This is a genomic window from Streptomyces sp. NPDC051173, assembly GCF_040689515.1.
In the GTDB taxonomy this organism is placed as follows: Bacteria; Actinomycetota; Actinomycetes; order Streptomycetales; family Streptomycetaceae; genus Streptomyces.
Genome location: NZ_JBFBBD010000056.1, coordinates 1 through 46,921, shown reverse-complemented (window position 1 = coordinate 46,921; position 46,921 = coordinate 1). Strand labels below are relative to the sequence as shown.

At 69.7% G+C, this 46,921-nt stretch carries 49 protein-coding genes and 1 pseudogene; 26 read left to right on the top strand and 24 right to left on the bottom strand.

Going from position 1 to position 46,921, the window contains the following annotated elements; all coding sequences use genetic code 11:
- Positions 1–286: 286 nt before the first annotated feature.
- Positions 287–781, top strand: coding sequence for a peptidylprolyl isomerase (locus AB0435_RS25060; protein WP_366007670.1), 495 nt, complete (start codon positions 287–289; stop codon positions 779–781).
- A gap of 82 nt (positions 782–863) precedes the next feature.
- Here AB0435_RS25060 and AB0435_RS25055 read toward each other — a convergent pair whose 3' ends face one another.
- On the bottom strand, positions 864–2,336 hold the full coding sequence (locus AB0435_RS25055) for an amino acid permease (protein ID WP_366007329.1): 1,473 nt from the start codon (positions 2,334–2,336) through the stop codon (positions 864–866).
- A 558-nt stretch (positions 2,337–2,894) separates the two neighbouring features.
- Between AB0435_RS25055 and AB0435_RS25050 the strand changes: the two genes are divergently transcribed.
- Both AB0435_RS25050 and AB0435_RS25045 read left to right on the top strand, forming a co-directional pair.
- Complete coding sequence (locus tag AB0435_RS25050; RefSeq protein ID WP_366007330.1) at positions 2,895–3,428, top strand: GNAT family N-acetyltransferase; 534 nt, start codon at positions 2,895–2,897, stop codon at positions 3,426–3,428.
- Between the two features lie 152 nt (positions 3,429–3,580).
- A complete protein-coding gene (locus AB0435_RS25045; protein WP_366428004.1) occupies positions 3,581–5,464 on the top strand; it encodes a transglycosylase domain-containing protein in 1,884 nt (627 codons plus the stop codon).
- Here the strand turns inward: AB0435_RS25045 and AB0435_RS25040 are convergent.
- Positions 5,434–6,300: an alpha/beta hydrolase gene (locus AB0435_RS25040; protein WP_366428003.1), complete on the bottom strand. Its 867-nt coding sequence runs from the start codon at positions 6,298–6,300 to the stop codon at positions 5,434–5,436. The genes AB0435_RS25045 and AB0435_RS25040 overlap by 31 nt on opposite strands.
- A gap of 91 nt (positions 6,301–6,391) precedes the next feature.
- Here AB0435_RS25040 and AB0435_RS25035 point away from each other — a divergent pair, with 91 nt between their 5' ends.
- Together AB0435_RS25035 and AB0435_RS25030 are read left to right on the top strand one after the other, a co-directional pair.
- Complete coding sequence (locus tag AB0435_RS25035; protein WP_366428002.1) at positions 6,392–7,291, top strand: MerR family transcriptional regulator; 900 nt, start codon at positions 6,392–6,394, stop codon at positions 7,289–7,291.
- A 74-nt stretch (positions 7,292–7,365) separates the two neighbouring features.
- Positions 7,366–7,668 (top strand): hypothetical protein, encoded by a 303-nt coding sequence (locus AB0435_RS25030; protein ID WP_366428001.1) that lies wholly within the window; start codon positions 7,366–7,368, stop codon positions 7,666–7,668.
- Between the two features lie 28 nt (positions 7,669–7,696).
- Here AB0435_RS25030 and AB0435_RS25025 read toward each other — a convergent pair whose 3' ends face one another.
- The 10 genes from AB0435_RS25025 to AB0435_RS24980 form a co-directional block, all read right to left on the bottom strand.
- A complete protein-coding gene (locus tag AB0435_RS25025) occupies positions 7,697–7,882 on the bottom strand; it encodes a DUF397 domain-containing protein (RefSeq protein WP_366428000.1) in 186 nt (61 codons plus the stop codon).
- Complete coding sequence (locus AB0435_RS25020) at positions 7,879–8,691, bottom strand: helix-turn-helix transcriptional regulator (protein ID WP_366427999.1); 813 nt, start codon at positions 8,689–8,691, stop codon at positions 7,879–7,881. Before AB0435_RS25020 ends, AB0435_RS25025 begins: the two co-directional genes overlap by 4 nt.
- Positions 8,692–9,617: 926 nt before the next feature.
- Positions 9,618–10,100, bottom strand: coding sequence for a hypothetical protein (locus tag AB0435_RS25015; protein WP_366427998.1), 483 nt, complete (start codon positions 10,098–10,100; stop codon positions 9,618–9,620).
- 6 nt (positions 10,101–10,106) lie between these two features.
- Entirely contained in the window at positions 10,107–10,472 is a 366-nt protein-coding gene (locus AB0435_RS25010; protein ID WP_366007339.1) for a hypothetical protein, read from the bottom strand.
- A 514-nt stretch (positions 10,473–10,986) separates the two neighbouring features.
- Positions 10,987–11,169 carry a DUF397 domain-containing protein gene (locus AB0435_RS25005; RefSeq protein ID WP_366427997.1) on the bottom strand — a complete coding sequence of 61 codons (183 nt, stop codon included), beginning with the start codon at positions 11,167–11,169 and terminating at the stop codon, positions 10,987–10,989.
- Complete coding sequence (locus AB0435_RS25000; RefSeq protein ID WP_366427996.1) at positions 11,166–11,975, bottom strand: helix-turn-helix transcriptional regulator; 810 nt, start codon at positions 11,973–11,975, stop codon at positions 11,166–11,168. Before AB0435_RS25000 ends, AB0435_RS25005 begins: the two co-directional genes overlap by 4 nt.
- A gap of 139 nt (positions 11,976–12,114) precedes the next feature.
- Positions 12,115–12,591 (bottom strand): MarR family transcriptional regulator, encoded by a 477-nt coding sequence (locus AB0435_RS24995; protein WP_366007357.1) that lies wholly within the window; start codon positions 12,589–12,591, stop codon positions 12,115–12,117.
- Between the two features lie 99 nt (positions 12,592–12,690).
- Complete coding sequence (locus AB0435_RS24990) at positions 12,691–13,455, bottom strand: AIM24 family protein (RefSeq protein ID WP_366427995.1); 765 nt, start codon at positions 13,453–13,455, stop codon at positions 12,691–12,693.
- A complete protein-coding gene (locus tag AB0435_RS24985; RefSeq protein WP_366427994.1) occupies positions 13,452–14,102 on the bottom strand; it encodes an AIM24 family protein in 651 nt (216 codons plus the stop codon). Before AB0435_RS24985 ends, AB0435_RS24990 begins: the two co-directional genes overlap by 4 nt.
- Positions 14,102–14,740: an AIM24 family protein gene (locus tag AB0435_RS24980; protein ID WP_366007344.1), complete on the bottom strand. Its 639-nt coding sequence runs from the start codon at positions 14,738–14,740 to the stop codon at positions 14,102–14,104. Before AB0435_RS24980 ends, AB0435_RS24985 begins: the two co-directional genes overlap by 1 nt.
- 165 nt (positions 14,741–14,905) lie before the next feature.
- Between AB0435_RS24980 and AB0435_RS24975 the strand changes: the two genes are divergently transcribed.
- Together AB0435_RS24975 and AB0435_RS24970 are read left to right on the top strand one after the other, a co-directional pair.
- On the top strand, positions 14,906–15,250 hold the full coding sequence (locus tag AB0435_RS24975) for a DUF3817 domain-containing protein (protein ID WP_366007345.1): 345 nt from the start codon (positions 14,906–14,908) through the stop codon (positions 15,248–15,250).
- On the top strand, positions 15,247–15,543 hold the full coding sequence (locus tag AB0435_RS24970) for an MTH1187 family thiamine-binding protein (RefSeq protein ID WP_366427993.1): 297 nt from the start codon (positions 15,247–15,249) through the stop codon (positions 15,541–15,543). Before AB0435_RS24975 ends, AB0435_RS24970 begins: the two co-directional genes overlap by 4 nt.
- Before the next feature lie 58 nt (positions 15,544–15,601).
- Here the strand turns inward: AB0435_RS24970 and AB0435_RS24965 are convergent, their stop codons facing one another.
- The 7 genes from AB0435_RS24965 to AB0435_RS24935 form a co-directional block, all read right to left on the bottom strand.
- Positions 15,602–16,288, bottom strand: a complete 687-nt coding sequence (locus tag AB0435_RS24965) for an HDIG domain-containing metalloprotein (RefSeq protein WP_366007348.1) — start codon at positions 16,286–16,288, stop codon at positions 15,602–15,604.
- A gap of 39 nt (positions 16,289–16,327) precedes the next feature.
- Entirely contained in the window at positions 16,328–16,450 is a 123-nt protein-coding gene (locus AB0435_RS24960; RefSeq protein ID WP_366427992.1) for a hypothetical protein, read from the bottom strand.
- Complete coding sequence (locus tag AB0435_RS24955) at positions 16,447–16,911, bottom strand: PIN domain-containing protein (RefSeq protein ID WP_366007350.1); 465 nt, start codon at positions 16,909–16,911, stop codon at positions 16,447–16,449. Before AB0435_RS24955 ends, AB0435_RS24960 begins: the two co-directional genes overlap by 4 nt.
- The gene (locus tag AB0435_RS24950) at positions 16,908–17,186 is read right to left on the bottom strand and encodes a hypothetical protein (RefSeq protein ID WP_366007351.1); all 279 of its coding nucleotides are present in this window, start codon (positions 17,184–17,186) and stop codon (positions 16,908–16,910) included. The genes AB0435_RS24955 and AB0435_RS24950 overlap by 4 nt, the downstream gene beginning before the upstream one ends.
- 140 nt (positions 17,187–17,326) lie before the next feature.
- Positions 17,327–18,061 (bottom strand): hypothetical protein, encoded by a 735-nt coding sequence (locus AB0435_RS24945; protein WP_366007352.1) that lies wholly within the window; start codon positions 18,059–18,061, stop codon positions 17,327–17,329.
- 32 nt (positions 18,062–18,093) lie between these two features.
- Positions 18,094–18,612, bottom strand: coding sequence for a hypothetical protein (locus AB0435_RS24940; RefSeq protein WP_366427991.1), 519 nt, complete (start codon positions 18,610–18,612; stop codon positions 18,094–18,096).
- A 201-nt stretch (positions 18,613–18,813) separates the two neighbouring features.
- Positions 18,814–20,259: an amino acid permease gene (locus AB0435_RS24935; RefSeq protein ID WP_366427990.1), complete on the bottom strand. Its 1,446-nt coding sequence runs from the start codon at positions 20,257–20,259 to the stop codon at positions 18,814–18,816.
- Between the two features lie 149 nt (positions 20,260–20,408).
- Here AB0435_RS24935 and AB0435_RS24930 point away from each other — a divergent pair, with 149 nt between their 5' ends.
- The 5 genes from AB0435_RS24930 to AB0435_RS24910 all read left to right on the top strand — a co-directional run bounded on the left by AB0435_RS24930 (position 20,409) and on the right by AB0435_RS24910 (position 24,859).
- The gene (locus AB0435_RS24930; protein ID WP_366427989.1) at positions 20,409–21,635 is read left to right on the top strand and encodes an MFS transporter; all 1,227 of its coding nucleotides are present in this window, start codon (positions 20,409–20,411) and stop codon (positions 21,633–21,635) included.
- Positions 21,636–21,654: 19 nt separating this feature from the next.
- Positions 21,655–21,999: a hypothetical protein gene (locus AB0435_RS24925; RefSeq protein WP_366003801.1), complete on the top strand. Its 345-nt coding sequence runs from the start codon at positions 21,655–21,657 to the stop codon at positions 21,997–21,999.
- Between the two features lie 104 nt (positions 22,000–22,103).
- The gene (locus AB0435_RS24920) at positions 22,104–22,649 is read left to right on the top strand and encodes a MarR family transcriptional regulator (protein ID WP_366003800.1); all 546 of its coding nucleotides are present in this window, start codon (positions 22,104–22,106) and stop codon (positions 22,647–22,649) included.
- A 64-nt stretch (positions 22,650–22,713) separates the two neighbouring features.
- Complete coding sequence (locus tag AB0435_RS24915; RefSeq protein WP_366003799.1) at positions 22,714–23,040, top strand: DUF3817 domain-containing protein; 327 nt, start codon at positions 22,714–22,716, stop codon at positions 23,038–23,040.
- Positions 23,041–23,158: 118 nt separating this feature from the next.
- On the top strand, positions 23,159–24,859 hold the full coding sequence (locus AB0435_RS24910) for a methylmalonyl-CoA mutase family protein (protein ID WP_366427988.1): 1,701 nt from the start codon (positions 23,159–23,161) through the stop codon (positions 24,857–24,859).
- Between the two features lie 274 nt (positions 24,860–25,133).
- Here the strand turns inward: AB0435_RS24910 and AB0435_RS24905 are convergent, their stop codons facing one another.
- On the bottom strand, positions 25,134–25,754 hold the full coding sequence (locus AB0435_RS24905) for a TetR/AcrR family transcriptional regulator (protein WP_366003797.1): 621 nt from the start codon (positions 25,752–25,754) through the stop codon (positions 25,134–25,136).
- A 222-nt stretch (positions 25,755–25,976) separates the two neighbouring features.
- Here AB0435_RS24905 and AB0435_RS24900 point away from each other — a divergent pair, with 222 nt between their 5' ends.
- From AB0435_RS24900 to AB0435_RS24885, 4 genes are all read left to right on the top strand, one after another.
- On the top strand, positions 25,977–26,951 hold the full coding sequence (locus tag AB0435_RS24900; protein ID WP_366003796.1) for a tetratricopeptide repeat protein: 975 nt from the start codon (positions 25,977–25,979) through the stop codon (positions 26,949–26,951).
- A 573-nt stretch (positions 26,952–27,524) separates the two neighbouring features.
- On the top strand, positions 27,525–28,166 hold the full coding sequence (locus AB0435_RS24895; RefSeq protein WP_366003795.1) for a DUF6230 family protein: 642 nt from the start codon (positions 27,525–27,527) through the stop codon (positions 28,164–28,166).
- A 127-nt stretch (positions 28,167–28,293) separates the two neighbouring features.
- On the top strand, positions 28,294–28,800 hold the full coding sequence (locus AB0435_RS24890; protein ID WP_366003794.1) for a DUF6114 domain-containing protein: 507 nt from the start codon (positions 28,294–28,296) through the stop codon (positions 28,798–28,800).
- Between the two features lie 22 nt (positions 28,801–28,822).
- Positions 28,823–30,058, top strand: coding sequence for a hypothetical protein (locus AB0435_RS24885; protein WP_366427987.1), 1,236 nt, complete (start codon positions 28,823–28,825; stop codon positions 30,056–30,058).
- A gap of 74 nt (positions 30,059–30,132) precedes the next feature.
- Here AB0435_RS24885 and pyk read toward each other — a convergent pair whose 3' ends face one another.
- From pyk to pta, 3 genes are all read right to left on the bottom strand, one after another.
- A complete protein-coding gene (pyk, locus tag AB0435_RS24880) occupies positions 30,133–31,560 on the bottom strand; it encodes a pyruvate kinase (protein ID WP_366003792.1) in 1,428 nt (475 codons plus the stop codon).
- A 72-nt stretch (positions 31,561–31,632) separates the two neighbouring features.
- Positions 31,633–32,844 carry an acetate kinase gene (locus AB0435_RS24875; RefSeq protein ID WP_366427986.1) on the bottom strand — a complete coding sequence of 404 codons (1,212 nt, stop codon included), beginning with the start codon at positions 32,842–32,844 and terminating at the stop codon, positions 31,633–31,635.
- A gap of 89 nt (positions 32,845–32,933) precedes the next feature.
- A complete protein-coding gene (gene pta / locus AB0435_RS24870; protein ID WP_366003790.1) occupies positions 32,934–35,015 on the bottom strand; it encodes a phosphate acetyltransferase in 2,082 nt (693 codons plus the stop codon).
- Between the two features lie 211 nt (positions 35,016–35,226).
- On the opposite strand from pta, the gene AB0435_RS24865 reads away from it, so the two are divergent.
- The 7 genes and pseudogenes from AB0435_RS24865 to AB0435_RS24835 all read left to right on the top strand — a co-directional run bounded on the left by AB0435_RS24865 (position 35,227) and on the right by AB0435_RS24835 (position 43,446).
- Entirely contained in the window at positions 35,227–36,252 is a 1,026-nt protein-coding gene (locus tag AB0435_RS24865) for an ATP-dependent 6-phosphofructokinase (protein ID WP_366003789.1), read from the top strand.
- Between the two features lie 205 nt (positions 36,253–36,457).
- A pseudogene (locus AB0435_RS24860) lies at positions 36,458–36,601 on the top strand (XRE family transcriptional regulator); the annotation flags it as partial.
- 20 nt (positions 36,602–36,621) lie between these two features.
- The gene (locus AB0435_RS24855) at positions 36,622–37,002 is read left to right on the top strand and encodes a hypothetical protein (RefSeq protein WP_366427985.1); all 381 of its coding nucleotides are present in this window, start codon (positions 36,622–36,624) and stop codon (positions 37,000–37,002) included.
- Positions 37,003–37,079: 77 nt separating this feature from the next.
- Positions 37,080–37,916, top strand: a complete 837-nt coding sequence (locus tag AB0435_RS24850; RefSeq protein WP_366427984.1) for a carbohydrate ABC transporter permease — start codon at positions 37,080–37,082, stop codon at positions 37,914–37,916.
- A 279-nt stretch (positions 37,917–38,195) separates the two neighbouring features.
- Positions 38,196–39,194: an AraC family transcriptional regulator gene (locus AB0435_RS24845; RefSeq protein ID WP_366003785.1), complete on the top strand. Its 999-nt coding sequence runs from the start codon at positions 38,196–38,198 to the stop codon at positions 39,192–39,194.
- An 878-nt stretch (positions 39,195–40,072) separates the two neighbouring features.
- The gene (locus AB0435_RS24840) at positions 40,073–40,861 is read left to right on the top strand and encodes an ABC transporter ATP-binding protein (protein ID WP_366003784.1); all 789 of its coding nucleotides are present in this window, start codon (positions 40,073–40,075) and stop codon (positions 40,859–40,861) included.
- 56 nt (positions 40,862–40,917) lie between these two features.
- Positions 40,918–43,446, top strand: coding sequence for an FtsX-like permease family protein (locus AB0435_RS24835; RefSeq protein WP_366427983.1), 2,529 nt, complete (start codon positions 40,918–40,920; stop codon positions 43,444–43,446).
- A 144-nt stretch (positions 43,447–43,590) separates the two neighbouring features.
- Here AB0435_RS24835 and AB0435_RS24830 read toward each other — a convergent pair whose 3' ends face one another.
- Entirely contained in the window at positions 43,591–43,854 is a 264-nt protein-coding gene (locus AB0435_RS24830; RefSeq protein ID WP_366427982.1) for a DUF6255 family natural product biosynthesis protein, read from the bottom strand.
- A 337-nt stretch (positions 43,855–44,191) separates the two neighbouring features.
- On the opposite strand from AB0435_RS24830, the gene AB0435_RS24825 reads away from it, so the two are divergent.
- Genes AB0435_RS24825 through AB0435_RS24815 form a run of 3 tightly spaced genes read left to right on the top strand, consistent with a single transcriptional unit; the run spans position 44,192 to position 46,536 of the window.
- A complete protein-coding gene (locus tag AB0435_RS24825) occupies positions 44,192–45,586 on the top strand; it encodes a Tat pathway signal protein (protein ID WP_366003808.1) in 1,395 nt (464 codons plus the stop codon).
- Positions 45,583–46,062, top strand: a complete 480-nt coding sequence (locus AB0435_RS24820; protein WP_366003781.1) for an SAM-dependent methyltransferase — start codon at positions 45,583–45,585, stop codon at positions 46,060–46,062. The genes AB0435_RS24825 and AB0435_RS24820 overlap by 4 nt, the downstream gene beginning before the upstream one ends.
- Positions 46,063–46,065: 3 nt before the next feature.
- Complete coding sequence (locus AB0435_RS24815; protein ID WP_366427981.1) at positions 46,066–46,536, top strand: NUDIX domain-containing protein; 471 nt, start codon at positions 46,066–46,068, stop codon at positions 46,534–46,536.
- Positions 46,537–46,921: the final 385 nt, after the last annotated feature.

The following is a 46,921-nucleotide window of genomic DNA, read 5'->3' as shown; positions in this document are numbered from 1 at the left end:
CCCGCCCCTTCCCGAACTGGGGGCGAGCCCCCAGGCCCCCGAAGCACGCTTCGCGCGCTGTCCTCAAACGCCGGACGGGCTGGATGGTGCGGACCGTAGCCAGCGAATTCAGCCCGTCCGGCGTTTGAGGACACGCGGCGCAGCCGCGTTGGGGTCCGGGGTCTCCCCGGTTTCGGGAAGGGGCGGGGCTGGGGAACAAGCCCGCCGCAGGCGCGAACAACCGCCACCCGGACACACCCCCGCGCCACCACCCCGCCCCCCACACCGCCTATGACAGGATGGCGCCATGTCTTCCAACGTCTTCTTCGATATCACCATTGACGGCGAGGCCGCGGGCCGTATCGTCTTCAAGCTGCACGACGACGTCGTTCCCAACACGGCGAAGAACTTCCGTGAGCTCGCCACCGGCCAGCACGGCTTCGGTTACGAGGGTTCGAGCTTCCACCGGGTCATCCCGGACTTCATGCTGCAGGGCGGCGACTTCACCGCCGGCAACGGCACGGGCGGCAAGAGCATCTACGGCGAGAAGTTCGCCGACGAGAACTTCCAGCTCAAGCACACCCGCCCGGGTCTGCTCTCCATGGCGAACGCGGGCAAGAACACCAACGGCTCGCAGTTCTTCATCACCACCGTCGTCACCCCGTGGCTGGACGGCAAGCACGTCGTCTTCGGCGAGGTCGTCGAGGGCATGGACCTGGTCAAGAAGATCGAGTCCCTGGGCACCCAGTCGGGCTCGACCCGCGCGAAGGTCACCATCGCGAAGTCCGGGGTCGTGGCGTAACGACGCCCGCACCTCGAGAAACGCCGAAGGGCCGGCCGGTACGGATCATCCGTACCGGCCGGCCCTTCGGCGTTGGAAGCGCCTACCCCTGCTGGAGCTCCTTCTCGCGCTGGACGCGGGCGACGCGGCCGCGGACGAGGTACCAGCCGCCGACCAGCGCCGCCGCGATCACCGGCAGGCACAGGACCGTCGTACGGCTCGGGCCCGGGTCGGACGCCATGATGCCGAGGACACCGGCGAGGAAGACCAGCGTGACGATCTGGGTGTACGGCGCCCACGGCAGGCGGTAGCCGGGGCGGGTGACCCGGCCGTCCTTGGAGCGGTGCCAGAACAGCAGGGAGCAGAGCATGATCATGCCCCAGGTGCCGATGATGCCGATCGCCGCGAAGTTCAGGACGATCTCGAACGCGTCCTTCGGGACGACGAAGTTGAGGCCGACGCCCAGCACGCAGAAGAAGGCGGTGAGCAGGATGCCGCCGTAGGGCACCTGGCCCTTGTTCATGCGGCCGGTGAACTTCGGCGCGGAGCCGGACATCGCCATCGAGCGCAGGATGCGGCCGGTGGAGTAGAGGCCGGAGTTGAGGCTGGAGAGGGCCGCGGTGAGCACGACGAGGTTCATCACGCCGGCCGCGTACGGCACACCGATCTTGGACAGGACGGTGACGAAGGGGCTCTCGTCGCCGGTGAAGGCGTTGTACGGGAGCAGCAGCGCCAGCAGGATGACCGAGCCGACGTAGAAGATGCCGACGCGCCACATGATCGAGTTGATCGCCTTCGGCATGATCTTCTCGGGGTTCTTGGTCTCGCCCGCCGCGACACCGCACAGCTCGACCGAGGCGTAGGCGAAGACGACGCCCTGGATGACCATCAGCATCGGCATGACGCCGGTGGGGAAGACGCCGCCGTGGTCGAGGATGTTGCCCAGGCCCGGGGTGTGGCCGCCGACGTCGTGCTGGGAGGCGAGCAGGAAGACGCCGATGACCAGGAAGGTGATCAGTGCGGCGACCTTGATGATCGCGAACCAGAACTCCATCTCGCCGAAGTACTTCACCGAGATCAGGTTCACGGTGAGGACGACCGCGAGGGCTATGAGGGCGATCACCCACTGCGGCAGGCTGCTGAACGCCCCCCAGTAGTGGGTGTACGTGGCGACCGCGGTGATGTCGGCGATGCCGGTGGTGGCCCAGTTGAGGAAGTAGAGCCAGCCGGCCGTGTACGCGCCCTTCTCGCCCATGAACTCGCGGGCGTAGGAGACGAACGCGCCGGAGGACGGGCGGTAGAGGACGAGCTCACCGAGGGCCCGGACGACGAAGAAGGCGAAGACGCCGCACACCGCGTAGGCGATGAAGAGGGAGGGGCCGGCGCTGTGCAGGCGGCCGCCCGCGCCGAGGAAGAGGCCGGTGCCGATCGCTCCACCGATGGCGATCATGTTGACGTGCCGGGACTTCAGGTCCTTGCTGTAGCCCGCGTCACCGGCGTCGACGTGCTGGGACGCCGGTGCCGTGACAGCTGTGTCGGGCTGGGTGTCGCCCGCGGTGAGCGTGCGGTCACTCATAGAGGTATCGCCTTCTTGGGGGGAGCGGGGCCGGGCCTTGTCTCTGGTTTCCGCGGTGCGGCCACTGTGGGGGAGCGGGGGGCCGGGGTGCCGCCTTTGAGAAGGCGGGATTCCGGTCCTGGCCGGGTGTCGGTCGAGCAGGGCCTTGCGCTGAATGGTGTGAGGCGGGCGCTCCGGACGTCAAGAGTTTGTGAAGATTTGTTTTTTGGTCGTACCCGAGGTAAGGGCTTGTGCGAGTCAGGGGCGGTCGGCTAGTGGGCCGCTTACACGTTTTATGGCCTCGCGGAGGGATTTCCCGGGCCTTCCGGGGCGTGGTTCCCCTTGCCGCACAAGGGAGTTCACCGGTCCGCCCGATCGCGGCACGGCGCCCGGGATTCGTCAAAGGTGAGGATCACCGGCGGGAATGTGGAGAAGAACACGCACCCGTGCCCGGAATGTGTTCCACGCCGCTCGGGGGTGGAAATGGAAAAGCGCTTCCATCCTTCTTTATGTGTATGGGGCAATACATCAGCCGCGGGCGGTGCGCGGCCCGTGGCGGTGACCGGCGAAGATAGGGGCATGACCGAGATCCGCACCCCCCGCCTCATCCTGCGTCGCTGGCACGACGACGACCTCGCGCCCATGGCGGACATCAACGCGGACCCGCGGGTCATGCAGTGGGTCGACGACGGCTCCGTGCGCGGCCTGGACGAGACGGCCGAGGACATCGAGCGCTGGGAGGAGGAGTGGGACGACGAGGGCTTCGGGCTCTTCGCCGTCGAGCTCCTCGGCTCCGGTGAGCTGATCGGCTTCACGGGTCTGTCCGTGCCGGAGTTCCTGCCGGAGGCGGCGCACGAGGTGGCGATCAGCTGGCGGATCGGCTCGCAGTTCTGGGGTCAGGGATATGGATCCGAGGCCGCGCAGGCGACGCTGGAGTTCGCGCTCCAGGACCGCAATCTGGACCGTGTCATCTGCATCAGCCGCCTTGGCGACGAAGCCTCCGCGAATGTCATCCGCAAGCTCGGCATGGCGCCGGAGCGCGAGACGACGCACCCGGAGTACGGCCACGCGCTGAGCATCCACGCCATCGACCTCACGGAATACCAGGGGTAACCGCGGAGCCCGGCCGGACGATTCACGGCAAGCTCCGCCAAACCCCCGCCCGAATGGGGCTGTCACACAACGCTCATATGCCATCGGCCAACCGCGCCCCCCGGCGCGGTCGTCTCTGACGGAGACACCGATAAGCAGGAGCGTTTCGAACCTTGCGCACGAAACAACGGCACGCACGCGAAAAGCGGTTCATCGACTACCCCCGGCGCGGCAGAAGCGGCGTGCGCCGGTGGCTGCCGTCCTGGCGGCAGTTGCTGAGCACGTTCGTGCTGGGTGTCGGCGCGCTGGCCGGGCTGTTCGCCTGGGTGTACGCGAGCGTGGACATCCCCGACGAGAACGCGGCCGCCGTCCAGGAGGCCAACACCTATTACTGGGCGGACGGCACCCAGATGGTCAGCATGGGCAAGGTCAACCGCAATATCGTGCGGCTCTCCGACGTGCCCGAGTCCGCGCAGCACGCGGTGATAGCGGCGGAGAACGAGAGTTTCTACAGCGACCGCGGAGTGTCCCCGAAGGGCATCTTCCGGGCCCTCGTCAGCACGGTGCAGGGGCAGGAGACGCAGGGTGGTTCCACGATCACCCAGCAGTACGTGAAGAACACGTATCTCTCGCAGGAGCAGACCGTCACCCGGAAGGCCAAGGAGTTCATCATCTCGCTCAAGGTCGACCGGACCAAGAGCAAGCAGGAAGTGCTCCAGGGCTATCTGAACACCAGCTGGTTCGGCCGGGGCGCGTACGGGATAGAGGCCGCCGCCCAGGCGTATTACGGCATTCCCGCCAAGAAGCTCGACCCGAGCCAGGGCGCGCTGCTGGCCTCGCTGTTGAAGGGGGCCGAGCTGTACGACCCCTCGACCAGCTCCAACAACCACGAGCGCGCCGAGGGGCGCTGGAAGTGGATCCTCGACCGGCAGGTCAAGACCGGCCGGATGTCCCAGGAGGAGCGGGAGAAATACCGGACCTTCCCCGAGCCCCACAAGCAGTCCATGGCCACCAGCCTCGGCGGCCAGACCGGCTATCTCGTCGACGTCGCCAACAAATACATCAAGTCGCACTCGATGCTGACCGATCAGGACCTGGCCCACGGCGGCTACAAGATCCACACGACCTTCGACAAGAGCCGTGTCCAGCAACTGACCAAATCCGTGCAGGGCGTGCTGGACAAGAACATCGACCCCAAAAAGCGTCCGGCCGACGAGGACGTCCAGGTGGGCGCCGCCTCCGTACGCCCCTCCGACGGCGCGATCCTCGCGCTCTACGGCGGCCCCGACGCGACCAAGCACTTCACCAACAACGCCGATACGTCGGGCGTGCCGGTCGGCTCCGCGTTCAAGCCGTTCGTCCTCGCCGCCGCCCTCCAGCACGGCGCGGAGACGAAGAAGGGCGACCGGCAGGACGTACTGCCCGACAGCTTCTACGGCGACGACGGGCAATTGCAGAACCCGTCGGAGAAAGCACAGCCCGACGATTCCCACCCGAGCCTCCGCCAGGCCCTCGCGAAGGGCGGTAACGCCACTTACGCGCGGCTCGGCAAAGAGGTGGGAATCGACGAGGTGAAGGACACCGCGATCCGCTCCGGGCTGCTCAAGGACAGCATGGCGCCGCCGGACGACTCCTTTCCTCTCGGCACGTCCACGCCCAGCACGATCCGTATGGCCGGCGCGTACGGCACATTCGCCGACGAGGGCCTGCAGAACGACCCCTATTCGGTGACCAAGCTCCTCAAGGACGGCCAGCCGGTCGGCGGTTTCGAGAGCCGGGCCAAGGCGCGGCGCGCGCTGCCGAAGGCGGTGGCGAAGGACGTCTCCGACGCCTTGGGCGGCGCGGGCCGCACCGGCGACCAGGACCGGCTGAGGTCGGCCTGGTACGTGGGATACACGAAGGAGATCTCCACGGCGGTGACCATGTTCCGGATGAAGCCCGAGGACGGGAAGCTGCTGCCCATGTCGGACGTGGGCGGCGACACGTCGCAGCGGGGCAACGGCTTCCCGGAGCGGATCTGGGCCGACTACACGGGCGCGACGCGGTCCGCGTCCTGACGGCCGGTGCCGACGTCCTGACGGTTGGCGCCCGCGTCCTGACGGCCGGCGCCCACCCGGTGGCCCTCGCCGGCCGCCGCGCGGCGCAGCACCTCGGCCAGCTCGTCCGGGCACGAGAGCATCGGCCAGTGCCCGGTGGCGAGTTCGAAGAAGCCCCACCTGGGCTCCGCGAGCTCCTGGAAGCGCGGGTCACCCGACGCCACCAGGGCCTCCACCATCGCGATGCCCGGCCCGCCCGCCGTGCAGAAGACGCCCGTCATCGGCATCCCGGCGGTGCCGCCCGCCAGCCGCAGCGGCTGGGTGAACGTGCCCAGCGGCTGCGGCGCGGCGAGGCGGTTCAGCCGCACGCGCGCCTCCTCGGACACCCCCGTGAGGTTCGCCGGGTTCCGCGCCTCGTCCAGCGCCGGCGGCATCATCCGCCAGCCGTCCTGGGCCTCCGCCGCCCGGCGTAGCATCGCCTCGCGGATCACCTCGTCCTGCATCTGCTCCCGCACCTGGCCGAGCATCGAGTGCCCGTCCTGCGGGAGAGGCGCGTCCACATAGACGACCCGCGAGACGCGCTCCGGGCGCCGGTCGGCGGCCGCCAGCACCGGATAGCTGCCGTAGCAGTGGGCGACCAGCACCACTTCCGGCGCGTCCACGTGGTCGATCAGTTGCGTCAGATCCTCGGTGTGGGTCTCCAAGTCGGTCTGCGGCCCGGCGAGATGGCGGCGGTCGCCCATGCCCGTGAGCGTCGCCTCGTACGCCTCGGAACCCGCCGCCCGCAGCCGGCCGGCCACCTCCCGCCACAGCCAGCCGCCCATATGAGTGCCCGGTACCAGCACGAACGCCGTCATGTCTGTCTCCTCGTGATCGGGCACGGCCACCCCCGTGGGCCGTGCGCGTTGACCAGTACGGTAGGAACTCCCCCTGAGGGAGGTTCAAGCCTTGTCGACCGACGAGATGTGGAGCATCGGAGAGCTCGCCGAGCACGCGGGAGTCACCGTCAAGACGGTGCGCTTCTACTCCGACCGCGGTCTGCTGCCCGAGACCGATCGCAGCGGCGGCGGCCACCGCCGGTACGGCCCCGAGGCGCTCGACCGGCTCCGCCTGATCCGCTCACTGCGCACGCTGGACCTCCCGGTGCCGGAAGTGGGCCGGGTCCTGGAGAAGGAGGACGCGCTGGAGGACGCCGTCGCCCGGCAACTGCGCGAACTCGGCTCGCAGATGGCCGCTCTGCGCTGGCGCGAGGCCGCCCTCCAACTGCTCCAGGACTGCACCCCCGGGGAACGCGCCGACCGGCTGCGCCTCATAGGCGCCGTGGGCACCCCGCCCAGCACGGCCGCGCTCGCCCGCTTCTGGCGCGGCTGGCTGCCCCCGCGGCTCCCCGCCCGGCTGGTGACCGTGATCGTCGACCAGGCCGTCCCGCAACCGCCCGCCGCACCGACCCCGGCGCAGGTACTGGCCTTCGCCCGCCTGCACGCGTTCGCCTCCGGCCCTTGCCCGAACACCGGCCGCCCGGTGGCGCGCCGCCCCGACCCGGACTACCGCCCCGACGTCCTCTTCGACGGCCTGATCGAGGCGTACGCGCTGGCCGCACCGGACGTACGGGGCGCGCGCCCGCCGCGCGGGGGCGAGGCCCTCGACTGCTTTGTCTCCGCCCATGCGCGGGCGCGCGGCGTACGGGACACAGCCGTCTTCCGCCGCGAACTCGGCGTCCAGCTCGCGTCGGAGCTCCGCATCGACGACTACTGGCGACTCACGGCGGTGGTGACGGGCTCACCGGACCCGACACCGGGGGCGACGGACGCGTGGCTGTGCGCGGCGCTGAGTTCGAGGGCTGGGTAAGTCAACCCCTTGACCAGCAATAACCTCCCCAAGTTACGATCAAGGGGTTCGATTCGGGGGAAGGCGCTGACACCATGACAGGTCACGACGGCACGACGGCCGTTCCCGGACCCAAGTCCGTCGAGGCGAACCTCTGGGGCTCGACGCTGGTGTTCTCCTTCTTGTGCCTGCTGTCACGGGTGGGCCGGGCCTCGCAACTCTTCGACCGCGTCGACGGCATCACCGTGATCCTCTACGTGCTCGGCTGGGTCGGTCCCGTCCTCGCCCTCGCGCTGTGCGCGGCGCGACGGCGCAAGCCCTGGAACGGAGCGGTCGTGCCGGTGGCCGTCCACGCCGCTTCGGGGTTGTTGTACGGGGTGGGCATCGGGTGGGAGTGACCCGCGCTCGCACGGGCACTTCCCCCGCCTAGGCGTCGGACGTGTAGCTTATGAAGTCCGCCCAGGCGTGGGCGGGGACGGCGAGTTGGGGGCCGTTTCTGCGCTTCGAGTCGCGTATGTGGATGGTGTCGGGCTGGGCGGCGATTTCGACGCATTCGGCGCCTTCGTCGTCGCTGTAGCTCGACTTGCACCATGCCGACGGTGGGGTCGTCATTCCTGCATCAACTTCCTGAGGTATTCCGCCGAATCTTCGGCGCTGAGGGCTTGGGACCGGAACATGCCGTAGCGCTGCATGTAGCCGCTGACCTCGTTCCGGTCCGTGAGTAGTGTGCTGGTCCCCTGGCACTCCAGGTAGACGTGATTTTCGTGCTCAGGGCTCTCCACCAAGACCATCGAGCCGTTCAGTGAGCCGTGTTGGCATCGATCGGCCGGGAGGACGTGGATGTATACGTTGGGCAACGCGCCGACATCCAGCAGGCGTTGCAGTTGCCTGGCCATGGCATCACGCCCACCGACCCTGGTGCGCAATGCAGCCTCGTAGATCACGAAGATGAAGAGCGTGGTCGGCCTTTGCGTCAGCATCTCTTGTCGCCGCATCCGAGTCGCCAGACGCTCTTCGAGGGTCGCCTGGTCCACGGGTGGGCATTGGCCACTCATGAGGATCCGCGCGTATTCCTCGGTCTGGAGCAGACCCGGGATCAGGACGGTCTGGTAGTTGTGGATGGCGACTGCGATGGACTCCGCCTCCAGGAAGGCGTGCGCACGGGCGGGAGCCCGGTCCGGCTGCAAGTATGCGTACGCGGCCTTCAGCTTCCCTTGTGCCCCGCACAGATCGTCTGCGATCTCAAGCACGCGAAGCGTGGGCCGTCGTCGGCCCTGTTCCATCGATTTGATCGTCTCGGCGCCGTAGCCCGCCTCCGCCGCCAGCTCCTCGCGGCTGACGCCCGCTTCCACGCGCCACAGCTTCATCTGGTTTCCGCAGTACCGCCATGCCGTCGGCGGATTGGCGAGTTCACCCGTCATCGGTACCTGCCCGTCCCTAGTCCTCTGGGTACCAAGGGACGTTAGGGCGCGCAAGCGTCGAACACGTCGGGTTCGAATCAATTTCTCCCGCACGAGTGAAGGAGGCGGGGCGCCGGGCAACGGCGCCCCGCCTTCGGGAGGTTCAGACGCGGCTGCGAGTGGAGCGCAGATGCTGGGCCACCGGTGCCAGGGAACCGTACAGCGCCTTGAGGTCCGTCTCGCCTGCCGGCGACTCGTCGCCGAAGGCGCTGGGAAGGCTTATTGGAGGCACACAGCGTGACGAGGGATGTTGCGCCGACGTTCTCTGGTGTCCTTCCAACGCCTTGGCGGCGTTGAGCCTCGCGCGTTCCATCACGTCGACAGGGGTGTCGGCAGTAAGAACAGGCTCAAGGGTTGTCGACACGTGCCGCAGTGATCGTCACCGGCAGGTTCCGCTCCTACGGGGCCGCCCGGCGGTTCCTGTCCGCGTTCAGCGCCGTCAGGTGTCGGATCACTCAGCGGTAGCGGGCGGCTTGGCGCCGCCGGGAGGGCTCCGTCACGTCGGGTATCGCCCCGGCCCCCGAGCCCGGAGTTCCGTCCCAGGTCCGGATCTTGGCCGCGACCCGCGCCAGACGTGCGTCGCCCGGACGCACGGTACGGAGACGTTCAGGCCGGTGCCCGCCACGTGACGGGTCACGATGTCACCGCCGTCGTCGGCGGCCCTCTGCATCTCCCATCCGCTGGCGGACGGTCGGCTGGTGAGAAGCCGACGGCGCCGGGCTTCGACGCGGCGCAGGGCCTCCTTCAGGTCGTCGTCCCTGAGGGGCTGCGGTGCGGCGACGGCCGGGGTGGCGAGGAGCCCGGTGGAGGCGAGGCTTACGGTGGCGGTGACACCGGCCGCGGCGATGAGAGCGTGTCTGCGGGTTATGCCGGTGGGGCTCAACGGGTCAGCCTTTCCTCCGTGTTGTCGTGTGCTGCTTGTGGTGGAGAACGACGGAGGCGAGGGTGCAGATGAGGGCGAGCAGCAGAAAGAGAGCGACGGTTGGGTTGATGTAGCTGGGGATGACGATGGAGTAGTCGTGGCCGTTCGATACCTCGCACACGGCACGCAGCGGAATGAAGTCGCCTCTGAGGCCGATCAGGGTCGATGCTCCCGAGGGGCGCTGCCGCTCGCATCTCTGGGCCAGTTCATGGACTGTCAGGAAGAGGAAGTGGAGGCACCCCCATACGTAGACGGCGAGCGCGGCGGCGGCCGTCAGCAGGGACAGATCCCGCCATAGGCAGAAGGGGGTGTATTCCTGGCGGACCTGTCGGGTGAGCCGCGAGCACAGGTACCCGATGAGGCTCAGCAGAGTCGCCCCGCCGGCGCTCAGAATGGCGATCAGAACTGCGAAGTTGTGCCCTTGCCAGGGGTTGGATGCCGTAATCACGATCTGTCAGGACTCGCGAATGATGCGGTTGTACTTCTCGAAGATGTCGTAAAGGGGCATCCGAAGCTTCGCGTCAGCGACTGCGACTTCACCAAAGCCCTGGTAGCGGCGGAGGATCTCGAAGGTCTCGGTGTAGTCGAGTGCGGGGCGACGTATGGGGGTCTCGGCATGGTCGCCCGCCTTGTCGTCGGCTGCCCGGATGGGCAGGTGCGGGACAGTGCTCAGATTGAACACGTTGTCCTGGTTGGCCTTGGCGCCGACCGAGGGCACAACACCTCTGTCCTCCGGCTGCGAGTGACATGCCGCCAGAACTGCGACCAGGATCACGGCCAGGGCGGAATCGCGAAACCGTGCGAAACTCAAGCCCGTCATGGTCCCCCGATGTCCATGCGCGCTTATGCCAACTTGCTTGATGTGTAGGCAAGTTGATGCTTTGACGGCATGGATGCACGGTAGCCCTGGAGTGGAAGTGCCGCAAGTGCTTTCGTTGGCCACGAATGTGCAAGATCCAGCCAGAGGGTATGTGCTGGCCGCGGCCGCGGCCCCTACTACGAGGCGCCCCAGGTGGACTCCGGGAGGAGGAGCTACAGCCGCTGCACCCCCGAGATTCTGCTCCGGTCACAGGCTCCGCTCCGGCCAGGCGGGTGATCGCCTTGTTCCGGTCCCGCAGCGCCGGCAACCCGGTCAAGTGCTCATGAACTTGCGCCGTTGCGCGAGGCTGACGAAGAGGTCATCGAACCGGGCCGCGTAGTCTTCCAGCGGTCCCGGCGCAGGCAGAAATGCACGGCGCGTGGTCATCTTCGGCCCCCAGTGCGGCAGTCGGCTCTCTACCACCGGCCTACGGCCCGCCCTGCCGCCAACCCCGAATACCGCTGGACTTAACGAACTACCGGTACAAACAGTGGGTTATGAAGTCGGCCCAGGCGGGTGCGGGCACGGTGAGTCGGGGGCCGTTTCTGCGCTTCGAGTCGCGTATGTGGATGGTTTGGGAGCCGGTGGCGACTTCGACACACTCGCCACCGGCGGTGGTGCTGTAGCTGGACTTGGACCATGCCAGCTCGGTGTTCATAGACTCTCCGCCAACTTCCTTATGAACTGCGTCGACTCCTCGGGGCTGAGGGCGTATCGAGCGATCATTGCATGGCGCTGGGTGAGGTCACTGATCCTCTCGGGATCCGAGCACAGTGAACTGCCGATCTGACCCTCTTCGTAGACGAGCCACTTGCGCTCTGGTGTCTCCAGCAGGAGAAACGACCCATCGAGCCCAGGATGTGCGCCCTCGATCGGCAACACTTGGATGACGATGTTGCGCTGCTCGGCTGCTTGCAGCAGATGGAGCAGCTGTCGTCTGTGAGCTTCAGGGCAGCCAAGGGTGTTACGCAGGGCAGCCTCTCCGATGACGAAGCTGAATGCCTTGGCTTGCTCTTGGAGGATGGCCTGCCGCGCGAGGCGCGCTTTCACCCGTTCCTCGACTGTCTCGTCGGTCAGAGGCGGCCAGTGCGTGTTGAACAGTGTCCGCATGGTCGATTCGGTCTGAAGCAAGCCCGGGATGAGGAGAGGCTGATACGAGCTGAGGGCGATTGCCTCGCCCTCGTACAGCATGAACTCCCGGGCGTAGGGGACGAACGGCTCCGGCTGCAAGTACACATACGCGGCCTTCAGCTTCCCTTGTGCCCCGCACAGATCGTCTGCGATCTCGAGCACGCGAAGCGTGGGCCGTCGTCGGCCCTGTTCCATCGATTTGATCGTCTCGGCGCCGTAGCCCGTCTCCGTCGCCAGCTCCTCGCGGCTGACGCCCGCTTCGGTGCGCCACAGCTTCATCTGGTTTCCGCAGTACCGCCATGCTGTCGGCGGATTGGCGAGTTCACCCGTCATCGGTACCTGCCCGTCCCTAGTCCTCTGGGTACCAAGGGACGTTAGGGCGCGCAAGCGTCGAACACGTCGGGTTCGAATCGATTTCTCCCGCACGGGTGAAGGCGGGGCGCCGGGCAACGGCGCCCCGCCTTCGGGAGGTTCAGGCGCGGCCGCGTGTCGCGCGCAGATGCTGGGCCACGGGCGCCAGCGAACCGTACAGCGCCTTGAGGTCCGTCTCGCCGAGCAGGTCGATGAAGTGCTGGCGGACGGAGGCGACATGGTGCGGCGCCACCCGTCGCATCGTGTCCCAGCCCTGCTCCGTGAGGACGGCGTAGAGGCCGCGCCGGTCGGACTCGCAGTTCTCGCGGCGGACCAGGCCCGCGTTCTCCATGCGGGTGACCTGGTGGGAGAGCCTGCTCTTCGACTGGAGCGTGGCCGTGGCGAGGTCGCTCATCCGCATCCGGTGGTCCTCGGACTCCGAGAGGTTCACAAGGATCTCGTAGTCGTTGTTGGTGAGGCCGAAAGGCTGGAGATCCCTCTCCAGCTGATGCATCAGCAGCCGGCTGACGTCCAGATGGGCGCGCCAGGCGCGCTGTTCCTCTTCGCTGAGCCAGCGAGTGCCGTTCTCGGTGTCCATAGACATAGAGGAATTCTACCTAAGAAAGTTGAATACTGAACCAGTGTGGAGTGCGGGCGTGAGGTCAAGCGTTCGACGTCACACTCCGCAGGGTACCGCTCACAGCCCGAAGCGGCGCTGGAGGTCCCCCAGCTGACCGGGCATGCGGGGCATAGATGGCTGATTATGCGGGCTTGCGTGCGGGACCCCCTCCTGCTCAGGGGTCTCGCCGGTGGGAATTTCAGCCATCAACTTTTCTGTGGACTGGAGCAGCACCGTACCGGCGCCGACGAACTCGAATTGGTGCTCCTCGCCCGATGTCCCGCCGAGGCCCGTCCAGGCGCGTACGCCGCCGAGCACGCCCTTCAGGTACTGGTGGTCGTAGTGGTGGCAGGGCGAGGGGCAGTCGGCCCAGCCGACGAGGGCCTGGGGGTCGACGCGGATCGGGGGTTCGGCGAAGACGACGGGGCCGTTGGAGGCGGCCACGAATTTGCCGGTGCCGATCAGCGTGAGGAATCCGGGAACGATCGACTGCTTGAGGGAGAGGGAGGGCTGGAAGGCGAGCAGATTGCCCGAGCGGACGGTGAGGTTGCCGTCTTCGAGGTCGTAGGAATTGACGTCGAAGGAGCGGTCCGCGAGCAGCATCCTGCCCCGGCCCTCGGCGACGACCCAGTCGGCGGCGTGCAGCGGACTGTGGAAGCTGGAGCGGATGAGCGCGTCCAGGTACCCGTGGCCGATGCCGTGGAATTCGATGCGCCCGTAATAGGCGATCATCTTCCCCTTCTGGAGGAACCACTGGCCGTCGAGGTCCACACTGAAGGCGTACGGATTGACGTTGTCGTCGACCGGGAGCGTATGCGCGTCGTAGATGACCGGGCCGTTCACAATTTCTCCTCCGACGCCTGTACGTAGACCGTGCCCTGGCCCGAGAGTTCGAGCTGGAAGGCCTCCCCGGAACCGCGTCCGATCATTTCCCGCCAGCCGATGGCGGTGGACAGCTTGTTGCGTACGTCGCCGCGGTGGGCGACGTACGCCTGCGGGTCGACGTGGACGGGACGGCCCGGGACGATGGGCAGCTCGATGAAGCCGCCGTGGGCCATGACCGCGACGTCCCCCTTGCCCTTGAGCGTCGTGGTGAACAGCCCCTGCCCTGTGACCTGGCCGCGGACCATGCCCATGACGCCGCCCTGCGAGCCCATGAACATCGTGCCCTGCTGGAGGGAGCCGTCGAAGGCGAGCAGGCGGTCGGCCTCCACGTAGAGGGTCTCGCCGTTGAGCTCGATGACGTGCACGTGGTGGCCGCCGTGGCCGAACATCACCGTGCCGTCGCCCTCGACGGCCATCAGCGGCGTGGCCTCGTTGGCGACGCGGCGGCCGATCATGCTCAGCACGCCGCCCTGGCCGCCGGTGATGCTGGGCGTGAAGGAGACGTCGCCCTTGTAGGCGAGCATCGCGCCGCGCTGGCTGAACATCCGCCGCCCGGGGACGACGCGGGCCTCGACCATGCGGGAGTTGAGGAGGCGGAAGGGCATCAGAGGTCACCGCCGATCGTGTTGCGCTCGCTGGGCTGGACGTACACCAGGCCGTCGCCCTCGAAGCGGATCTGGAACGCCTCGCCCGAGCCCTCGCCCATGAAGGTCCGGAAGTTCACACCCGACTGGAAGTGCTGCTTCAGCCGGCCGGTGTGCGCGATGTACGCGCCGGGGTCGACCTGGAGCGGCATGTCCGGCGCCACGCGCAGCACGACCGCCGAGCCGTCGGACATGATCGCCGCCTGGCCCGTGCCCTCCACCGTCGTGGTGAAGAGGCCGTTGCCCTGGGACGCGCCGCGCAGGCCGGTGAACGTGGTGCCGGTGCGGAGGCCGCCGTCCGAGCAGAGCAGATTGCTCGACTCCACGTAGAGCGTCTCGCCGCGCAGCGTCACGAGGTTGATCTCGCTCGCGCGGTCGGCGAAATAGCAGGTGCCGCGGCCTTTCACCTCCATCACTTCCATCTGTTCGCCGGTGAGCCTGCGGGTGACCATGCCGCGCAGGCCGTCACCGCCACCGGTCATCTTCTTGAACGACATCTCGCCCTCGTACGCGACCATCGCGCCGTTCTTGGCCTTGACCGAATCCCCGGAGAGATCGACAGCGAGAACCTTGCTCCCTTGGAGCCGAAACTGAGCCACGCCCCGACGCTAGCGTCACGGCGTGGCGCTCCGACAGGGCCTTGGTCCCTGATCGGACCCGGATCCGGTGATCGACAACGCTGCTGCAAGAATGGCTGCCACGCTTGTGAATACCCTCACAAGCTGTAGTCGTCCCGATACGTCCCGAACCCGAAGGTTGCCCCCGTGGACATCAAGACCGCCACCGCCCTGCGCCGGCTCCGCCTGGTCTCCGCCCCGGAGGCCATTTCCTTCATCGTGCTGCTCGTCTGCTCCGTCCTGAAGCGGACCACGAGCTTCAACGCCGTGCCGGTCATGGGCGTCGTGCACGCGATCCTCTTCCTCCTCTACCTCGTCTTCTGGCTCGACGCCTGGAACAAGACCAAGTGGAGCGTCAAGACCGCCGCCCTCTACTTCGTCCTCTCCGTCCTCCCCACCGGCGGCTTCTTCGCCGAGCGGATGCTGCGCCGCGAGGCCGAGGCGACCGTCATCGCCGCCCGCGCCCGCAAGGAAGGCACGGTCAACGCATGATCGTCGCCTTCTCCGTCTCCCCGCTCGGCGCGGGCGAGGACGTCGGTGAGTACGTCGCGGACGCGGTCCGCGTCGTCCGCGAATCCGGCCTGCCCAACCGCACGGACGCGATGTTCACGTCCGTCGAGGGCGAGTGGGACGAGGTCATGGACGTGGTCAAGCGCGCGGTCGCGGCGGTCGAGGCCCGCTGCGGCCGGGTCTCCCTGGTCCTGAAGGCGGACATCCGCGCGGGCGTCACGGACGGCTTGACGTCGAAGGTGGAGACGGTGGAGCGGTACCTCTCCGAGGGGTGACCTGATTTTCCGGAACGGTCCGGTTCGAAGCACGTGCTTCGAACCGGACCGTTCGTCGTCACTCAGGCTCCAGGCCGAGCCGCCGGCGTACGGCTTCGTGCGGAACGCCGACCGCCGCGCCGGTGGCCTGCCGCTCCCGGTACCGGGCGAGCGCGACGGCGTCCTCGTGACCGGCCTCGACGGCCGCGAGATCGGGCTCGCCGAAGCGGGCGCGCAGGGCCTGGAACGCCGTGACCTTGTCCTCGCCGAACTTCCGCACGTGCGAGGCGTAGTCGTCGGCGGAGAGGAACCTCGGCGGCGTGGACTTCGTGTGGAACTTGTCCGCGTACATCACGAGTTGTTCCTCGGCGCTCTCGGCCAGATAGTCGGCCACGGGCACGGGCAGCCCCTGCTCCCGGACGTCGTGCCGGGTGAGGCCGACCCCCGTATGGCACGAACAGAACCGGCACAGGCGCTCCGGAAGACCTTCCCGGCGGAGGATCTCGTGGCCGAGCACCCCGTGGCGGATGTAGCTGCCGTGATCGATCCGCCCGGCGTCGTCGTAGAGCCGGTAGACCCCGATGTCGTGCAGCAGGGCACCCGCGCGCACCAGTCCGGCGTCGAGCCCGTGGCCGTCACGGGCCAGGAGCTGCTCCGCGACGCGGCAGACGATCTCGCAGTGCGCGTACACGAGGTCGAGGGCTTCCTGGCCGGGAGCGTACTTCTCGTGCAGCGCGCGCACTTCTCGATCCGTCGGCAGGGTCACCGGGGCAGCGTACGCCGCCCGGCGGCCGGCCCCCGGCCATTAGACGAGCGTGAGCAGCTCGCGGTAGTCGTCGTTCCACAAGTCCTCGTCCGCGTCCGGGAGGAGCAGGACGCGGTCGGGGATACGGCTCGCGCGTGGCGTGCCCGGCCCGAGGCCGGTCAACGGGCAGGGCCAGGGACGACCTCGAGCCGCCGCTCGCCGTGTGTGCGGGGCGTGAGCACGTCGGTGTAGTGGTGGTCGGTGGAAAGGATCAACGGCCTCTGCAGCCGCCACGCCAATGCCGCGTTGATGGTGTCGGCCAAGCCGAGGGCCTGTCCCATATATTTGCGCATGAGCGCCTCCGCCTCGCTCAGGATCGCGCCGTCAACGGCGGCGATCTGCAGCGCCCCCGTCCGAGCGAGTGCGCCGAGCCGTGTCACCGCTTCCACAGCGGCGCGTTCGCCGACACGAGCGGTAAGCAGATGATCAAGCTCGGTCAGGACCATGGGGGAGACCATCAGAATGCGCGCGGTGGTCAGTGCTCCTACCGCGCGTTCGTGATCGGCGTCCTTACGGTTGAAGGCGGCGAGCAGTACGCACGTATCGACGACGGCAATCGTCGGTGCCATGAAAGTGGCGCTCATTGCCCGAGCCCCTCGCGCAAGTACTCGTCGGTGCGGGCGGCCAAGTCGGTCGGGCCGTCGAAGAATCCCCAGTAGTCCTCGCCGAAGCTCTCGCCGATCGGGGCCGACGGGATGACCAGCGTCCCGGCGGCCCATTCGATGGCCAGAGCCTCGGGCGTACGTCCGAGAACGGCGGCCAAGTCGCGGAGCAGCGCGGCCCGGGTGCCGGTGACCGTCACCCCGACGGTGATCTCCTGCTCGGCCGGAGGCGGGCTGTCAGCGGGCGGGTTGCTCATCGCGGTCGTTCTCCTTGCTGGATGTGTCCTCCCATCGTGCCCGCCTCCGCCGAATCGCACCGCGCTGGACACTCAAGGAGCACGCCGGTGGACGTTTGTGCGGCCGGTGCTTCCTGAGGGACGGGCGATCGGCGTATGTCTCAGCGTGCGGGACCCTGCCCGTCCGGTGTCGTCGCCGCTGTCGTGACGTCGGTCGCCGACTCCACCATGTCCGGGCCGTACACGTCCGAGTGGACCACCTTCAGCAGGAGGCAGAACGTGCCGTTCAGGCCGTGGCGGCGGGCCAGTTCGGTGTGGTGGCGGGTCAGGTAGCGTATGGCGGCCTGGTTGGTGATCGCGCGCTGGCCCGACGCGAGGAAGACCGGGCGGCCGCCGCCCGGGCCGGTGAGGCGGGCGAGGAGGACGTACTCGGCGGTGCCCTTCTCCACGCGGTAGGTCTCGCCGCCGATGGTGAACGCCCCGCCGTCGCGCGTGTTCTCGTAGTCCGCGTTCACCTCGACCCCGGGCAGCATCGAGCGCAGGTGCGCCTGCGTGCGCTGGTTCGATGCCGGGCCTCCCACGCAGAACTCCGTCCGTATGCCGAAACCCTGGCGGGCGCTGTCGTGCACGACGATGTCGGCCTGCGCGCCGCACTCCTTGATCAGCGCGGACAGTTCCAGCAGCGCGAAGGTGTCGTAGCGCGAGACGCCGTGCCTGCTCGCGGTCGGATCCTGATTGACGACGAGCAGGCACTCCGTACCCCCGGGCAGCCCGAAGAACGTCTGCTTGCGCCGCAGTTGCCGCCGCCACAGGAAGGCCCGGAAGAACCAGCCGGCGGCCGCGCTGATCCCGCTCGCGAGCAGGCCCAGGACGATGTTCCGTACGTCGTCGTTCATGAGGGCGGAGCATACGGGCCGGCCCCCGGCCATTAGACCAGCGTGAGCAGCTCGCGGTAGTCGTCGTTCCACAAGTCCTCGTCCGCGTCCGGGAGGAGCAGGACGCGGTCGGGGCGGAGGGCGTGCCAGGCCTGTTCGAGCAGCGCGGTCAACTGCCTGAGTGCCGCGCCCGGATCGGCGAGCATGACGCGGCCCGCCGACGTCCGCGCCGCGCCCGGAGTGTCGGCGAGGCTTCGCGCGAGCTCGCGCCGTACGACGTCGAGGCCGGTGGTCCGTACGCGCGCCAGTTCCTCCTCGAAGGAGGCCAACGGGCCCTCGGGCGGCGGGCAGAGGAAGTCCGGGTGATAGCCCCGCACCGGGTTCAGCAGCGTGATCGGAGAGAGGTCGAGCCCGGCGGCGGCCTCGCGGCAGCGCCGTAGCCACGGCAGGTGGTAGCCCTGCCGCTCCGGGCTCAGCAGCGTGTAGACGGCCTGGTGCGTCTCCCACAGCGGGGAGATGGCGAAGCGGCAGCGCAGCAGGTCGTCGGCGCCGAAGCGCATGCGGTACGGCATGGGGAGCTGCCTTTCCGGTCGTCGCGCCGGACGCGGCGCGCCCCGCCGGGGGGTTCGCTTCCGGCAGAGCGCGGCCCTCAGGGAAATGCAAAATTTCCCGATCATCCTATGTCGGCCTTGACGATCCCTTTGCCCGAGGGTCGGCCCGGCGGTCGGGCCGGGAATTCCGATCCATGATCGAGAATTCGCGGCCCGGCGCGCTCAGGAGACCGCGTTCCCCTGAGAAGCCGCGCCCCGCGCGCCCCTCTTCCGCAGCATCAGCCAGCCGAGAGCCAGCAGCACCACCCACACGCCCATCACATACAGCGCGACCCGGCTGTCGGAACTCCACGCGATGAGCACGGTCACGAGGGCGAAGAAGGCGAGCGCGAGCCAATTCGTATAGGGAGCGCCCGGCATGCGGTAGGGCGACGGTTCCGCGCGGCCCGCGGCGACGGCGCGTCGATAGCGCATGTGTGTCACCAGAATGACGCTCCAGACGAGAATCGCGCCGCCCGTGGAAACCGAAGTGATGTAGGTGAACGCGTGGTCGGGGTCGAGCGCGTTGATGAGCACGCCCGCTCCCATGGTCACCGCCGAGACCGCCAGCGCCGGTGCCGGGACGCCGCGCCCCGTCAGCCTGGACAGTGCCTTGGGCGCGTGGCCGTTGACCGAGGCCGTACGCAGCATGCGTGCCGTCGAGTAGAGGCCGCCCGCGTTGCACGAGGAGAGGGCCGCGGTGAGCACGATGAAATTGACGATGCCCGCGGCCGCCGGAATTCCGATCTTGGCGAAGGCGGCGACGAACGGGCTGACGCCGGGGTGGAATTCGGTCCAGCTCACCACGGAGAGGATCACGAGCAGGGTGCCGATGTAGAAGAGGCCGAAGCGCAGCGGAAGGCTGTTGATGGCCCGCGGGATGTTCTTCCGGGGGTTCTCCGCCTCGCCCGCGGTGACGCCGACGAGTTCCACACCGAGATAGGCGAACAGGACGATCTGGAGCGTCATCAGGGAGTTGTGCACGCCATGGGGAGCGATGCCGCCGTCCTGCCAGAGGTGGGTCACCGAGGCGGTTTTCCCGACGTCGCCGAATCCGATGACGAGCACCCCGATCCCGATCAGGATCATGCCGACGATCGCGACGACCTTGACGAGGGCGAACCAGAATTCCAGCTCACCGAACGCCTTCACCGAGATGAGGTTCACGGCGAGCAGGACGACGAGGGACACCAGGGCCGTCTGCCATTGCTCGATCCCGGGGAACCAGTACTTCACGTACTGCCCGGCGGCGGTGATCTCGGCCATGCCGGTCGTGACCCACATGATCCAGTAGGTCCACGCGGTGGCGTATCCCCAGAAAGGCCCGAGGAACTCCCGCGCGTATTCGGCGAAACTGCCCGCCACGGGCTTGTGGGTGAGCAGTTCGCCGAGCGCGCGCATGACGAAGAGGAGCACGACGCCGGCGATGGCGTACCAGATGATGAGGCTGGGCCCGGCCTGGGATATCGCGGTCCCGGCGCCGAGGAAGAGGCCGGTCCCGATCGTGCCGCCGATGGCGATCATCTGGATCTGCCGGGACCCCAGACCGCGCTGGTAGCCCTCCGGCGAATCCTCCGCCTGGCCGCCCGCGGCTTTCGCTGTGGTTTCGCCCGTTGTCGGTGGCTGCATCCACGGAACCCTTCTCGTACGGATCTTGGGCTCGCGACCCTAGATAGCGATACGGGCGGCGACAAGTCGCTTTCGGTCCGGCGGAGCCCGCGCCTTCGTCTCCGGCCGAAACTCTGGGCCCCGGTCGCCCCCGTCGCCACGCTGGCGCCATGGCCACCACTTCGCAGAGTGTCAGCGCCGCCTCGCGCGGCTATCGAGCCGTGTTCGGCGTGCGGGAGTTCCGGGTCGTCTTCGCGGCGCATCTGCTGTCGCTGCTCGGGATCGTCGTCGGGGAGATCGCGCTGTCCGTGCTCGTCTACCGCCTGACGGGGTCGCCGCTCATGACCTCGCTGACCTTCGCGCTCGGCTTCCTGCCGTATCTCGTGGGCGGGACGCTGCTGTCGGGGGTCGCCGACCGGTACCCCGCGCGGCGTGTCCTCGTCGTCTGCGATCTCCTCTGCGCGACCGGCGCCGCCGCCATGGCCCTGCCCGCCACACCCGTCGCGGGGCTGCTCGTGCTGCGGTGCCTGAACGCCGCGGTCGGGCCCGTGTTCTCCGGGACGCGGGCGGCGACGCTGGGGGAGATCCTCGGCACGGGCGATCTCTTCGTCCTGGGGCGGTCGTTGATCCGGCTGGTGTCGCAAGGGGCGCAGCTCGCGGGATTCGGCGTGGGCGGGCTGCTGCTCACCGTCGTGTCACCGCGCGCCGCCCTGCTCGCCTCCGTCGCCGGATTCCTCGCCTCCGCCCTGCTGCTGCGCCTGGGCACCCGGCGCCGGCCGGGGCGTACGCGGCGGGCCGGCGCGCTGCTGGCGGCCTCGGTGTCCGGGCTGCGGGAGCTCTTCGGGCAGCGCCGCATACGGGCGTTGCTCCTGTTGTCCTGGATACCGCCGTTCTTCCTGGTGGCCCCCGAGGCGCTGGCAGCTCCGTACGCCGACCGCACGGGAGCCGGACCGGTCGGCCTGGGGCTGCTGCTGTGCGGGATGCCGGTGGGGACGATCGTCGGCGAGGTGCTCGCGGGCTCGCTGCTCGGGCCGCGCGGCCGGGAACGCCTCGTGCTGCCGGTGGCCGCCGTGCTGCTGCTCCCCTTCCTCGTGTACGCGACGCGGCCCCCGCTCGGGCTCGCGCTGCCCGCCGTCGCCCTGGCGGGCATGGGGATGGCGTACACGCTGGGTCTTGACCAGTGGTTCGTCGCCGCCGTGCCGGAAGAGCTGCGCGGCCGCGCGATGACCGTGCAGACGGCGGGGACGATGACGCTCCAGGGCCTGGGCATGGCGCTCGCCGGCGCGGCCGCCGAATTCGTGCCGGTGCACGAGGTGGTGGCCGGGACCGGCGTGCTGGGTACGGTCGCGGTGGGAGCGGTGATCCGCGGTGTCGTACGCTCCCTCCACAGCAAGTGATCTTCAGGGGGAGTTGCTCATGTTCGGTGGAGGCAAGCGGAGCCCGCAGGTGTTCGTGCTGCGTGACTCGCAGGCGATCGCCGAGGCCGTGCGCGAGGCGCTGGCCGGCGCGACCGACGAGCAGCGGCCGGGTCTGGAGCTGGCGGCCGGGCTGATCGCCAGGTACGCGGAGCGGCCCGAGCGCGAGGTGCGGGCGGAGTGGACGCGCGGCATCCTCACCGAGGCGGGCATCGACCCCCGCACCCACGAGGTGCACGCCGTCAAGGCGGTGCGCCAGGCCCGGCCCGGACTGGGCCTGGCGGAGGCCCTGCAACTCGTGCGCGATGTGAAGGAAGAAATGAAGGACGCGGCGAAGGACGAATGAAGGACGCGGCGAAGGACGCGCTGAAGGACGAGGAGCCCGGCGGAGTCGCGTCCGGAGCGTGAGATGGCGGTGACCACGATGTGACCTGAAGGTAGGCTCGACGCGTGCCGAAGCCGCTCAGCCTCTCCTTCGATCCCATCGCCCGAGCCGACGAGCTCTGGAAGCGGCGCTGGGGGTCCGTGCCGTCCATGGCGGCGATCACCTCGATCATGCGCGCGCACCAGATCCTGCTCGGCCAGGTCGACGCGGTCGTCAAGCCGTACGGGCTGACCTTCGCGCGCTACGAGGCGCTGGTGCTGCTCACCTTCAGCCGGGCCGGCGAGCTGCCGATGTCCAAGATCGGCGAGCGCCTGATGGTGCACCCGACCTCGGTGACCAACACCGTCGACCGGCTGGTGGTCTCCGGCCTCGTCGCCAAGCGGCCCAACCCCAACGACGGGCGCGGCACGCTCGCCTCGATCACCGAGAAGGGGCGGCAGGTCGTCGAGGACGCCACCCGCGACCTGATGGCGATGGACTTCGGGCTCGGGGCGTACGAGGCGGACGAGTGCGGCGCGATCTTCGAGATGCTGCGCCCGCTGCGGGTCGCGGCGGAGGACTTCGCGGAGGGCGCCCCCGAGGACCGGACGGACGATCTCACGGACGGGTGACACCTTCCGGCGCGCGCCGGGGGTGGCGAAGATCGCCCCGGATCGGGCGGTTACGCTCGTGGGCATGAAACAAAGCGTGCTGACCCGCTACCGCGTCCTGGCGTACATCACGGGTGTGCTGCTGATCCTGCTGACGATCGGCGTGATCGCCAAGTACGGGCTGGACATGAACGTCTCGGGTCCGGTCCGCGTCATCGCCATCGCGCACGGCTGGCTCTACGTCCTCTACCTGGTCTTCGCCTTCGACATGGCCTCCAAGGCCAAGTGGCCGTTCGGCAGGCTGGTGTGGGTGCTCGTCGCCGGCACCATCCCGACGGCCGCGTTCTTCGTCGAGCGCAAGGCCACGCGCGACATCGAGCCGCTCGTCGCGGAGGCGGCCGCCACGGCCTGATCCTCGGCGCGCCACGCCGTACAGCCCCGGACACCCTTGTGTTCGGGGCTTTCTTGCGCGACCATTTACTAGGACGTCCTAGTAAATTCGCGGGGCGCGGAGAGGCGGTTCGGAACAGATGGACGCAGAGGCGATCGAGGCAGGACGCGGCCGCTGGCAGGCGCGGTACGACAAGGCCCGCAAGCGGGACGCGGACTTCACCACGCTCTCCGGCGATCCGGTCGAGCCCGTCTACGGCCCCCGCCCCGGCGACGCCTACGAGGGCTTCGAGCGGATCGGCTGGCCGGGGGAGTATCCCTTCACCCGCGGCCTGCACCCCACGGGCTACCGCGGCCGGACCTGGACCATCCGCCAGTTCGCCGGCTTCGGCAACGCCGAGCAGACCAACGAGCGGTACAAGATGATCCTCGCCGCCGGCGGCGGCGGGCTCTCCGTCGCCTTCGACATGCCGACGCTCATGGGCCGCGACTCCGACGACCCGCGCTCCCTCGGCGAGGTCGGGCACTGCGGCGTCGCCATCGACTCCGCCGCCGACATGGAGGTCCTCTTCAAGGACATCCCGCTGGGCGACGTCACCACCTCGATGACGATCAGCGGGCCCGCCGTGCCCGTCTTCTGCATGTACCTCGTGGCAGCCGAGCGGCAGGGCATCGACCCGGCCGTCCTCAACGGCACGCTCCAGACGGACATCTTCAAGGAGTACATCGCGCAAAAGGAGTGGCTCTTCCCGCCGGAGCCCCACCTGCGGCTCATAGGGGATCTCATGGAGCACTGCACCCGCTCCATCCCCGCCTACAAACCGCTCTCCGTCTCCGGCTACCACATCCGCGAGGCGGGCGCGACGGCCGCGCAGGAGCTGGCGTACACCCTCGCCGACGGCTTCGGCTACGTCGAGCTGGGCCTGAGCCGGGGCCTCGACGTCGACACCTTCGCCCCCGGCCTCTCCTTCTTCTTCGACGCGCACCTCGACTTCTTCGAGGAGATCGCCAAGTTCCGCGCCGCCCGCCGCATCTGGGCGCGCTGGATGCGCGACACCTACGGCGCGAAGACCGACAAGGCGCAGTGGCTGCGCTTCCACACCCAGACGGCCGGCGTCTCGCTCACCGCCCAGCAGCCGTACAACAACGTCGTCCGCACCGCCGTCGAGGCCCTCTCCGCCGTGCTCGGCGGCACCAACTCGCTGCACACCAACGCCCTCGACGAGACCCTCGCCCTCCCCAGCGAGCAGGCCGCGGAGATCGCGCTGCGCACCCAGCAGGTGCTGATGGAGGAGACCGGCATCGTCAACGTCGCGGACCCGCTGGGCGGTTCGTGGTACGTGGAGCAGCTCACCGACCGCATCGAGGCCGACGCCGAGAAGATCTTCGACCAGATCAAGGAGCGCGGCGCACGGGCCGTGCCGAACGGCGCGCACCCGATAGGGCCCATGACCTCCGGCATCCTGCGCGGCATCGAGGACGGCTGGTTCACCGGCGAGATCGCCGAGAGCGCCTTCCGCTACCAGCAGGCCCTGGAGAAGGGCGACAAGCGGGTCGTGGGCGTCAACTGCCACCGCGGCTCCGTGACCGGCGACCTGGAGATCCTGCGCGTCAGCCACGAGGTGGAGCGGGAGCAGGTGCGGGCGCTTGCCGGCCGTAAGGCCGGGCGGTCCGAGGGGCAGGTGCGGTCGTCGTTGGCGGCGATGCTGGATGCTGCGCGGTCCGGGGCGAACATGATCGAGCCGATGCTTTCCGCTGTGCGGGCCGAGGCGACGCTGGGTGAGATCTGCGACGTCCTGCGGGAGGAATGGGGCACGTATACGGAGCCGGCGGGGTTCTAGGGGGCGGTAGCGCCTGCGGCGGGCTTTTTCCCCTACCCGCCCCTTCCCGGCTGTGTCCGATCTGCGGCTCCGCCGCGTGAGGGGGCAGGCCCCCAGACCCCCGAAGCACGCTTCGCGCGCTGTCCTCAAACTCCCCCAGCTACCGCTGGGAGGTGCCCCCAACGGGCTGGGTATGCGGGCTACGGTCCGCACCATCCAGCCCGTCCGGCGATTGAGGACGCCGCCGCGCAGCGGTGGTGCGGGAACGGTACGGCCCGCAGGTTCAGGCAACCGGTCAGCGCGCGGCCGCCGCCGCCAAGCCGCCGAGCAGCAAGGCCGTGAAGCCGTACGCCCATTCGCCGTCCACCGGCTCCGCGCTGACCAGCGCCCGGTGGACGACCGCCCCCGCGATCACGTCGAAGATCAGGTCCGCGTTGCGCGCGGCCGCCACGGGGTCCTCCTCCAGCGGCAGTTCCCCGCGCTCCTGCGCCCGTTCCCGGCCGAGCAGGACCAGCCGCTTCTGGCGGTCCACGATCGCGCAGCGGATCCGCGCGCGCAGCGCGTCGTCCCGCGTGGACTCGGCGACCACGGCCATCAGCGCCGTCTTCGTCTCCGGCCGCTCCAGCAGCGCGGCGAACCGCAGCACCACGCCCTCGATGTCGGCCGCCAGGCTGCCGAGGTCGGGCAGCTCCAGGTGCTCGTCGAAGAGCGCCGCCACCGCGTCCACGACCAGCTCGCTCTTGCCCGCCCAGCGGCGGTAGAGGGTGGTCTTGGCGACCCCCGCGCGGGCCGCGACGTCGCCCATGGTCAGCTTGCCCCAGCCGAGTTCGACCAGGGCGGCGCGCGTCGCGTCGAGTATCGCCCGGTCGGCCTCGGCGCTGCGGGGACGGCCCGTACGGGCGCGGGCGGAAGTCATGCCGCGACCTTACCGTCGAGTAGCCAAGCCGGTATGAGCCAGATCACGTAAAGACCTGGGGCTCCCCCGTTGCGAGGGACCGGCTTCCAGTTACGCTACGACTCGTAGCGAAAGAGCGACAACCACAGGCGCCGGGTGGGGACCCGGTGCCGAGAAGACGCTACGAGCGCCGTGCGACGGCGCGCTTTTCCGATCGCCGCGCCGAGGGGGGAGGATAGGCCCATGCAGCCACGGAACATGTCCATGAGTGGAGTGGTCGACCTCGCCGCGGTGAAGGCCGCCGGGGAAGCCAAGCAGAAGGCGGAGCAGGCCCGTGCCGAGGCCGCCCGTCACGGCGGTACGCCCGCCGCCGGCGCCCAGCGCCTGGTCTTCGACGTCGACGAGGCCGGATTCGAGGCGGAGGTACTCCAGCGCTCCGCCGAGGTGCCCGTCGTCATCGACTTCTGGGCCGACTGGTGCGAGCCGTGCAAGCAGCTCGGCCCGCTGCTGGAGCGGCTGGCCGCGGAGTACGCCGGCCGGTTCGTGCTCGCCAAGGTCGACGTCGAGGCCAACCAGCTCCTCTTCCAGCAGTTCGGCGTCCAGTCCATCCCCGCGGTCTTCGCCGTGGTGGCCGGGCAGGCCCTGCCGCTCTTCCAGGGTGCCGCGCCCGAGGCGCAGATCCGCGAGGTGCTGAACCAGCTCATCCAGGTGTCCGAGGAGCGCTTCGGGATCGTCGGCGCCCCGGTCGAGCCGGGTGCGGCCGCCGATGCGGCCGCGGCCGCTCCGGCGGTCCCCGCGGGCCCGCACGACAGCGCCCTGGGCCTGGCCCACGACGCGCTGGACGCGGGAGACCTGGGCGGCGCCGTGCGGGCGTACAAGAACGTGCTGTCCGATGACCCGGGCAACGCCGAGGCCAAGCTGGGCCTCGCGCAGGCCGAACTGCTCCAGCGCGTCCAGGGCATGGACCCCCAGCAGGTCCGCAAGGCCGCCGCCGAGGGGCCCGCGGACGTGCGGGCGCAGATCGCCGCGGCCGACCTCGATCTGGTCGGCGGGCATGTGGAGGACGCGTTCGGCCGGCTGATCGACGTGATCAAGCGGACCGCCGGCGAGGACCGCGACGCCGCGCGCGTGCGGCTGCTGGAGCTCTTCGAGGTGATCGGGGCGGACGATCCGCGGGTGGGTGCCGCGCGTACGGCACTGTCGCGCGCACTGTTCTGACGGAACCTCCTTCCCCTGTGCCACAGACGGCACGGGCTACCGCGCTTTGCCAAAACTTGGTAATTGCGGGGGTCGTTACTGCGAGTAAGAAAAACCCGGGCATTCGCCCGGGTTTTTTCGTATGGCTCCCGTTCCTTCCGCACACGGTGCGGCACCCTCCCGGCACGGGTCGACGCGGTGTGGACCTCCCTTGGTTATCGGCCCGTTACTCGCTAGTAATGAACCTCTTGTGCCCCGGCCGCGAATGGACCACGATCGGCCAAGCTCGGTCCATTCCCTTACCCGGCAGCCGGTCGGTGTGCGGAGGTGGGTCCCCACCGGGCGGGCCGTCCCGCAGCCGGGGCGGCTCGGGGACAGGGGGGTCCCGGCCGTCAACGGCAGGGCCTGTCCCGGCGGTTGCGCGAACGCGTGGCCAGTGGTTGTCGCTCGGGGGTGATCGTCGGTGCCGTCGGAGGCGTTTCGCGCCGCCGGGTGCGGCGGCGCTCTCCTTCCCGAGGACGTAGCACTTCTCCCATCCCGGGCCCGGGCCATGAGGCCCCGACCGGAGATGTACGTCCGAGAAGGAGGAAAGTCATGCAGTCCCAGACTCGCGGTGGGACCAGGTGGCGCCGGTTCGCCGTCGTGATGGTGCCCAGTATGGCGGCTACGGCCGCGATCGGTGTGGCGGTGGCGCAGGGAGCGCTGGCGGCCTCGTTCAGTGTTTCCGGTCAGCAGTTCCAGGTGACGGCCAACAAGCTCCACGGCACCGGATTCGTCCAGTACGGCGCCCTGGACAGCACCAAGGCGGGCCAGAAGCCCGTCGCGGTGGTCGGCATCGACACCGCCGAGATCGACGGCCTTTGCCAGGCGGTCACCGTCCCCACCGGCATGGGCTTCGACGTGTCGATGACGCTGAAGGCCGGTGGAGGGGGCAAGCAGGTCGAGGCGTCGAAGCTGTACATCGACGCGGACGACATGACTGCCAACGCGAAGTTCAAGAACATCGACATCGGTGTGTCCGCGGACAACACCACCAAGGGCCCGGGCCCGGCGGGTGCGGGCAAGGGTGGCGAAGGGGCGCACGTGCCCGGTTCGTTCGCCCAGCAGGCCGAAGAGGTCTGGTTCGACACGGTGGACCAGAAGGCGTGGGCCACCTCGGCGGGCACCTTCACCCTGCCGGGCCTGCACTTGAGCGTCGGCACCGGCAAGGCCAAGTGCGACCTGAAGAAGCAGTGACGCGCTGAACGGACGGGTGCGGGAAGGGAAGCACGGTCCCGTGCCCGTACCGCGCGCACCGCTCGCCGGGCCGCTGGCCGGACGGCGGGCAACACGTAACACCGATCGCCCCGAGGAGCCGTACGACATGAGCGCCGACACGCGACCCCGGCCGGCAGGATCATTCGGCCGCGCCCGCCACTCGTTCCGGGACTGGCGCGGGCAGCGCCCGTTCTGGGGCGGGCTGTGGACCCTGCTGGCCGGCATCCCGATCATGTACATCCCGTACCAGACCATGACCCTGGGCGACCTGCACATCCGCATGGCCACCACCGCGGGCGCGGGTTCGCTGATCATCGGCGTGCTGCTGATCGTCCTCGGGCTGACGCTCTGGTTCCAGAAACAGTCGCGGATCTTCGCCGGTGTCGCGGCGATCCTGCTCGCGCTGGTGTCGCTGGTGGTGTCCAACTTCGGGGCGTTCCTGATCGGCTTCCTGCTCGCCCTCATCGGTGGCGCCCTCGGCGTCTCCTGGGCGCCGGGCAAGCCGGCCGCGGAGGCGGAGGACCCGGAGGGCGGACCCGCCCCGCGGGCCGACATACCGCCGTCGAGGATCAGCCTGTTCAAGGACAGCGACGGGGGGCACAGTGCCGCTTGACGAGACACCCGACGGCGAGGGTGTGAGAAGCGGACCCCGGCACGCCGCGGCCCGCAAGCCGCTGCTCGCCCGGCTCCACATGCCCGCGGGCAAGGCCGTGGCCATCGCGGCGATGCCGACGGCCGTCCTGATGGGCATGGGGCTCACGCCCCAACTCGCCTCGGCGAAGCCGCCGTTGCCCGAGCCGTTCGACGGGCAGTGCGCGACCGCGCCCGACGCCTCGCCCGAGCCGGGCGCGAGCGGGAGCACGAGCGCGAGCCCGGCGCCGAGCCGGAGTGCGAAGGAGTCCGTCACCCGGCCCTCGGAGCAGCCCTCCAAGGCGCCGACGTCGCCGTCCGCGAAGCCGGAGGCCAAGCCGGAGCCGGGCGGGAGCCCGGACGCAGACAAGCCTGGCAAGCCCGCCAAGGGCGGCCCGTCGCCCGCGCAGCCCCCGGTCCCGCAGTCCGCCTCGCCTTCACCCTCGAAGTCCTTCAACCCGCTGGACCCGCTGGGCCTCGGTGACAAGCTGAGGGACATCCTGGACGGCGGCAAGTCCGGCGCCGGGAAGCAGCCGTCGGCGCCCCCGAGCGCCTCGCCCGACCCGTCGGGCAGCCCGTCCGCGCCGTCCGGTGCGAAGCACGCGGCACCGCCGCCCGCCGATGCCCGTACGCCCGGTGAGCAGCCCAGCGGAAAGCCGTCCACCGCGCCGTCCGCCAAGCCGTCCACGGCTCCGTCGAGCGCCGCCACCGGCACCTCGCCCTCACCGGGCACGAGCGCCTCCCCGGGGGCTCTGCCGCCGTGCCCCAAGGGAAAGGCGGCGGACGGGAACGACGGCCACTTCTTCCCCAACCAGCCCTGGTATCTGGAGGCGAGCGTCCTCACCCTCAAGGGGCTGACCTACGAGGGCATCAAGAAGATCACGATGGTGAACGGGCAGCAGAAGTCCGTGCTCAAGTTCACCGCGGACGCGCTGACGATCAAGGACCTGCACCAGATCGTCAACAGCTACGGCAAGGAGTACCACATCGTCGGTCCGGGGACGGACTCCACGGTGACGGGCGGGCAGGTGACGCTGTACACCGAGGAGTTGAAGGGCAATCTGCTCGGGCTGATCCCGTCGACCGCGAGCCCTACGAGCCCGCCGCCGCTGATCCCCGGCCTGAAGCTGCCGATCCCGATCTTCTACACGAACGTGAAGATCCGGCAGGGCGGCCAGTTCGGCGGCACGCTGCACATTCCGAACCTGCACCAGTACCTGACGGACGGCACGTATTCGTGACGGCCTGCGGGAACGCCGGAGGGGCCGGTTCCTGGCTGAACTCCAGCCAGGAACCGGCCCCTCCGCAGTCCTGCCTAGAGGCTTTCGCCGCCCAGGTGGTGGACGCGGACCATGTTGGTCGTGCCCGGGATGCCGGGGGGCGAGCCGGCGGTGATGATCATCGTGTCGCCCTTGCCGTAGCGCTTGAGCTTCAGCAGCTCCGCGTCGACCAGGTCGACCATCGCGTCGGTGTTGTCGACGTGCGGCACGACGTAGGTCTCGACGCCCCAGCTCAGCGTGAGCTGGTTGCGGGTGGAGGCGTCCGTGGTGAAGGCCAGGATCGGCTGGGCCGCGCGGTAGCGGGACAGCCGGCGGGCCGTGTCACCGGACTTGGTGAAGGCGACCAGCGACTTCGCGCCGAGGAAGTCGGCGATCTCGCAGGCGGCACGGGCGACGGCGCCGCCCTGCGTGCGCGGCTTCTTGCCCGGGACGAGCGGCTGGAGGCCCTTGGAGAGGAGCTCCTCCTCGGCCGCCTCGACGATGCGGGACATCGTCTTGACCGTCTCGATCGGGTAGGCGCCGACGCTGGACTCGGCCGACAGCATGACCGCGTCCGCGCCGTCCAGGATCGCGTTGGCGACGTCGGACGCCTCGGCGCGGGTCGGCCGCGAGTTGGTGATCATCGACTCCATCATCTGGGTCGCGACGATCACCGGCTTGGCGTTGCGGCGGCACATCTCGATGAGGCGCTTCTGCACCATCGGGACCTTCTCCAGCGGATACTCCACCGCGAGGTCACCACGGGCCACCATCACGCCGTCGAACGCCATGACGACGCCCTCCATGTTGGCGACGGCCTGCGGCTTCTCGACCTTGGCGATGACCGGCACCCGGCGGCCGACCTCGTCCATGACGCGGTGCACGTCGAGGACGTCCTTGGCGTCGCGGACGAAGGACAGCGCGACCATGTCGCAGCCCATCGCGAGGGCGAACTTCAGGTCCTCGATGTCCTTCTCGGACAGCGCCGGGACGTTGACCGCCGCGCCGGGCAGGTTGATGCCCTTGTGGTCGGAGATCACACCGCCCTCGATGACGATCGTCCGGACCCGCGGGCCCTCGACCTCGGTGACCCGGAGCTCGACGTTGCCGTCGTTGATCAGGATCTGGTCGCCCTTGGAGACGTCGCCGGGCAGGCCCTTGTAGGTCGTGCCGCAGATCGTCCGGTCGCCCGGGACGTCCTCGGTGGTGATGATGAACTCGTCGCCGCGCACCAGCTCCACGGGACCGTCCGCGAAGGTCTCCAGGCGGATCTTCGGGCCCTGGAGGTCGGCCAGGACGCCGACCGCGCGGCCGGTCTCCTCGACGGCCTTACGGAGGCGGTGGTACCGCTCCTCGTGCTCCGAGTGGGTCCCGTGGCTCATGTTGAAACGGGCCACATTCATACCCGCCTCGATCAGCGTCTTCAGCTGGTCGAAGGAGTCGACGGCGGGGCCCAGGGTGCAGACGATTTTGGAACGGCGCATGGGGCAGATCCTATCGGTTTGTTTCGGAGCGGAATATTCGAGCTGTGGGAAAGGCCAAGTGCTGGCCGGTGATCAAGCGCTGACCAGGGCGTACGACTGGGTGGCGATCTCCAGCTCCTCATCGGTGGGCACGACGGCGACGGCCACCCGGGCGTAGCCGGGGGAGATCAGCCGCGGCTCGTCCGCCCGGACGGCGTTGAGGTCGGTGTCCACGGCCAGGCCGAGCTCCTCCAGGCCCGCCACGGCGGCCTCCCGGACGGGGGCGGCGTTCTCGCCCACACCGGCGGTGAAGGCCACCGCGTCGACCTTGCCGAGAACGGCGTAGTACGCGCCGATGTACTTCTTCAGCCGGTGCACGTAGATGTCGAAGGCCAGAGCCGCCTTCTCGTCGCCCGCGTCGATGCGCCGGCGGATCTCGCGCATGTCGTTGTCGCCGCACAGACCGATCAGACCGCTCTTCTTGTTGAGGAGCGAGTCGATCTCGTCGACGGACATGCCGGCGTTGCGCGCCAGGTGGAAGATCACCGCCGGGTCCAGGTCGCCCGAGCGGGTGCCCATGACCAGGCCCTCCAGCGGGGTCAGGCCCATCGAGGTGTCCACGCAGCGGCCGCCGCGGACCGCGGAGGCGGAGGCGCCGTTGCCCAGGTGCAGCACGATCACGTTGACCTCGGACGGGTCCTTGCCGAGCAGCTTGGCCGTCTCGCGCGCGACGTACGCGTGCGAAGTGCCGTGGAAGCCGTAGCGGCGGATGCGGTGCGCGTCGGCGGTCTCCACGTCGATCGCGTAGCGCGCGGCCGACTCCGGCATCGTGGTGTGGAAGGCCGTGTCGAAGACCGCGACCTGCGGCAGGTCCGGGCGCAGCGCCTGGGCCGTGCGGATGCCGGTGATGTTGGCCGGGTTGTGCAGCGGGGCGACCGGGATCAGCCGCTCGATCTCCGCCACGACCTCCTCGGTGATCACGGTCGGCTCGGTGAACTTCTTGCCGCCGTGCACGACCCGGTGACCGATCGCGGCCAGCTCCGGCGAGTCCAGCCCCAGCCCGTCCGCGGCCAGCTCCTCGGCCACCGCGTTCAGCGCGGCCTCGTGGTCGGCGATCGGCTGCTCGCGCTCGCGCTTCGCGCCGCCCGTCGCGAGGGGCGTGTGCGCCAGCCGGGAGGTCTCCTCACCGATGCGCTCGACCAGGCCCACGGCCAGCCGGGTGCGGTCGGCCATGTCGAGCAGCTGGTACTTGACCGACGAGGAGCCGGAGTTGAGGACGAGGACACGCGTGGGGTTGGCAGTCATGAAGGCTTTCCGGGTCGTGGGGTGTGGGGGGTCTCGCGGGGCTGTCGGTACGGGGGCCGCCGCGGCCCCCGTACCGACAGTAACGGGCGTCAGGGGCGCTGCTCGCCCTGTGCCTGGATGGCGGTGATCGCGACGGTGTTCACGATGTCCTGGACCAGCGCGCCGCGCGACAGGTCGTTGACCGGCTTGCGCAGGCCCTGGAGGACCGGGCCGACCGCGACGGCGCCCGCGGAGCGCTGCACGGCCTTGTAGGTGTTGTTGCCGGTGTTGAGGTCCGGGAAGATCAGCACGGTGGCCCGGCCCGCGACCTCGGAGTCCGGGAGCTTGGTCGCGGCGACCGCGGCGTCCACCGCGGCGTCGTACTGGATCGGGCCCTCGACCAGCAGGTCCGGGCGGCGCTCGCGCACCAGCTCGGTCGCCTTGCGGACCTTGTCGACGTCGGCGCCGGAGCCGGAGGTGCCGGTGGAGTACGACAGCATCGCGATCCGCGGCTCCACGCCGAACTGCGCGGCCGTCGTCGCGGACTGGATGGCGATGTCCGCGAGCTGCTCGGCGTTCGGGTCCGGGTTGACCGCGCAGTCGCCGTAGACGAGCACCCGGTCGGCCAGGCACATGAAGAAGACCGAGGAGACGATCTGCGCGCCCGGCGCCGTCTTGATGATCTCGAAGGCGGGGCGGATGGTCGCCGCGGTCGAGTGCACCGCGCCCGAGACCATGCCGTCGGCCAGGCCCTCCTGGACCATCAGCGTGCCGAAGTAGGACACGTCGGCGACGACGTCGTGGGCCAGCTCCACGGTCATGCCCTTGTGGGCGCGCGCCTGCGCGTAGAGCTCGGCGAAGCGCTCGCGCAGCGGCGAGTTCTGCGGGTCGACGAGCTGCGCGTCGGCCAGGTCGATGCCCAGCTCGCCGGCGCGCTTGCGGATCGCGTCCTCCTCGCCCAGCAGCGTGAGGTCGCAGACGTCGCGGCGCAGCAGCACGTCCGCGGCGCGCAGCACGCGCTCCTCGGTGCCCTCGGGCAGCACGACGCGGCGGCGGCCGGAGCGGGAGCGCTCGATCAGCTCGTGCTCGAACATCATCGGGGTGACGCGGCTGGAGCGGGCGACGGAGATACGGTTCGTCAGCTCCGCGGTGTCCACGTGCCGTTCGAAGAGGCCGAGGGCCGTCTCCGACTTGCGCGGCGAGGCGGCGTTGAGCTTGCCCTCGATCGCGAACAGCTCCTGGGCCGTCGGGAAGGAACCGCCCGGCACCGAGATCACCGGTGTGCCCGGGGCCAGCCGGCCCGCCAGCGCCAGGATGTCCGGGCCCGGCCGCTCGTCCAGCGTCAGCAGCACGCCGGCTATCGGCGGGGCGCCGGCGCTGTGCGCGGCCAGTGCGCCGATGATCAGGTCCGTGCGGTCGCCCGGGGTCACCACCAGGCAGCCCTCGGTCAGAGCCGGCAGGAACGCCGGGAGCATCGCGCCGCCGAAGACGAAGTCGCGGGCGTCGCGGTTGAGGCCGGAGTCGTCGCCCAGCAGTACCTCGGCGCCCAGCTTGCGGACGATCTGCGCCACGGTCGGCGCCGACAGCGACGCGTCCTCGGGCAGCGCGTAACAGGGGACCGGCAGGCTCGCCGCGAGCCGCCCGGCGACGGCCGTGCGGTCCGCCGGGGCCACCCGGTTGACGACGAGCGCGACGACGTCGCAGCCCAGCGCCTCGTACGCGCGGTAGGCGTTGCGCGCCTCGGCCCGTACGGACTCGGCGTCCTGGTCCTGGCCGCCGACGACCGTGATCACGGAGGCGCCGAACTCGTTCGCCAGGCGCGCGTTGAGCGCCAGCTCGTCGGGGAGGTTGGAGCCCGCGTAGTCGGTGCCGAGCACCAGCACGTACTCGTGCTGCCGGGCGACCGCCAGGAAGCGCTCGACGAGGGCGGCCACCAGCTCGTCCGTGCCCCGCTCGGCCTGGAGGGCCGACGCCTCGCCGTAGGAGAGGCCGTACACGCTCTCCGGCGACTGGCTCAGCCGGTAGCGCGAGCGCAGCAGCTCGAAGAGGCGGTCGGGGCCGTCACCGTGGACGAGCGGGCGGAAGACACCCACCCGGTCGACATGGCGGGTCAGGAGCTCCATGACTCCCAGCTCGATGACCTGGCGGCCGTCGCCCCGATCGGTCCCGGTCACGTACACGCTGCGCGTCACGCGTGCTCTCCTTGCTCCATCGCCGTGTTTATGCGGTAAAAAAATACCCGATATGGTGGGCTTGCCCTCTTGACAATACCTGCGCCCGTGGATAAGGCGCGCGTCAACAGGTGGTTAACAGGGTGCGGGCGGGGGTGCGTCACTACCTCCCGGCCCATGAAACAATCGGTTCGGCTCACATGTACCAGTAGCGAGCAGGAGACACAGCCAGATGCGCATCGGAGTCCTCACCGCAGGCGGCGACTGCCCCGGCCTGAACGCTGTCATCCGCTCGGTGGTGCACCGCGCGGTCGTCGGCCACAACGACGAGGTGATCGGCTTCGAGGACGGCTTCAAGGGCCTGCTCGAAGGCCGCCACCGCAAGCTCGACCTCGACGCGGTCAGCGGCATCCTCGCCCGTGGCGGCACCATCCTCGGCTCCTCCCGCCTGGAGCGCGCGCGGCTGCGCGAGGCGTGCGAGAGCTCCAAGGAGCTCGCCCGCGACCTCGGCATCGACGTCCTCATCCCCATCGGCGGCGAGGGCACGCTCACCGCGTCCAAGATGCTCTCCGACGCGGGCCTGCCCGTCGTCGGCGTGCCGAAGACCATCGACAACGACATCTCCTCCACCGACCGCACCTTCGGCTTCGACACCGCCGTCGGCGTCGCCACCGAGGCCATCGACCGGCTGAAGACCACCGCCGAGTCGCACCAGCGCGTCATGGTCGTCGAGGTCATGGGCCGCCACGCCGGCTGGATCGCCCTGGAGTCCGGCATGGCCGGCGGCGCCCACGGCATCTGCCTGCCGGAGCGCCCCTTCGACGTCGCCGACCTGGTCGCCATGGTCGAGGAGCGCTTCGCCCGCGGCAAGAAGTTCGCCGTCATCTGCGTCGCCGAGGGCGCCCACCCGGCGGAGGGCTCCATGGACTACGCCAAGGGCGCCATAGACCAGTTCGGCCACGAGCGCTTCGCCGGCATCGGCACGAAGCTCGCCGCCGAGCTGGAGAACCGCCTCGGCAAGGAGGCCCGCCCGGTCATCCTCGGCCACGTCCAGCGCGGCGGCACCCCCACCGCGTACGACCGCGTCCTCGCCACCCGCTTCGGCTGGCACGCGGTCGAGGCCGCCCACCGCGGCGACTTCGGCAAGATGACCGCGCTCCGCGGCACGAACATCACGATGGTCCCGCTGGCGGACGCGGTCACCGAGCTGAAGCGGGTGCCGGAGAGCCGCATGGACGAGGCGGAGTCGGTTTTCTAGGCCCTTCTCCGCCACGGACCTTGGACGCCGGTCGGGCTGGACCATTCCAGCCGGACCGGCGTTCGTGCGTTTTCCGTGGGGGGAGCGGCGCGGTGCCGGAATGCGGTTCGTTCCGGTGCCGTCGCAGGCGCAGGTCGACCGCGATCGCTTCGCGGTACGTACCGAGACGGAGCGCGGTGGCGCGGGCGAGAGTGAGCCGTGCGCGCACCTCGCCCGGCTCGTAGGCCACGATTCCCCACTGCCGCACTTGCGCCGTCAAGGCGACGGCGGGATGTTCTCCCGATTCACCGAACACGCCGAGGAGTTGTGGGATCGGGGGGTGCCGGTGGGGGTGCGTGCGGGGCGGTGAGCGCCAGCGCTCATCCAGCGGTGAGCTCGAAGCGCTGCTGGAACGGCGATGTGTTGCGCGCTGCCGGGCAGTATCCAGCTCATCCGTCGAAGGAGCGCATCAACCCTGAAGGCGGGCAGGTGAACTGCGGGCTGTGCGCGACGGCCGGTGATGATCTGATGGTCGGGCTCGTCGCGCGCGCCATCGGCAAGCCGGTCCGGATCGAGCCGATCAGCCGCGAGGAGGAGCTCGGACGCACGGCACGGTTCGTGGGCCCCGCCATCGCCGAGGTCCTGATCGCGTACCGCGCGGAGAGCGACGGCGTGCCGGTCGCGGTGCACGACGGCGTGGGCGAGGTCACCGGGCGGCCCGCCCTCCCCTTCGCGCAGTGGGCAGAGGACCACGCGGCCGGCTTCCGGTGATCCGTCGACGGCGGGCCCGCGCGGAAAGTGGGTACTAACCGGGAGGTACGTACAGCCGGTCCGCGTACGGAGGCGCCATGCCACCCCCGCTCAGCCGCCGCACCCGTCAACGACTCGCCGCCGACGCCGCGTTGCTCGCCGTCGCCGTCGCGTTCGCCGTACCGCTCGTCTGGCTGGTCCTGGCGTCCGTCGACGACGGCGCCGGGCTGCGGGTGCGGGTTCCGGACAGACCCACCTCGGCCAATTTCTCCGCGGTGATGACCGAGGAGATCACCTTCCGGCCGATGCTCAACGGCCTGCTCCTGTGCGGCACGGCCACAGCGCTCACCATGGTGTGCGCGGCGCTCGCCGCCTACCCGCTGTCGCGCTTCCGGTCGCGCTTCAGCCGGCCGTACCTGATGACCGTGCTGTTCACGACCTGCCTGCCGATCACGGCGGTCATGGTGCCGGTCTACGGGCTGTTCGTACGGATCGACCTCATCGACACCGTCTACGGCACCGCGCTGTTCATGGCCGCCGCCCAACTGCCCTTCGCGATCTGGCTGATGAAGAACTTCATGGACGGCGTCCCGGCCGTCCTGGAGGAGGCCGCCTGGACGGACGGCGCGAGCCGGCTCCAGGCGCTGGTGCGGGTCATCCTGCCGCTGATGGGGCCCGGGGTGGCCGTCGTGGCGATCTACAGCTTCATCATGCTCTGGGGCAACTTCTTCGTGCCCTTCATGCTGCTGCTCTCGCCCGACCAACTCCCGGCGTCCGTCAGCATCTTCACGTTCTTCGGCAACTACGACCAGGTGGCGTACGGGCAGCTCGCCGCGTTCTCGATCCTCTACTCGACGCCGGTGATCCTGCTCTACACGCTGATCTCCCGGCGGCTCGGCGGCGGCTTCGCGCTGGGCGGTGCGGTCAAGGGCTGACGGGGCCGGTGCCGGGCGCGTCCCGTGGGCGGGCACAGAAGAACCCCGCCGTCTGTCCGCTGACGGCGGGGCTCCCCTCCGGTGAGGAACCGGCCCTGGATGTCCCCCGTGGATCCAGGGCCGTGCCCGAGCACGGCGGCGGGCCTGTCCCGAAAGAGCTGTGGGGAGGACCCTCGCCTTGACTGCGGACAAGCAGAACGGTACTAACGGGGCCACCTGTCGGCTACTCGTCAAACGCGGCTCCTGGCCGGAGAACGCGGGACTCCCGAGGAACGCCTGATGACCGAACCCCGAGTGGGGCCCGAAGCCCCCGGCAACATGCGCACGCTCGTACTCAGCAACGATCTCGATCAGACCCGCGAGATCATCAGCTCCGCCTACAGCCCCTACCAGCTCAGCGTTCTCGGCGACCCCAAGGAGTTCTCCGCGTGGTACGCCGAGGGCAGCTTCCCCGGCGTCACCGTGTCCGGCCTCCAGTACGGGGCCGAGACCCTGGTGGCGCCCCAGCCGCTCGACTCCTACCTCCTCGTCTGCAAGCTCGTCCGGGGCCAGGTGAAGGTGATCTCCCCCGGGCGGGACGAACGGGTCGTGGGGACCGGCGAGACCTATGTGCTCGACCCCTACCGCCAGTTCAAGGTGCACTGGGCGCCCGGGGCGCGGATGACGACCCTCCGCCTCTCCCGGGAGACCGTGGAGCAGGCCGCCGCCGACGCGCTCGGCGTGGAGGGCCCGTTACGCGCCCGCTTCGGCCTCGGTGGCCCCGTCTCCCCGGGCGCCGCCCGCAGCTGGGCCGGCATCTCCAACGCCGTGCACCGCGAGATCCTCGGCGAGGGCATCGCCCGCACGAGCCCGCTGATCGCCGCCCATCTGACCGAGATGGCCGCCGCCCTGCTCATGGAGTCCTACCGGCTGGTCACCGACGGCGTGGACGCCCAGCGGCCCGGCGTCGTCGGCCACGCGGCTGTACGCCGCGCCATGGCCCTCGCCGAGGAACGCCCCGACCAGCCGCTGACCCTCACCGACCTGGCCCGCGCGGGCCGCGTCAGCCCACGCGCCCTCCAGGAGGCGTTCCGCCGCCACCTCGACACGACTCCTCTCGGCTACCTCCGCGAGATCCGTCTGGGCCGGGCCCACGAGGATCTGGTGGCGGGGCGGGGGCGTCCGGATGTGACGGTGGCTGAGGTGGCTTATCGGTGGGGGTTCGGGAATTTGGGGCGGTTCGCGGCGGTCTATCGTGAGCGGTTTGGGGTGGCGCCGTCTCGTACGTTGCGGGGGTGAGGGTGTTGTCTGCGGGTCCGTCTGCCGCCGGGCTGGGGTGGTGGCTGGGCTGGGTGCGGGTGCGTTGTGCCTGGGGTGGGTTCGCCCTTCGGGCGTGGCCTCAATCGCCGGCCGGGCTGGGTGTGTGGCTGGGCCGGGGGTGTGACCTCCGGGCTGAGGACCTGGAACGCGGTGCGTGGCGCCGTCAGGCGCATTGCGCACCGTGACAACGCACCGCGTTCCAGAACCCCACCCTCCGGCCCCACCCCCTCCGCCGGTGGGTGACATCAAGGCCGGTGGCGTCTTCCTTTGCCGCCTGGCACGTCTTTCATTCCAGCCGGGCGCGCCGTTCTTTCCTTTTCCGCCGGGTGCGCGAAATCCAGCCCGTTGGGGGCACCTCCCAGCGGTAGCTGGGGGAGTTTGAGGACGCGCCCGTTGGGGGCACCTCCCAGCGGTAGCTGGGGGAGCTCCCGCCGCAGGCGGCAACGGACCGGTGGTTCGGGGTCTGGGGCAGCGCCCCAGTTCCGGGAAGGGGCGGGGTAGGGGAAGAAGCCCGCCGCAGGCGCCGACCAACCCGCAGCCGGGGGCCTGGGGCACGTGCCCCCGCGCGGCGGAGCCGCACATCAGATGCAGCCGGGGAGGGGCGGGGCTGGGGAAGAAGCCCGCCGCAGGCGCCAGCCGACCCGTACCCCACCTCAGGATGACCTCGTACATCTCCGGTACTACGGCCACCAAGCCGTCTCGCCCTTTTGGCCGCCCCCGGAAACGAGCCGTACGGCTGAGGCCCTCCCACCCCCCGCCACCCAGAATTGGAGGAGTTGATTCCGGCCATTGCGGGCCCGCAATCCGCACGCCGTACCCCGTACCCGTACCCCCCGACCCCCTCCGGAGGAGCCCCCGTGTCGCACGCGGCCGCTTTCCCCATCGGCGCCCATCCCGTCACTCCCGCCCGCGTGGCCGCCCGTGCCACCGGCCTGAGCAAGGTCTACGGGCAGGGCGAGACCGAGGTGCGCGCGCTGGACGCCGTCTCCGTGGAGTTCCGGCGCGGCGAGTTCACCGCGATCATGGGGCCCTCCGGCTCCGGCAAGTCGACGCTGATGCACTGCATGGCGGGGCTCGACTCGGTCTCCTCCGGTTCCGCGCAGATCGGTGACGTCGAGCTCGCGTCGCTCGGTGACCGGCAGCTGACCAGGCTCCGCCGGGACAGGATCGGCTTCGTCTTCCAGGCGTTCAACCTTCTCCCGACGCTGACCGCGCTGGAGAACATCACCCTGCCCATGGACATCGCGGGCCGTAAGCCGGACGCCCAGTGGCTCAACAAGGTCGTCGACACCGTCGGCCTCTCCGGGCGGCTCACGCACCGGCCGAGCCAGCTGTCCGGCGGGCAGCAGCAGCGCGTGGCCGTGGCCCGCGCGCTCGCCGCGCAGCCCGAGATCATCTTCGCGGACGAGCCGACCGGCAACCTCGACTCGCGCTCCGGCTCCGAACTCCTCGGATTCCTCCAGGAGTCGGTGCGCGCCCTCCAGCAGACGGTCGTCATGGTCACCCACGACCCGGTCGCCGCCTCCTACGCCGACCGCGTGGTCTTCCTCGCCGACGGCCGCCTCGTCGACGAGATGCGCGAACCGACGGCCGAAGCCGTGCTCGATCGAATGAAGCGGTTCGAAGCCAAGGGCCGTACGAGCTGAGGCCGGCTCCCACCGCTCCGTACGCCCACCCCTTCCGCTCCGGACCAGGACCGACCATGTTCCGCACCGCCCTGCGCAACCTCCTCGCGCACAAGACCCGGCTGATGATGACCGCGCTCGCGGTCCTCCTCGGCACCGCCTTCGTCTCCGGCACGCTCGTCTTCAGCGACTCCGTCGGCAGCGCGTTCCGCGACAAGACGGCCAAGAGCCTCGACGACGTCGCCGTCTCCGTGACCCCCGGCCGCCCCGGCACCGACTCCGAGGGCGTCCTCGACGCGCGGGTGGTCGACAAGGTCCGCGGGCTGCCCGGCGTCACCTCCGTACGCCCCTCCGTCCACGGCGTCGTCACCGTCGCCGACAAGCACGACAACCCCGCGGGCAGCGAGTGGGGCAGCTCCGGTGCCAACTACGTGCCCGGCAAGGACGGCAAGGACAGCCGCTATCCGCTGAAGTCCGGCCATGGGCCCGCGTCCGCCGACGAGATCGTCCTCGACACCAGGACCGCGGAGAAGACCGGCGCGAAGCTCGGCGACACCGTGCGGTTCGCGATCGACGGGCCGGTCATGACCAAGAAGCTGGTCGGCACGGTCGGGACGGACGACCCGCGGGTGAGCGCGGGCGGCAGCCTCGTCCTCTTCGACACCGCCACCGCGCAGAAACTCCTCGGCAAGCCGGGCGAGTTCGGCGAACTCGTCGTCTCCGCCGCCCCCGGCAGCGACCAGAACGCGCTGACCCGCGAGGTCAGGGCCGCCCTGCCCGCCGGCTTCGAGGCGCAGAGCGGCAAGGAGCTGGCCGCGCAGCAGTCGAAGGCCATCGACCGGGAGACCAGCTCGATCCGGAAGACGCTCCTCGTCTTCGCCGGGATCTCGCTCTTCGTCGGCGTCTTCATCATCGCCAACACCTTCACCATGCTCATCGCCCAGCGCACCCGGGAGATCGCGCTGCTGCGCGCGGTGGGCGCCTCGCGCCGGCAGGTCGTGCGGTCCGTGCTGGTCGAAGCGGGCCTGCTGGGTCTGGTCGCCTCCGCCGCGGGCTTCGTCCTCGGCCTCGGCATAGCCGTCGGCCTGCGGTCCGTGCTCAACGCGAGCGGCGCCCAACTCCCCGACGGGCCCCTCGTCGTGGAGCCCACCGCCGCCGCGTCCGCCCTCGGCGTCGGCTTCCTGGTGACCGTGCTCGCCGCCTGGCTCCCCTCCCGCAAGGCCGCGCGGATCGCGCCCGTCGAGGCCCTCGCCGCGGTCGACCAGGCGCCCGCGACCCGCGGCCTCGTCGTACGCAACGCCCTCGGCGCCGTCCTCACCGCCCTCGGTGTGGCCACCATGCTGTACGTCACCACCCTGCGCGACAGCGGCGGACTCTCCATCGCCATGGCGGGCTCCGCGCTCACCCTCGCGGGCGTGATCGTGCTGGCGCCGCTGCTCTCCCGCCCGTTCGTCGCCCTCTTCGGCAAGGTGACCGGCCGGCTGACCGGCGTCAGCGGCAAGCTCGCCAAGGAGAACGCGCTGCGCAACCCGCGCCGCACCGCCGCGACCGCCTCCGCGCTGATGATCGGGCTCACCCTGATCACGGGCCTGACGGTGACCGCGGTCTCGGCCGATCAGGGCGTGGACCGGATGGGCAAGCAGGACCTGACGGCCGACTACAAGGTCAGCTCCACCAGCTACGTCGGCCTCTCGCCCGACGTCGCCGAGAAGCTCGCCGAACAGCCCGGTGTCGCGGCCGCGGTCCCGCTGCGCATGACCGGCTTCCAGTCGAACGGCGAGCCCACCGGCATCCAGACCGGCGACCTCGCCGCCCTCGGCAAGATCACCGACCTGCGCGTGACCAGCGGCTCCCTCGCCGACGTACGCGGCAAGGACACCGTCGCGGTCTCCCAGCCGTACGCCGAGAAGCACGGCCTGAAGACCGGCTCCACCCTGCCGATGGAGTTCTACCGCGGCGGCACCGCGAAGCCGCGCGTCGTCGCGGTCTACGCCGAGAACGACGTGCTCGTCGAGACCCTCGCCGCCCCCGCCCTCGTGGACCCCCTCTTCGACCGCGTGCGCGACGACGCCGTCTACCTCAAGGCCGCCCCCGGCCAGGCCGGCGAGCTGCCCGCCGAGGTCAAGAAGGCGATGGGCGGCAACCCCGTCATCAAGGTCGAGAGCCAGGACGACCTGCGCCGCGAGTCCGCGGGCAGCATCGACTCCGTCCTCTACCTGCTCTACGGGCTGCTCGGCATGGCCGTGGTCATCGCCGTCATCGGCGTCGTCAACACCCTGGCCATGTCGGTCTTCGAGCGCACCCGCGAGATCGGCATGCTCCGCGCGATCGGCCTCGCCCGCACGGGCGTCAAGCGGATGGTCCGCCTGGAGTCCGTCATGATCGCGATGTTCGGCGCGGTGCTAGGTGTCGGCGTCGGCATCTTCCTGGCCTGGTCCGGCGGCCACATCCTCCGCTCGTCTTTCCCCCAGTACGAGATGGTCGTCCCCTGGGCGCGGATCGGGATCTTCCTGCTCCTGGCACTGGCGGTGGGCATCCTGGCCGCGGTGTGGCCGGCGCGACGGGCTTCGCGGCTGAACGTCCTGGAGTCGATCGGGGCGCAGTAGCGCTCGGCTCCTGTCGGACGGGCTCGAGATCGCGCGCTATTGGGCGCGGGACTCGGGCCCGTCGGGCGTTTGTACTTGTGGTGCTGGTCGCCAACACTGGTCTGTGTCGCATGACTTCACCGCTGGCGGCCGCTCCAGTCGCGGTCAGTCCGGCTGTCGCCACCGCTGTCCGGGCGTCCCGATGATCGGACGCCCCCACGGCGTGTCGAGTGCCCTGTCGGGCAACGGCATCCTCAAAGGGGCGTAAGCCGTGTGGCGTTGCATCCCGCATGCCGCGCAACGATCGATCCCGTGCGAGCTCGACCAGCCCCTCGCGTGGGCACAGCGACGAATCACGAGCCGTCCTACGGCAATTCGGGTCGCGGCGGCCGTGTCGCGCGCCGATCGCGCCGGGGCGAGGGTCGTCATGAGTGGACCAACCGTTTGTGACGGACGAATTCGAGGTCCAGTGCCTTCGCTTCCGCGTGGTGGCCGAGGCGCGTGGCACCGTAGTACCGGGTGCGGAGTTCGGCGCAGCGCAGACACCACTGGTTGAGGCGTGCGGGTGCGGGACACCCTTCTTCTTGCTTCCGGTTGGTCACGAGCGCGCCTCCAACTGGCCTCGCTCGCGGTGGTTGGATCGCGCGACGAGGCCGGGTCGATGTGGATACGCTTAGCGAACAGGGGATCACCGCACGTGGCTACGGCTCTGGGAGCGGCGCGGCAGGGAAAGCGGTGAAAGATCATCCAGCGAGGGGTGAAGGGCATGGTACGGAAACGGGAGCGCAACGTCCGGCTCGCTGCCCTGATCACCGAGGCGAACTGCTCGCACACACAATTGGCGGCTGCCTTCGTGAGGGTGGCGCTGGAGAACAACGCCCGTGAGTTCGCAGGGGTGGCACGCTCGCACATTTCGCACTGGGTCTGCGGGACCAGGCCGTCAGGCCGGGCGCCGGCGTTGTTGTGCGAGACGCTCTCCCGTCGTCTGGGCCGAATTGTGACACCGGAGGAAATCGGGCTGGCGGCCGAGCCGGATTCGCCGAGCGGGGCGGACTGGTGTACGGATACGCTGGCGGCGCTGGCCGATCTCGGGAGCGTCGACTTGGACTTGGAACGCAGAACGCTGCTGGGCGCCACCGCGTATTCGGTGGCCGGGCTCGCGCTCCCCGGTGATGCGTGGTGGCAGCGCATGGCCGAGCGCGGCACGGGCCGCAGTGCGGTCGGAGCGCACCGTGTCGGGCGCGGCGACCTGGAGACCGTACGCGACATGGTCGCTGTCTTCTCCCGTATGGATCAGCGACGCGGAGGCGGGCACGGGCACACAGCCGTGGTGCAGTACCTCGTGTCGGACGTCGCCGGGTGTCTGTCCGGGACGTTCGTCGACGGGCGGGTCCGTCGTGGCATGTTCTCGGCAGCCAGCGAACTCACCTACCTGGCAGGCTGGATGGCCTTCGACAATGCCGAGCACTCCATTGCTCAGCGATATTTCACCCTCGCCGTGAAGCTCGCCGCGGAAGCCGATGACGCTCCGATGGCCGGGCACGTCCTGCGGGCCATGGCCCATCAGGCGCTCGACGTGGGCCACCCCCGGAGCGCCTTGGACCTCGCGACCGCTTCCGTGGACGGCAAGCGGTATATCGGGGCCACCCCACGAGAGCGCGCTCTGCTCGGTGTTGTCCACGCCCGTGGCCTCGCGGCTGTGGGGGAGAAGACGGCCGCTGCGTCCGCGCTGCTGCGCGCGGAGGACGACCTCGCTTCGGCGCGCCTCGGCGATGACGAGCCGAGACGGGCCTTCTTCTTCCAGGAGGCGAGCCTCGCGCATGAGACGGCCTGCGCCCTGCGTGATTCCGGTGACGTCCAAGGGGCGGAGCGCGAGTTCCGGCGCAGCGTGCGAACGCGGAAGGTAGCGGCATTCACACGAACCCATGCCGTGACCCTCGGATACCTCGGATCGGTTCAGCTGGTGCAAGGGAATTTCGAAGAGGCGCGTGCCACGTGGTCACGTGCGCTCGACACCATGGACGGCGTGCGCTCGGGTCGCACTCGACGGACAGCGTGGGATATCCGGACCGGACTCTCCCCGTTCCGTAGACGAGGAATGCGGGAAGCAGCCGAACTCGATGCCCGAGCAAGGGCCTACCTGGAAGAAAGGCAGACATGACAGGTCAGGCAATTCAGGTCGTTCCCGTCGCGCATGTGGTCGGCGGGCGCGTGGAACCCACGGACGACTACTGGGGCGGCACGCAGGCGATCATCCGTATCGACGGCGACCGTTTCCCTCCTCAGGCCACGCGAGGGCTCGACGAGTTCTCGCACCTTGAGATCGTCTTCCACTTCCACCTCACGGACCCTGCCGACCTCAACCTCGCCGCGCGCCGTCCGCGCGACAACCCGGACTGGCCGGAAGTCGGCACCTTCGGACACCGGAACATGCGCCGCTTCAATCGCCTCGGTGTGTCCCGGTGCCGCCTGCTCAAGGTCGACGGACTCGATCTGCACGTCGAGGATCTCGACGCCGTGGACGGCACTCCGGTGATCGACATCAAGCCCTGGTTCGAGGAAATGGGACCGAGGGGCGAAGTGCGTCAGCCGGCCTGGACGGGCGAGATGCTCAGCTCGTACTTCGCGACGGGCTGACCTGTGCCCCGCACCGACCACTACGACGACCCCCGCGCCCCCGTCCCCAACTCTCTCGTCGTCGCTGCGGCGGCCGTTGTCGTCGACGAGCACGGGCGCGTGCTGATGCAGCGGCGGGCCGACAGCAGGCTGTGGGCGTTGCCCGGCGGTGGCATGGAGATGACCGACTCGCTGCCCGGCGCGGCAGTGCGGGAGGTCAAGGAGGAGACCGGCTTCGATGTCGAGATCACGGGGCTCGTCGGGACGTACACGGACCCGCGCCACGTCATCGCCTACAGCGACGGGGAGGTGCGCAGGCAGTTCGCCGTTGTCTTCACAGCGCGCATCGTCGGAGGAGCACTGGCCGGCTCCGACGAGTCCACGGAGGTCCGCTTCGTCACCCCGGACGAGCTTGAGGATCTCCCGATGCACCACACGCAGCGGCTCCGGCTCCGGCACTGGCGGGAGGGGCGTGGGCAGCCGTATTTGGCGTAGGTCAGGCTGTCTGCCGGGGTGTCGCGGGTCTCTCGCCGGACCTGAACCGTCACGAATGCGATGACGTCACCACCGGCCTTCTGCAGCGGCTGATCCCGGACCACTACAGCGCACTGCCGAGTGCGCTACCGTGTGAGGAGAAGCCCGCCGCAGACGGCCAACGTGACTGCGACGGGCAGCCGAAATAGGTGGGCTGTCGGGGCCTAATGGCTATAGGCCCCGCCGGTCACACCTTGCCGATCGTCACCCAGACGAGCCCGATGATGGCCACCAGCAGTTCTACCCAAGGGGTTACCGGGTCTCTTGCAGAAAGCCCCGGCGTTCATGCCGGGGATGAATGCATCTCAGGACTGCTCTGACGTGCACCTCAGAGCGGACGTTTTTG

Coding starts and splice junctions, on each gene's coding strand:
- AB0435_RS25050 (WP_366007330.1), top strand. CDS start 2,895: ATGACCGAGATCCGCACCCCCCGCCTCATCCTGCGTCGCTGGCACGAC.
- AB0435_RS25025 (WP_366428000.1), bottom strand. CDS start 7,882: ATGACGACCCCACCGTCGGCATGGTGCAAGTCGAGCTACAGCGACGAC.
- AB0435_RS25030 (WP_366428001.1), top strand. CDS start 7,366: ATGACAGGTCACGACGGCACGACGGCCGTTCCCGGACCCAAGTCCGTC.
- pyk (WP_366003792.1), bottom strand. CDS start 31,560: ATGCGCCGTTCCAAAATCGTCTGCACCCTGGGCCCCGCCGTCGACTCC.
- AB0435_RS24935 (WP_366427990.1), bottom strand. CDS start 20,259: ATGCAGCCACCGACAACGGGCGAAACCACAGCGAAAGCCGCGGGCGGC.
- AB0435_RS25040 (WP_366428003.1), bottom strand. CDS start 6,300: ATGACGGCGTTCGTGCTGGTACCGGGCACTCATATGGGCGGCTGGCTG.
- AB0435_RS24845 (WP_366003785.1), top strand. CDS start 38,196: ATGACCGAACCCCGAGTGGGGCCCGAAGCCCCCGGCAACATGCGCACG.
- AB0435_RS24875 (WP_366427986.1), bottom strand. CDS start 32,844: ATGACTGCCAACCCCACGCGTGTCCTCGTCCTCAACTCCGGCTCCTCG.
- AB0435_RS24905 (WP_366003797.1), bottom strand. CDS start 25,754: ATGACTTCCGCCCGCGCCCGTACGGGCCGTCCCCGCAGCGCCGAGGCC.
- AB0435_RS24825 (WP_366003808.1), top strand. CDS start 44,192: ATGGTACGGAAACGGGAGCGCAACGTCCGGCTCGCTGCCCTGATCACC.
- AB0435_RS24950 (WP_366007351.1), bottom strand. CDS start 17,186: ATGAGCAACCCGCCCGCTGACAGCCCGCCTCCGGCCGAGCAGGAGATC.
- AB0435_RS25055 (WP_366007329.1), bottom strand. CDS start 2,336: ATGAGTGACCGCACGCTCACCGCGGGCGACACCCAGCCCGACACAGCT.
- AB0435_RS24995 (WP_366007357.1), bottom strand. CDS start 12,591: ATGGACACCGAGAACGGCACTCGCTGGCTCAGCGAAGAGGAACAGCGC.
- AB0435_RS24915 (WP_366003799.1), top strand. CDS start 22,714: ATGAAACAAAGCGTGCTGACCCGCTACCGCGTCCTGGCGTACATCACG.
- AB0435_RS24900 (WP_366003796.1), top strand. CDS start 25,977: ATGCAGCCACGGAACATGTCCATGAGTGGAGTGGTCGACCTCGCCGCG.
- AB0435_RS24895 (WP_366003795.1), top strand. CDS start 27,525: ATGCAGTCCCAGACTCGCGGTGGGACCAGGTGGCGCCGGTTCGCCGTC.
- AB0435_RS24890 (WP_366003794.1), top strand. CDS start 28,294: ATGAGCGCCGACACGCGACCCCGGCCGGCAGGATCATTCGGCCGCGCC.
- AB0435_RS24970 (WP_366427993.1), top strand. CDS start 15,247: ATGATCGTCGCCTTCTCCGTCTCCCCGCTCGGCGCGGGCGAGGACGTC.
- AB0435_RS24865 (WP_366003789.1), top strand. CDS start 35,227: ATGCGCATCGGAGTCCTCACCGCAGGCGGCGACTGCCCCGGCCTGAAC.
- AB0435_RS24910 (WP_366427988.1), top strand. CDS start 23,159: ATGGACGCAGAGGCGATCGAGGCAGGACGCGGCCGCTGGCAGGCGCGG.
- AB0435_RS24820 (WP_366003781.1), top strand. CDS start 45,583: ATGACAGGTCAGGCAATTCAGGTCGTTCCCGTCGCGCATGTGGTCGGC.
- AB0435_RS24985 (WP_366427994.1), bottom strand. CDS start 14,102: ATGCCCTTCCGCCTCCTCAACTCCCGCATGGTCGAGGCCCGCGTCGTC.
- AB0435_RS24850 (WP_366427984.1), top strand. CDS start 37,080: ATGCCACCCCCGCTCAGCCGCCGCACCCGTCAACGACTCGCCGCCGAC.
- AB0435_RS24830 (WP_366427982.1), bottom strand. CDS start 43,854: ATGACGACCCTCGCCCCGGCGCGATCGGCGCGCGACACGGCCGCCGCG.
- AB0435_RS24940 (WP_366427991.1), bottom strand. CDS start 18,612: ATGCCGTACCGCATGCGCTTCGGCGCCGACGACCTGCTGCGCTGCCGC.
- AB0435_RS25010 (WP_366007339.1), bottom strand. CDS start 10,472: ATGACGGGCTTGAGTTTCGCACGGTTTCGCGATTCCGCCCTGGCCGTG.
- AB0435_RS24925 (WP_366003801.1), top strand. CDS start 21,655: ATGTTCGGTGGAGGCAAGCGGAGCCCGCAGGTGTTCGTGCTGCGTGAC.
- AB0435_RS25000 (WP_366427996.1), bottom strand. CDS start 11,975: ATGACGGGTGAACTCGCCAATCCGCCGACAGCATGGCGGTACTGCGGA.
- AB0435_RS24835 (WP_366427983.1), top strand. CDS start 40,918: ATGTTCCGCACCGCCCTGCGCAACCTCCTCGCGCACAAGACCCGGCTG.
- AB0435_RS24955 (WP_366007350.1), bottom strand. CDS start 16,911: ATGAGCGCCACTTTCATGGCACCGACGATTGCCGTCGTCGATACGTGC.
- AB0435_RS25020 (WP_366427999.1), bottom strand. CDS start 8,691: ATGACGGGTGAACTCGCCAATCCGCCGACGGCATGGCGGTACTGCGGA.
- AB0435_RS24945 (WP_366007352.1), bottom strand. CDS start 18,061: ATGAACGACGACGTACGGAACATCGTCCTGGGCCTGCTCGCGAGCGGG.
- AB0435_RS24930 (WP_366427989.1), top strand. CDS start 20,409: ATGGCCACCACTTCGCAGAGTGTCAGCGCCGCCTCGCGCGGCTATCGA.
- AB0435_RS25005 (WP_366427997.1), bottom strand. CDS start 11,169: ATGAACACCGAGCTGGCATGGTCCAAGTCCAGCTACAGCACCACCGCC.
- AB0435_RS25060 (WP_366007670.1), top strand. CDS start 287: ATGTCTTCCAACGTCTTCTTCGATATCACCATTGACGGCGAGGCCGCG.